A 55,467-nucleotide genomic window follows, 5' to 3' on the forward strand; every position below is an offset into this window, starting at 1 on the left:
GACCATGCGGCCGCAGCGATTGCCGAAGCAGGCATTCCGGTGTTTGCCCATAAGGGCGAAACGCTGGCCGAATACTGGGACTTCGCCGATCGCATTCTCGATTGGGGCAATGGCGACGTCGCCAACATGATCCTCGACGATGGCGGGGACGCAACTATGCTGGTGCTGATCGGCTCGCGCGCCGAGACCGATCCTTCGGTTCTGGCCAACCCTTCCAACGAGGAAGAAGAAGAGCTCTTCAAGGTCATCAAGCGCCGTCTGGAACGCGAGCCGGGCTTTTATTCCAAGTGCCGCGCGTCGATCAAAGGTGTTTCGGAAGAAACCACGACTGGTGTGATGCGGCTGTATCAGCTTCAGGAAAAGGGTGACTTGCCCTTCCCAGCCATCAACGTCAACGACAGCGTGACGAAATCGAAGTTCGACAACAAATATGGCTGCCGGGAATCGCTTGTGGACGCCATTCGTCGGGGTACCGACGTTATGATGGCCGGCAAGGTGGCGATAGTTTGCGGTTATGGCGATGTGGGCAAGGGTTCGGCTGAATCCCTGCGCGGCGCCGGCGCCCGCGTCCTGGTGACCGAGGTCGATCCGATCTGCGCGCTGCAGGCTGCGATGGACGGCTATGAGGTTGTGACGCTCGAAGACGCGATTGAACGCGCCGATATCGTTGTGACCGCGACCGGCAACAAGGACGTTCTGACCATCGACCATATGCGCCGGGTCAAGAACATGGCGATCGTTTGCAATATCGGGCATTTCGACAACGAGATTCAGGTCGCCGCGCTGCGGAATCTTAAATGGACCAACGTCAAGCCGCAGGTTGATATCGTCGAATTTCCCGACGACAAGAGGATGATCCTGCTTTCAGAAGGGCGTCTTGTGAACCTCGGCAATGCGACCGGACATCCCTCGTTTGTGATGAGCGCATCGTTTTCCAACCAGACGTTGGCCCAGATCGAATTGTGGACCAAGGGCGGCGACTACGAAAACAAGGTCTATGTGCTGCCCAAGCATCTCGACGAGAAGGTCGCGAGCCTGCATCTGGCAAAACTTGGTGCAAAGCTGACGACGCTATCGGCGGCACAGGCCGACTATATCGGGGTTCCTCAGGCGGGGCCGTTCAAGGCCGATCATTACCGCTACTAAGGCGGCCGCGTTAACCTTTATGACCTGACCAGGGGCGCTTCGGCGCCCCTTTCGTTAACCTTTTGGGGAACAAATCAGGATCAGAAGGACCTCTCGGGAGTGTGCAAGCCCTAAGTTATCCACGGGTCGTCAGTTTGACTCTTTTTCGCGATTCGCGGCGCGGTTATGGTTAACTGATTCGGGGGGCTGTCCAGCCACCTCAGGGGCAGTCAAGGCAAATCATTGAGCAAGAGGGCATCAGGAATGCAGCCGGCGGGATTCCGGAAACTTACGGGATTCGTATCCGTTGGCGTCGCGGGCGCAGCACTTCTTGCCGCCTCCCCTGCCCTTGCCGCACCTTTTGCAGCCACCGCCATATCAGGCGCCGCACCCTATACGATGGCGCTGGGCGCCGCCGGATTCGGCCTGGTCGCTACGCTTTTGGCGCTCAAATGGCGACGGGAAGCCGAAGCCGCGCAGCTAGACGCTGGTGAAAAGCTGGGCGCGATGCGCGCCGCACTCGATGAGTTCGAGGGACTTCTGGCCGGCATGCCCGAAGTCACAATCATCTGGCGCGATACGGGGATCGAACCTTCGGTCATCGGGCCGATCAACACCCTTCTGCCAGGAGAAAACCGGCCGCACGCAGTGCTCGAATTCCGCTCCTGGCTCGAAGTCGAAGCGGCCCGTGCGCTGGCGGCGCGACTGACAGATCTGCGGATCGAAGGGCGGGTGTTTGAAACATCGGTCACCGCTCGCGACGGGCGGATCATCCGGGCCACCGGACGGCTGGTGGGCGGCGCGGCCGTCGTGCGGCTGCGGCCATCGGGCGCCAATGTCGAACCCCCGCTCAAGGGCGCGGACCTCACCCGCCTGCCCTCCCCCGCCGAGGCGCAGGCGATCCTTGCAAATCTCACCATCCCGGCCTGGCTGCGCGACAAGGACGGGCTGCTGATCTATACAAATGCCGCCTATCTCCATTTCACCCGCACGCTTGGCCTGAAGGGTGAGCGCGGGACGGCTCCGGACATTTTCGACGCCCAGACCCGCGAGCGACATTTGAAGGCCATCGAGGATGCCGCCGATACGATTGCCTTTACCGAAGAGCACGCGTTGGCGGGCGGGCTCGAACTTGTGCTGTTTCCGCTTTCTGGTGGCAGCGCGGGCTATTGCTATCTGCCGGTGGCGCGAGCCAAACCGGCCGAGACGGAGAACGCCGAACCCGATCTGGGACATCTGACCACGGTGATCGATGCGCTGGCGACGCCGATTGCGGTGTTCGACAAACGCCAGCAACTGACCCATTATAACACCGCCTATGCCAATTTCTGGGGGCTGGACACCGCCTGGCTCAACACAGAACCCAATGAAAAGGCGATCCTGGATAAATTGCGCACCCAGGGGGCGCTACCGGCCGAGACCGATTATCGCGACTGGCGCGGCAAGCACCTGATGAGCTACGCGCTGACCGCGCCGCGCGAGGTGCCCTGGTATCTGCCGGACGGGCGCTGCGCCAATGTGATCGCGGCACCGGCCACCGGCACCGGCGGGGTCATCTATGTCTTTGAGGACATGACCGAGCGCCTGGCACTGGAAACCCGGCACAACGCGTTGATGCACGTACAGCGCGAGACGCTGAACGCTTTGACAGAGGGCGTTGCGGTGTTCGGGACCAACGGGCGGCTCAAACTGCACAATCCGCGGCTCTCGATGCTGTGGAAACTGCCCATGAACACGCTGGGCGGCCACCCCCATATCGACGATATCGCACGGGCCTGCGCCGAGGCGTTTCCCGAGGACGGGCGGCGCATCTGGGGGGACCTGAAACAGCGGATCATCGACCTCAACCCGACGCGATCCGACACCAAGGGGCGGATCACCCGCGCCGATGGGCGGTTGCTCGACTATGCGGTTGTGCGGCTGCCCGACGGGCAGACCATGATGACGTTTGTGGACGTTTCGGAAAGCGCCAATTACGAGCGGGTCCTTAAGGAGCGCAACGAAGCACTGATTGCGGCGGATCGGCTCAAAGATACCTTCGTTCAGAATGTTTCGTATGAGTTGCGCTCGCCTTTGACCAATATCATCGGTTTTGCCGATCTTCTGGCCTCGGGTGAAGTGGGCCCGCTTTCAGACAAGCAGCGTGCCTATACCGATTATATCCGCGCTTCGAGCGCCAATCTGGGCCTGCTGATCGACAACATTTTGGACCTGGCGACGGTCGATGCGGGGATTGCCCAGCTCAATCCCGAAGTGCTCGACATTGCTACCCTGATCGACAAGGCTCGGGCAGGGCTCGATGCAACGTTTACCGGTGGCGAGGAAAAGGTCGATCTGGCGGTCGAGATAGAGGATGATCTGCCGACATTTGTTGCGGATGGCACGCGGATCGTTCAGGTGCTTTATAATCTGTTGTCCAACGCGGCGCGGTTTTCCGATCCCGGTTCGCAGGTGCGGCTCAAGGTATCCTCACGCGGCAATGAGCGGATCGCCTTTGCGGTCGAGGATGACGGGGTCGGCATACCCGAGGATGTGCGCAATGCGATGTTCCAGCGCTTCGAGGGGCAGTCGGTCGAGGGCCGTCAGCGGGGCGCCGGACTGGGGCTGGCGATCGTCAAGACCTTCGTAAACCTGCATGGCGGATCGGTTCTGATCGAGGGCCGCCAGCCGCGCGGCACGCGGGTGACGGTAATCATTCCGTCCAACACCGCGCTAGCCCAGAACGCGGGCGAATAGGGTCATGATCGCGCTGTTCGCGCCCGATGCGGCAGCGACCGACGCCATCGGGGCGGCGATTGCCGCGCATCTTTTTCCCGGAGATATCGTAACGCTCGAAGGCGATCTAGGGGCCGGCAAGACGGCGCTGGCACGGGCCATCATCAGGGCGCGGCTGGGAGAGCCCGACCTGGAGGTGCCCTCGCCCACCTTTGCCATCGTCCAGCCCTATAGCGGCATCGTCCATGCCGATCTTTATCGGCTGGCCGATGAATCGGAAATCGACGAACTGGGGCTGATCGAGGACGTGGGCGACATTGTGCTTGTCGAGTGGCCCGAGCGCGCGCTTTCGCTTATGCGGCGACCCGGGCTGGGAGTTGCCATCGGCATGGGAGAGCAAGGGGCCGGGCGCGTTTTGAGTGTTACGGCCCGGGGCCGTGAGCTCGGGGGGCTGGCCGATGCGCTTGCGCCGTGGCGCGCCGAGGAGACACAATAGGCCATGAGCGATTCTTTTCCCGTACCACCCATAGCCATGCCCGACGTGATGCTGCTTGCCGCGGGGCTGGGCACGCGCATGCGGCCCCTGACCTTCGAGCGGCCCAAGGCGCTGATAGAGGTGGCGGGCAAGCCGCTGATCGATCACGCCATTGATGCGGCTCTGGCCGAAGGGTGCACGCGGTTCGTGGTCAATGCTCATCACAAGGCCGAAATGATTGCCACCCATTTTGCGCGGCTCGAAAGCGCCCTGCCCGATCTGGGATTTGCGGTGAGCCATGAAAGGGACCGGCTGCTCGATACGGGTGGCGGGCTGCGCAAGGCATTGCCGCTGATGACGTCAGATCCGGTGCTGGCACTCAATACCGATACGTTCTGGCTGCCGGACAGCGATACCCCGATTGCGCGGATGCTGGCATGTTATGGGGCGGGCGGGGCCGATACCGTTCTGCTTTGCGTGGCGCCCGACAAGGCATCGGGGTTTCGCAAGGGTGCCGACTATCTGATGGACGCGGACGGGTGGCTTTCCAAAACGCATGGGCGACCGATGGTCTATGCCGGTGCCGCGCTGATTTCGCGCGAATTGGCGGCGACGGGGCCCGAAGTGCCGTTTTCGCTCTACCGGCATTTTGAAACCGCGCGCGAGGCGGGGCGACTGCGGGGCGTCGAAATCGCCGCGCCATGGTTTCATGTCGGCGACCGCCAGGCGCTCGTGCGCACCGAGCAGGATATCGGCGCGCTCGTGTGATGGCGCGGTCGGGCAACATTTTTTCCATCGCTCCGCACGCGCCGTTTCTCGATACGCTGGCTGACGCGATCATCGAGGGGCGGATTGCGCCGGGCTGGCGGCGCGAGGGACCGTTCTGGCTTTCGGACTTCACGATCTATCTGCCAACGCGCCGCGCTGCCAACACGCTGTCGCGCATTTTGGCCGACCGGCTGGGCGACGCGCCCATGCTGTTGGCTGACATACGGCCGCTGGGTGGGGACGATCCGAGCCAGGAGCCGTTCATTCCGCCCTATGAGCCCGTGGAGCTACCGGGCGCCATCAACCGGTTCAAGCGGCGTCTGCTGCTGGCCGAAATCATCGAACGCTGGCTGGCGGTGACGGGCGAGGGTGCATTTTCGGCGCCGGGTTTGGGTGGGGCTTCCGGGGCGCCCAATGGGGCTGAGATCTTTGCACTGGCCGATTCGCTGGGCACGCTGATCGATGATTTTACGATTGCGCGGCGCGATCCGCGTTCGCTCAAAAGCATCGAGAGCGAGCACTTGCCGGCCCAATGGCAAGAGCATCTCGATTTCGTGACCTTCGTTCTGGACGCCTGGCCGCAGATCCTGGCCGGCGAAGGCGAGATGGAGGGGGCGGAACGCACCAATATCCTGCTCGAGCGCAAGGCGGCATCTCTTGCGCTGGTGCATGGGGACAGGCCAGTGGTGGTTGCGGGATCGACGGGTTCGATCCCGGCCACGGCGGACCTGATCGCTTCGGTGGCAAAGCTGGCCAATGGAGCCGTGGTTCTGGCCGGACTCGATACGGGAATCGATGGGGAAACGCTTTCAGCTCTTTCCGATCCGGGGCGCAATCCGCATGGGCATCCGCAATACGGGCTGGCGCGCTTGCTCAAGCGGGTCGGCACGCTGCCCGAGGCGGTGACCGAGCTGGCGCCCGACGAGGCGCCGCGCACAAAAATTTTAAATGCGGCGCTGGGGCTGCCTGACGCCACCGCGCAATGGCAGGCGGTTGCGCAAGGTCTGGGCACAGAGCTGCAGGCAGGCACGGAGGGGCTGTCGCTCCTCGTGGCGCGCACGCCCGAGGAGGAGGCGCGGGCCATTGCCATTTGCGTCCATGACGCGCTGGAACAGAACAAATCCGTGGCGATCATTGCGCCCGACCAGACGCTGGCGCGGCGGATTTGCGCGGAACTGGCGCGGTTTGGCGTGTCGCTCGATGATGCGGCGGGGACACCCTTGCTTTTGTCGCGCGCCGGGCGACTGGTGCGGCAGGCGGTTTCGGTTCTGGCCAATGGCCTGAACGCCGTCGATATCATGGCGCTGCTGCGCAATCGGCACGTGACGCTGGGACTGGGGCGCGGGAGCGTGGCGCCGGCCAGCCAATGGCTCGATCTGGGTGTGTTGCGTGGGCAAAGGCCCCTGCCCGGCTTTGCCGGCTTGCGGCGCGCCGTCGCTGAAAATCTCGACGGCACGACCAAGCGCCCCGCGCTGAAGCTGGATGCGGACAAGGCACAGGGGGTTCTTGCGCTGATCGATGCGCTGGAGACCGCGCTGGCACCGCTGGCCGGGCTCATGGCGCGGGACGGGTTTGCGGCGAGCGACGTTGCGGCGGTGCTCGGCGAGACGATCGGCAACCTGAGGGACGTACCGCAGGGCGAAAAAATCGCGCCGTTGGAGGGCGAGGACGAGCTGGCCCGCTGGATCGAGCTGGCGGCTCGGCAGGGCGGGCGCGGGCCAAGACTTTCGGGCGGCGGGCTTGCCTTTGCGCTGGAGGGGCTGATGGCTGGCCAGAGCGTGCGGCCGCGCCAGCCCGATGCCGAGGATGTGCAATTGTTCGGGCGTCTGGAAGCGCGGCTAATGCGGGCTGACCGGGTGATTCTGGCCGGGATGATCGAAACGGTATGGCCTGAAGTGGCAGATCCGGGGCCGTGGATGAGCCGGGGCATGCGGCTGGCCGCAGGGCTGGAGCCGCCCGAAAAGCTGCATGGGCTGGCGGCGCATGATTTTCTAATGGCGGCGGGTGGACCCGAGGTGGTGTTTACCCTGCCCGAGCGGGCGGGAACCTCGCCCGCCAATCCCTCGCGGCTTATCCAGCGGCTCGAAGCCTTTGTGGGGCCCCAGATCAACAAGACGATGCAGGAGCGCGGCGCGGTCTGGGTGGAGATGGCGCGGCGGCTTGATGCAACCGGGCTGCCGCCGCAACCGGCGGGGCGGCCCGCGCCAAGACCGCCCGCAGATGTGCGTCCGCGAAAACTGTCGATCACCGAGGCGGAAACGCTGTTGCGGTCGCCCTATGACCTTTATGCGCGGCACGTTCTGGGGCTAAAGCGCATCGATCCCCTGGGCGCCGACCCCGACCACGCCGAGCGCGGCACGCTGATCCACGACATTTTAGGCGATTTCCTGACCGAAGGGCACGACCCGGCTGATGCCGACGCGTTCGAGGCGATCATGGCAATCGCCCAGGAGCGCTATGGGCGGCTCGATGCCATTCCGGCGCGGCGCGATATCTGGCTGGCACGGTTTGGCGCGATTGCGCGGGCGTTTCTCGATTTCGAGCGAGGCAGGCCGCAGATCGCGGCGCGGATGGCGGAAATTTCCGGCAGGATCGAATTGCCGCTGAGCGATCCGCCATTCGTGCTTTCGGGGCGGGCCGACCGGATCGACAGAACGAGGAGCGGGGGGCTCGAAATCATCGATTTCAAGACCGGGCAGGCCCCAGCGCCCAAGGAAATGAAACAGTTTTTCGCCCCGCAACTGCCGCTCGAAGCGCATATGGCGCGAGTTGGTGGCTTTGTCGGCGCGGAGGGCCAGACCGAGGCGATGGCGTTCATCAAGCTTTCGCATGGGCCCAAGGCGCTCGAAATCACGCAATACGCCGCACCGGACGGGATGAGCCTTTCTGAAGCGATCGAAACCACCTTCTCGCTGTTCCAGAACCACGTGGCCGCGATGCTGCTACGTGACGATTTTCCGATGACGGCGCGGGTTCTGCCCAAGCCCGGCCAGCGCTTTAAGGGCGATTACGACCATCTGGCGCGCACCGAGGAATGGACGCTGCTCGATGGCGGTGAGGAGGGCGAATGAGCGAGGAAATCCTTTCCGTTCCATTCGACACCACCGCCAAGCAGGCGCGGGTGGCCGAGCCGCGGGCCAACGCCTGGGTTTCGGCCAATGCAGGGTCGGGCAAGACCTATGTGCTCGCTCGCCGGGTGCTCCGGCTGCTGCTCGACGGCGCGCAGCCCGAAGCCATCCTGTGCCTGACCTATACCAAGGCGGCGGCCGCCGAAATGCGGCACCGGGTAACGGGAATTCTGGCGGTATGGGCGCGGGCCGATGAAGCCGAGCTTGAACGCGAGCTGGCCGTACTGTTGGGGCAGCGGCCGAGCCCGAACGAAAAGCTGCGGGCGCGGAGCCTTTTCGCCCATGCACTCGACACGCCGGGCGGGCTCAAGATCAACACCATCCACGCCTTTTGCGAGGCGGTTTTGCAGCGCTTTCCGCGCGAGGCTGGCGTGCCGGTCAATTTCACCGTCATCGAGGAGGCGGACGCCACGGCGCTGTTGCGCGAGGCGCGCGAGGGGGTGATCGCCGAGGGGCTCAAAGCAGAAGGGCCGGTTGGCGCGGCGGTGCGGGCGCTGTTTAACGCTCTGAGCGACAGTCAGATCGAAACCGCCATTGCCCAATGCCTAGCCAACAATCGCAAGCTGGGGCCGATCCTTGCCGATCCCGAGCAGGCGATTGCGGCAATGCGGGGCAGCATGGGGGTGGGGCCGGGCGAAACAATCGAAGCGTTCAATCGCGGCGTCGTGGACGGGATGCTGGTTTCGACCGGCGAATATTCCGTGATCTGGTCGCTGACGCCACCCGGCGTTGCCAAGCGGGCCGGATTCGAGGACAAGCTCGAACGGATCGACCGGGCAGCACCCACCGCAGCCCAGCTTTTCGCCGCTTATCTGACGGCGGCGGGGACGGCGCCCAAGCGGGGATTTCCGGCCAAGGCCATTGCAGCTTCCATGCCCGAACTGGCCGAGCGGCTGGCGGCCGAGGCCGAGCGGCTCGAAGCGCTGTTTGAAAAATCGAAAGCGCTGACCATTGCCGAGAACAGCGCGGCGCTGACAAGGGTGCTGGCGGCGATCCTCAAGCGTTATGAGACCAAAAAGCGGGCGCGTTCGCTTATGGATTTCGACGATCTGGTGGCGCGCACTGCAGCTCTGCTCGGCGACAGGGGCATGGGCGAATGGGTGCGCTACAAGCTCGATGCGGGGATCGACCACATCCTTGTCGATGAAAGCCAGGACACCAATCCCGAACAGTGGGCGGTGATCGACGCTCTGGTCGACGATTATTTTTCCGGTGCAGGGGCGGCACAAAAGCCCAAGACGATCTTTGCGGTGGGCGACCCCAAGCAATCGATCTATTCGTTTCAGGGGGCCGAGCCAAAACTGTTTCTGGACAAGGGGCGCGCGCTGGCAGCGGCAGCCAAGGCGGCGGGGCGCGACTGGTACGGGGAAACGCTGGAAACCAGTTTCCGTACGCTTGGTGAAATCCTCAATGGCGTGGACAAGGTGTTCAACCGGCCCGATATCGCTGCGTCGCTTTTGACCGAAACGGTCCGGCACGAGGCGGCGCGGACGCGAAAGGGGGGGCGGATCGAAATCTGGCCGGTGATCGAGAACCCCCACAGCCCCGATATCCCCGAGGCATGGCCGACAGCGCCCGTGGAAAGCCTTGCGGCAGCGCCGCGGCAATTGGCCAACAAGATTGCCGATACCATTGCCGGCTGGATCGAAAGCCGGGCGCCGATCGGGCCGGGAGGCAGGGCGATAAGGCCCGAGGACATTCTGATCCTCGTTCAGAAACGCAAGGGAATTTTTCCCGAGATCGTGCGGGCGTTAAAGCAGCGCAATATCGTCAGCCCCGGCGCCGACCGGCTGCCGGTTTCGGCCCATATCGCCATTGACGATCTTTTGGGGCTTGCCGATTTTCTGCTCAATCCGGCCGACGATCTGACACTGGCGGCAATCCTGCGCTCGCCACTGTTTTCGATTTCCGAGGATGAGTTGTTCACGCTGGCCCATGGGCGCGGACCGATGAGCTTGTTCGAGCGGTTGGCGAGCAGCGAACTGGAGGCGGCGCAGACCGCATTTGAACGCTTGAGCGGACTGCGGCAGCGGCTCGATTTCGACCGGCCCTACGAGTTTTTCGCGCATGTGCTTTACGGGCAGGACGGGCTGAAACAGTTTCACGCGCGGCTGGGCGAGGAAGTGGACGAGGTGATCGCCGAATTTTTAGATCTGGCGCTTGAGCACGAGACATCCGACCAGCCCTCACTGACCGGGTTCGTTGCCGCAATGCGGGCGTCCGATATCGTGATCAAGCGCGATCTGGTGGCCAAGGCGGCGGGCGTTCGGGTGATGACCGTGCATGGGGCAAAGGGGCTCGAGGCGCCGGTGGTGATTTTGGCCGATGCCGCAACCAAGCCTCGGGCGGTATCCGACTGCGTCTTTTTCGGCACCCATGATGGCGATGCGTTTCTGCTCTATTGTCCAAGCAAGGATCATCATTGCGAGGCCTCGCGGCCGCTGCGGGCCGAGGTGGAAGCACGCAATATCGCCGAATACTGGCGCAATCTCTATGTGGGGATGACGCGGGCCGAAGAGGCGCTCCATATCGCGGGCACGCTCGACAGCCGCACCAAGGTTGAGGAAACCTGGTTCGGCGCGGTTTCGGACGCGCTGGAGGACGAGAGCGCCACGATATCGGACCATCGGGGCGAGGTGTTGCGGTTTCCGGCTCTGGAACCGGAAGAATTGACGGGCGGGAACACGAGCGATGATTTGCGTGCCTCAATCCAACCGCTGACGCTGGGGCGAGCGCAGAGACGCAAGGGATTGCCGATCATCACCCCATCGCGGCACGATGAGATGTGGGTGCCGTCGGGACTGGAGACGGTGGCGGAAAGACTACTCGATGCGCGTGGGGCGCGGATGCGGGGCATCGCGTTGCATGCCCTGCTGCAGTATTTGAGTGCCGTACCTCAGGACCGGCAGGCAGCTGTGGCGCTGAGCGCGGCGCACACGCTTTTGCCCGACGATCCCGAGCTTGCCGGGCCGGTGGCAGAGCGGGGGCTGGCGATCCTCTCCGACCCGGCTTTGGCCGGGCTGTTCGGGGCCGACAGCCGGGCAGAGGTGCCGTTTTCACTCAAAGTGCTGCAGGGCGGCGCCGAGGCGCGGCTGGAGGGGCGGATCGACCGGCTGGTTGTCGGGGAAAGCGTTCTGGTGGTCGATTACAAATCCGACGCCGGCGTGCCGGGCGGGCCCGAGGCGGTCTCGGCGGGGTATGCGCGCCAGTTGGCGCTGTACCGGCTGGCCGCGCAGCGACTGTTTTCGGGCAAAAGGATTGAGGCGGCTATCCTGTGGACGGAAAATTCGCGCCTGATGAGCATTCCTCCCGAATTGCTTGACGCGGCAGCGGGCGACGTCACGGTGCTGTGAGAAGGTCACCTCACGGGGAGGCTTGAACTGGCTTCCGACTCTGCCTAGCTATAGTGTAACGTAATTTCCAAAGGTCCATATGTGGGGCCTGATAGTAAAGGTAGTGCCATGACCGGACACGTTACAGACGCCAATTTCTCCACAGAAGTTCTGGGCTCGAAAGAGCCTGTGCTCGTTGATTTCTGGGCGGAATGGTGTGGTCCTTGCCGGGCGATCGCCCCGATCCTCGAAGAGATTTCGGGCGAAATGGCAGGCAAGGTCAAGATCGTCAAACTCAATGTCGACGAAAACCCCGGCGTTGCCGCGCAATATGGTGTGCGCTCGATCCCGACCATGATTTTGTTCAAGGGCGGTGAAGCCGCCGACATCAAGGTTGGCGCAGGCACGCCCAAGGCGGGGCTTGTCAAATGGCTCGAAGGCCACGCCGCCTAGGCATGGTCAGGTGAGGGCTGGCTGCAAACGCGGGTTTTCTGCGCTTCCGGTACTCACGTACAAAAGTACGCTCCGTTCCGGTTCTCGAAAGCCCCCGTTTTCGCACAGCCCTGACCTGCCCTGAGACTCAACAAGAATTCTCGATTTCTCGCCTCTCCTTTCGTTTGGGCGAGACAGCAGAACGCCTCCAGCTTTCAGGTTGGAGGCGTTTTGTTTTGTTTGAGGACGGCGCCTGCAAGGTAGAGGGAGCCGCATATGACGATGCGGGCGCCTTCGAAATGGGCGGCGCGCTGCAGCGCGGCGGGGATCGAACGGGCGATGGTGGTTGGGATACCCCTGGCTTTGGGAAACCCCGCCAAGGCGCGGGCCGGCAGGGCGCCGGTTTCGCCGGGGATTGGGACCGTAAAGACGTGGCTGGTCATATCCGCCAGGGGCGCAAAGAAATTGGCGGCGTCCTTTGAGGCCATCATGCCGCACACCAGCACAAGCGGGGCCGGGCGGGCCTTGTTCATCTCCTTGAGCGCATTGGCGAGCACCTGAGCGCCAGCGGCGTTGTGGCCGCCATCGAGCCAGAGTTCCTGGCCCTCGGCGACATAGCCCGATAGCGCTCCGCGCAGCGGCATGAGGCGCGCGGGCCAGACGACCGAGCGCAGGCCGGTGGCGAGCTGGTTTTCATCCTCTACGAGGGAGAAATGGCGCATGGCGGCAAGGGCTAATGCCGCGTTGTCGACCTGATGAGCGCCGGCCAGGGCAGGGAGCGGCAGATCGAGTAGCCCGTCCTCGTCCTGATAGACAAGCTTGCCGCGCTGGGCGAATCCATCGAAATCGGCCCCGGCGGCGAAGGGTATGACGCCAAGCTTTTTGGCTTCGGTATCGATCACATCCATGGCCTCATCGGGCTGGCGGGCGACGACCAGCGGTGAGCCGGACTTGATGATGCCGGCCTTGGCGGAAGCGATCTCGGCGATGGTTTCGCCCAGAAACTGGGTGTGGTCCGACGAAATGGGCGTGATGATGGTGCCGAGAGGCTTATCGATCACATTGGTGGAATCGAACCGTCCGCCAAGACCCACTTCGAGCAGCAGGTAATCGGCGGGCACGCGGGAGAAGAGCAGGAAGGCGGCTGCCGTGGTGATCTCGAAAAAGGTGATCGGCTTGCCGCCATTGGCCTTCTCGCATTCTTCGAGCGCGGCGTTGAGCGCGCGCGAGGAGACGAGCTTTCCGGCCAGCCGAACCCGCTCGCGGAAGACGACGAGATGGGGGGAAGTATAGACGTGGACGCGCTTGCCCTGCGCTTCGAGCATGGCGCGCAGGAAGGCAATGGTTGAGCCCTTGCCGTTGGTGCCGGCCACGTGGATGACCGGCGGCAGCCGGTCCTGCGGACGGCCTATGGCCTCAAGCATGCGCTCGGTGCGCCCAAGCTCAAGATCGATGAGCTTGGGGTGGAGCGAGAGCAGCCGCTTCAATATCGCATCGGTGCGGGACACGGCCGTCCTGGGCTTTTGATTATGAAACTATTCGGCGTGGCCGGCGACCGGGGCGTTGGCAAGGAAATCGTCATCCCCATCGCCTTCGGCGGCGATCGCGACGTCACGCATGCTGACCGCCGCAGCAGCGGGGGTCGCGCTCTGGCGCGCGGCGGGAATGGCGTCGTTGGCCGGAGCCTTTGTCAGAAGGCCGATCAGCGAGCCGATTGTGGAACGCAGATTATGCCGGTGGACGACCATATCGACCATGCCGTGCTCGTAGAGATATTCGGAGCGCTGGAAACCCTTGGGGAGTTTCTCGCGGATGGTTGTCTCGATGACGCGGGCACCGGCAAAGCCAATAACCGCGCCGGGTTCGGCCAGATGCACGTCGCCCAGCATCGCGTAGGATGCGGTGACGCCACCGGTCGTGGGGTTGGTGAGAACCACGATATAGGGCAGGCCCGCTTCGCGCAGGCGCTGCACCGCAACGGTGGTGCGGGGCATCTGCATGAGCGAGAGAATGCCTTCCTGCATGCGGGCACCGCCCGACGCAGTAAACATGACAAAGGGCGTGTGCGCGACGAGAGCGGCTTCAAGACCGGTCACAATGGCAGAGCCGGCGGCCATGCCGAGCGACCCGCCCATGAAATCGAAATCCTGGACACCAACCGTTAGCTTGGAACCGTAAAGGTCGCCCTGGGCCACAAGCATGGCATCGTCGTTGCCGGTCTTGGTGCGATACTCTTTCAGTCGATCGGTATAGCGCTTTGTGTCGCGGAACTTCAGCGGATCCTGAGGGACCGAAGGCAACGAAAGCTTTGTATATTCGCCATCGTCAAAGAAGTTGTTCAGCCGGTCCGACGGCTTGATTTTCATGTGGTAGCCCGAATTGGGCACGACCCACTGATTGGCCTCGAGATCGCGATGGAACACCATTTCCCCGGTTTCGGGGCACTTCACCCAAAGATTGTCCTCGACCTCGCGGCGATTGAGGAAGGAGCGGATCTTGGGGCGAACGACGTTGTCGATCCAGTTCATTTTCTCTCGTCTCAGCTTTTCATTCGGGCGGAACGCGCTGCCCAAGATGTAGGAAGCAATTGTGGCAATACTATCAGCTTCTGGCGCTGCGCGCACCTTGTGACAATGTACGAACCAGATTGTGAACAGCCTGTGGAGTTCCAAGGCTGGCGCGGCCGTTTTCGAGCGATTTTTCGATCGCGGCAACCAGTGCCGAGCCGACGACAACGCCATCGGCATCCTTGCCGATCAGGGCGGCGTCTTCTGCGGATTTGATGCCGAAACCGACCGCTACGGGCAGGTCGGTGACCGATTTGATGCGATTGACCGCTTCGCCCACCGCGGCGCGGTTTTTAATCTCGGCGCCGGTGATGCCGGTCATCGAGACGTAATAGACAAAGCCCGAGGCGTTGTTGAGCACTGTCGGCAGGCGGTTTGCGTCGGTGGTGGGGGTGGTCAGGCGGATGAAGTTGAGGCCGGTTTTGAGCGCCGGGATGCACAATTCGTCATCTTCCTCGGCGGGGAGATCGACAACAATCAGGCCGTCGACGCCCGATCTTACGGCCTCGGCGATGAACTTTTCGACGCCGTAGATGTAGATGGGGTTGTAGTAACCCATCAGAACTATTGGGGTTTCGTCGTCATTCGCCCGGAAGCGGGCGACCATTTCAAGCGTCTTTTCAAGGCTCATGCCGGCGGCAAGGGCGCGCTGGCCGGCGAGCTGGATGGCGACGCCATCGGCCATGGGATCTGAAAACGGCATGCCCAGTTCGATCACATCGGCGCCCGCGGCCGGGAGCCCGGCGAGAATGGCGTCGGCGGTCGCCTCGTCGGGGTCTCCGGCCATGATGAACGAGACAAAAGCGGGGCGGTTTTCGGCCCGTGTCTTTTCAAACCGCTTGTCGATGCGCGAGGCGCCCATGAAATCTCCACGACGAAAAAGCCAATGTTTGCCGGGATAAAGGACAGGTTGGGGGTGCAAGTCAACTCCATCAATACAAAAGGCACCCGGCCGGAGGCGGGTGCCTTTTTGATGTCGACCGCGAAAGCGGCAGATTACTTGGAGTTGAACGCAGTATCGAAAGCGTGACGGGCCAGATCGGCGCGATTGAGACCGCGCGAGCGCAGTGCATCGTCGGACATGTTGGACAGATTGGAATAAAGGTTCGAGGCGTTGCGGGCGCGGCCCACGTCACCGAAAAAACCCGAGATGGAATCGAAAATCCGATTGCGTGCCATTGTTCAAATCTCCTGAAAGGTGCTTGATTTCTTGAGATTTAAATGCGCCTGCCGGTGGCAATAAACAAGCGCTCAATGGGTATTCCAGCCATGCACAAAGCGGGGGGCTGACGGCCAGTGGACACTCGGTGCACTTGGCCGCCACGCCCAAAGGACATTCAACTGAGGGCGAGCTGAATGTCGCTCTGTCTTACGCCTTGCCCTCGGCCAGCAGTTTTTCGATGTTGGTGAAGTTTTCTTCCCAGCCCCATTTGGCGCCGCCGATGGCCTGTTTCTGTTCGGGGCGGAAGCCGGTCTGCTCCATGCGCAGACGGGTGCCCGTGGCCGTGGCGGTGAGGGTGAAGACCACGACGCTTTCGAGCGCGTAGGCGGGATCGGAGTGGGGGTGGTTCCAGGTGTAGGAAAGGGTCTTTTCGGGCTCGATGGCCAGAACCTCGCATTCCACACCACCCCAATCGCCGCGCAGGGTGAAATTGTGCCCGATCTCGGGCTTGAAGTCGGTCTTCATCAGCCATTCCTCCATCAGATGGGGCTGGGTGAGGGCGCGCCATATCTTTTCGGGCGGAAAGGGGATTTCGCGTTCGACGGTGACGGTGATGGGTTCAGCCATGGTGGTGTCCTCAGTGCGACTTTTTGGTCCGGGCGGGTTTCTTTAAGGAATTGAGGGTTGCGGCGGCGGCAAAGAGCGCCTTTAAGGCCGCCTCGTCGATTTCCGCGTCCTCATGGATGTCGATGGCGCGGCGGGTGTTGCCATCGAGGCTCGAATTGAACAGGCCCTTGGGGTCGTCGAGCGATGCACCCTTGGCGAAGGTCAGTTTGACATAGGTCTTGTAGGTCTCGCCGGTGCAGATGATGCCGGCATGGGACCAGACCGGGGTGCCGCGCCATTTCCATTCCTCGAGAACTTCGGGGACGGCCTCATGGATGAGGGCGCGGACCCTGGCGAGGGTTTTTCCGCGCCAGTCGCCGAGATCGGCGATGCGGGCATCGATCAGCTCGGACGCGCTCGCGGTGGACGGAGCGGCCTGGGTGTCATTATCGGGTTTTGGCATTGGGTAAGTCTCACATTTTTTCGCCGGGCAGCTTGCTGGCCTGTTCGATCCATGAGGCGAACTGGTCCTCATCGAACCCCATGTCCTCATAGATATCGAGGTAGCGCACCGCCGGGTATTTCGAGGTGCCGGGCGGGGGCGGATCGAGGTCGCTGCCCTTAAAGAAGGTCACCTTCACGTATTTCGTCATGCAGTGGTAGGAGGTGAACCAATAGTCCTTTTCGACCCCGTAAAAGGGCGAGTTCCACTTGACCGCCTTTTGCACATCGGGAACCACGCGGGTGATAATGGCATCGAGGCGGCGCCCGATATCGCCCTTCCACCCCGGCATGGCGTCGAGATAGGCCCTGACGGGAGCCTCGCCATAGCCCTTGGGAATCTGGGGATTTCCGCCGGACAACAACACCGGCTTGCTTTCCGATTTGCTCATTGTGTCATGGGCTTTCGCTTGCGCGCCGCCCGCCGCGCCATTTGATGGCATAGGGTAGCACGAACAGGTAGAGCCCCGTAAAAAGCAACAGGAACAAGGGGATGAGGGCGAGCAAATAGACCCAGAAGGCCGGTTCTTCCCCACCGCCCAGGGCGATGAAATTGACGATGACGCCGAGCGTGAAGGCGATTGCCAGCCAGCGGTGACCCTGGCGGAACCATGCGCTGAGTTTCATTGATCCATCCTCCTTAGCAAATCTTCCAGATCGTCGAACCGGCTGTGCCAGAAGCCGGCCATCTGGCGGGTCCAGTCCGCCAGGGGGGCCAAGGCATCGATGCGGGCACTGTAATGGGTGTGGCGGCCCTCATGGCGATCGCTGACCAGGCCGGCCTGCCGCAGCACGCCCAGATGCTTTGAGACCACCGGCTGGGAGACGCCGGCGCCCTGGGTCAGCGCGCCGACCGTAAGCTCGCCGTTTTTGCACAGGCGCTCGAACAGGGCCCGGCGGGTCGGGTCGGCGAGAGTGCGAAACAGTACATCGGGGGTGGCGGACATCGATGACATATATCCCATTGGCTATGGGTTGACGTATAGCCAGGGAGGAATGGGTTCGTCAAGTGTTTTGTTTCTAGCCAGTGAAAGTAGCAAAGGGTGAGAAAGACGCATAGCTTTTGCGGCATGCATTTGCAGCGGCGCGGAGAGATGGACCCCGGGAATAAATCCCGGGGTGACAAGGGAGTGGTGAGGCGTTTGGGGAAGCGTCACAAGCGCTAGGGGTACTGGGTCCCGGGTCTTCGCCCGGGATGACGATGGGGAGGAGGCAAGGTGGTGATACTGTCGGCGCTCAGGGCCACCTTACCCGTATGGCTGCTCATCGCCATTCGAGCATAGCTCTCACGGCCTTCTCGCCTCCAATCGTGCAACTGGCGCGATTGGCAAGACGGCTCAAAGTCTCCCCCAAAGGGCGTCATGCTGAAGCGGCGCGGGGAGAGATCCGGAACATATCCCGGGGAGACAGGGGCCGAGGGGGCGTTGGGAAAGCGCGGGAAGTGTTCCGGGTTTCGGGACTCCATCCCGAATCCGGCCTTTTCCCACCTAGTCATCCTGGGCGAAGACCCGGGAACCAGTAAGCGGCAGAGTTGACGGTTCTGTCCTGGGCGCCGAGTGTACTGGACCCCGGCTCGATGGCCGGGGTGACAGCGTGGTGGTTTTGGCAAGGCAGGAGCCTTTGCCCCCGCAATGTCGATTGGTCTTAAAACACCATGCCCAGATGCTTGCCGACCGATTCGACGTCCTTGTCGCCGCGGCCGGAAAGGCAGAGGACGATGATTTCGTCCTTGGCCATTGTGGGGGCGAGCTTGATGACGTGAGCGAGGCCGTGGGCGCTTTCGAGCGCGGGGATGATGCCTTCGAACTTGGTGCAGGCCATGAAGGCGTCGAGCGCTTCGGCGTCGGTTATGGGCACATAGTTGACCCGGCCGCTGTCACGCAGGAAGGAATGTTCGGGGCCGACGCCGGGATAGTCCAGCCCGGCGGAAATCGAATGACCCTCGGTGATCTGGCCGTCCGCATCCTGCAAGAGATAGGTGCGGTTGCCGTGCAGCACGCCGGGGCGGCCGCCGGTCATGGACGCGGCGTGGCCGTTTTCGATATCGACCCCGTGTCCACCGGCCTCGGTGCCGAAAATCTTCACATTCGGCTCGTCGAGGAAATCGTGGAAGGTGCCGATGGCGTTGGACCCACCGCCGATGCAGGCGACCAGGGCATCGGGGAGGCGGCCCTCGGCCTTTATGATCTGGGTGCGGATTTCCTCGCCGATCACTTTTTGGAAGTCACGCACCATTTCAGGATAAGGATGCGGGCCGGCGGCCGTGCCGATCAGGTAATAGGTGGTGTCGACATTGGTGACCCAGTCGCGCAGCGCCTCGTTCATGGCGTCCTTGAGCGTACCGGCTCCGGCGGTGACCGGGCGGACCTCGGCGCCGAGCATTTTCATGCGCAAGACGTTGGGCATCTGGCGCTCCACATCGGTGGCGCCCATGAAGATGGTGCAGGGCAGGCCGAACCGGGCGCAGACCGTGGCCGTGGCCACGCCGTGCTGGCCGGCCCCGGTTTCGGCGATGATCCGGGTCTTGCCCATGCGCTTGGCAAGCAGGATCTGGCCGATGCAGTTGTTGAGCTTGTGGGAGCCCGTGTGGTTGAGGTCTTCGCGCTTGAAATAGATTTTCGCGCCGCCAAGCTCATTTGTCATGCGCTCGGCGAAATAGAGCGGGGAGGGACGGCCGGCGAAATGGGTGCGCAGATCGTCCATTTCAGCTAGGAATTCTTCATCGGCCTGGGCGGCGCGATAGGCCTTTTCCAGATCGAGGATCAAGGGCATCAGGGTCTCGGCCACGAAGCGCCCGCCATAAATGCCGAACTTGCCGTTCTCATCGGGTCCCTGACGCAGGGAATTGGCGTTTTGCTGGCTCATAGACCTAAACCTTATTGTGCCGCCGCCCGGGCGCTGGCGATGAACCGGGAAATCAACCCGGCGTCTTTTACGCCCTTTTCGCGCTCGACGCCCGAAGAAACATCGAGGCCGAAGGGTTTGAGGGTTTTGACAGCCCGGGCAACATTGTCGCTATCGAGCCCAGCGGAAAGCATGAAGCGGACCGACGGGTCAAGGGTTTCGAGCAGCGACCAATCAAACACCGTGCCCAGACCACCGGGGCGGGTGGCGCCTTTTGGCGGCCGTGCATCGAGGATCAGCCGGTCGGACACCGGGCGATAGGCGGGAACCTGGCGCACGTCGTTCTTATCGCCGATGGGCAGGGCCTTGATGATTTTCAGCCCCGAGCGCTCGCGGATATCGGCAACACGGCCCTTGGGTTCGGACCCGTGAAGCTGGAGCCATTGAGCGCCGGTTTCGACCGCGGCAGCGAGAGTATCGTTGTCGGGATCGACCAGCAGGATCACCGTTTCGATGCGGTCACCGGCCTGGGCGACAAGGGTGGCGATGGTATCGAACGGGAGGTGGCGCGGGCTTTTTTCGAAATGGACGAACCCCGCCATGTCGGCGCCTTGAGCGATGACATGATCGAGAATATCGGGGGTTTTGACCCCGCAGATCTTGATGATGGGCTGGTCCATCAGACCAATTCGTCCGTGGCGAGCAGCGCTGCGTCGGGCTGATGGGCCGGGGCGCGGCGGGAGCGATCGAGATCGGCTTTGAGCTTTTCGTTTTCGCGGCGCAGGCGGCGCTCCTCCTTGCGGTGCTGGCCCTGGGTGAACCAGACCGAAAGCCCGCCGAGCGAAATGCCGATGAACAGCACCGCATAGATCACCAGAAACAGCGGCACGCCAAAGCCTGGCGCAGCCTCATCGGGCGCGACAAGAGGATTGAAATTGACGGCGACCATATGCCGGTTGGCCAGGGCAAAAACCAGGACCACAAGGCACAGGGGCACGAGAACGAGCCAGCCGACGATGCGTTTGCGCATAGAAATGTCTATTCCATCTGTCGCGCAAGCGGAACGAAAGAGCCGCCGGCGCTGCCGGTTACTGGATCCCGGATCAAGTCCGGGATGACGACCGGGGAAGGGCCGTCCCTATCACCATTTTCGCAAGTGCGGGCGGCTTTGACAAACCGGATCGCTTCTGGGCGGTGTCAGCCGCCGTTGAGCCGCTCACGGATTTCCTTGCCGGCCTTGAATTGCGGCACGTATTTTTCGCCCACATCGACCTGTTCGCCGGTGCGCGGATTGCGGCCGATGCGGGCCGGGCGGTTCTTGACCGAAAACGCGCCGAAGCCGCGCAATTCGACCCGGTCGCCCCGGGCCAGCGCGTCACCGATCTCATCGAGGATGGCGTTGACGATGTTTTCGATATCGCGATGGAAAAGATGCGGGTTTTCCGCCGCGAGCTTTTCAATGAGTTCGGACTTTATCATGATCTATCGCACGCCCCCTGGCGCAGGTTCGGGTGCAGGCACCCTCAGGCTAAAGTGTTGCGGCCTTGGCATTATCGGGCTTGAGGGTGCCAAAGCGAGACCAGCCCGTCAAGCGGCAAGCCGGGCCAGCCACCATCGCCCAATGCTCCACTAAACGCGCCGAGCACAAGATCGATCCAGCCAGGAGCGCGCTGGCGCGGCCAGACCGAGACAATATCGAGATCGGGTTCGACGAAACGCTCGGTCTGCAGCCAGGCCAGCGCCTCGGATTGCCCGCCCGCTTCATCGATCAAACCGGCCTCGATGGCCATGACGCCCGAAAGGATGCGGCCATCGGCCAGAGCCAGGGTTTGCGGGCGCGAGAGCCCGCGGCGTTCGGCGACCAGATCAACGAAATACTGGTAGGAAGAATCCACCAGATCGACCAGGGAATCGCGGACTTCGGGCGAGATCGGCTCGTCGAAATCGGGCTTGCCCTTCAAGGGGCCGGACGCGACCTTGTCGAGATCGACGCCGAGGGTTTCAAACAGGCCCGAGGCATCGACGTGCTGGTAATAGACGCCGATGGAGCCGACGATGGAGAGGTTGCGCGCGTAGATGCGATCAGTGGCGATGGCGGCCATATAGGCGGCCGAGGCGCCCAGCTCACCGATGGTGGAGACCACGGGCTTTTGTTCGGCGAGCGCGCGCAGGGAGGCATAAAGCTCTTCGCCGCCCGCCGTGGTGCCGCCCGGAGAGTTGATGGCCACGATGACCGCGGCAACGGTATCGTCTTCGGCCAGCTCCTCGAAAAGCGCGGTGCGTTCGGCGTCCGTCAGGATGGTGCCCGAAATGGTGACGCGGGCAATGACATCGCCAGCGGGGTTCATCAGCGGGGAAAAGCGGGCAAGGCCGACCACCACGGCGATGGCCAGCACCACGAAGGCGAAAATCCGCCAGCGGCCACGCGAGCGCCGCAGGGCGCGGGTGACGGGGATGGTCTCGTAAGGATCGTCTTGAGGCGACATGGTGGCGTCCAGATTTGATCGTTAGTGATCGCTACCGCTAACGGGAGGCGGGTGCAACCATGTAGCGCGCGTCGGGGGCGTAGCTTGAGAGCTTTGCGGCGAGGTGTTCGGCATCGGTGACGGCGAACCCCATGCGGGTCCAGAAGGAGACCGAGCCGTTGACGGCGACAAGGCTGAGGGCGCCGAAGGGGGCGGCTAGGGGGAACAGGGCCTGCACGATCTGGCGGGCCGCGCCGGTGCCGCGCGCGGCGGGCAGGAGAGCCAGATCGTGGATATAGAGCGTGTCGCAGGGCTCGGGGAGACCGCCCAGGACCGTATTGAGCGCCGGGAGAGCGCCCAGACGGAAGGGGTGGGCGAGGATATAGCCGGCGGGGGCGGCGCCGATTTCGAGAAGGAAGCAGAAATCGGGCCCCAGGGCCTGCCGGTCGGCAAACACCGCGTCGTCCTCGGGGAAATCGGGGTGCACCTTCCTGGCGATGGCCGAGACGGCGGGGATGTCGGTGGGGAGAAGCGGGCGCCAGAGAGCGGTCACGGCTGGGCGACCATTTGCACGATCTGGATGAGATTGCCGCAGGTGTCATCGAGGACGGCCATCTTGACCGGGCCGGCATTGGTGGGCGGCAGGGTGAAGGCGACGCCGAGGGCCGAAAGGCGCGCATATTCGGCGTCGATATCGTCGACCTGAAACGAGGTCAGCGGGATGCCATCGGCGACGAGCGCCTGTTTGAAAGGGGCCGTGGCGGGGTGAGCGGAGGGTTCGAGCAGCAGTTCGACCCCGTCAGGCGCGTCGGGGCTGACCACGGTGAGCCAGCGGTTTTCGCCATCGACGGGGATGTCGTGCTTTTTGATGAAGCCGAGTTTGGCCGTGTAGAAATCGAGGGCCTTGTTCTGGTCGTCGACATAGACGGATGTGACGTAGATTTTCATTGGTGTTCCTCCATGAAGGATTGCAGCCAGCCCGCTTGGAGCGCGGCAATGGGTGCGGTGTTGAGGCTGTGGAGCTTTGTGGTGCCCTGCCATTCGATTTCGATCAGCCCGGCCTCCTCGAGGGTTGCCAGGTGCCTCGAAAAGCCCTGGCGGGTCTGGCCGATGCCGTGATTGGTGACCACGCGGGTGAAAAGCTCGAACAGGGACTGGCGGTCGCGCCTGGCAAGTTCGGCGATGATGATGCGGCGGGTCGTATCGCCCAGGGCACGGAACAGGCGGTTGAGGGTTTCGTCGTCAGTGGTCATGACGCCTTATGCAACAAACTTGTTGCATAGTCAAGAGTTGTGGGAAGAGGGTTCGGTTAAGGCCCCGTTAACCATGTTGGCACCTGATGGAGCCGATTGTGTATTGGCTGATTTGGGGTTTTCGAGATGGGGCAGGCAGGCGCGCATATCATTGTTGTGGGCAATGAAAAGGGAGGGTCGGGCAAATCGACGACCTCGCTGCATCTGGCCGTCTATCTGCTCCATTTGGGGTTTGCCGTGGGGACCGTGGACGTGGACAGCCGCCAGCAGACGCTGACGCGCTATGTGCGCAACCGGCGAGCCAGCGCGGAGGCGCGGGGCCGCAACGTGCCGATGCCCAAGCACCTTTATATCCCGACGGCCTGGGGGGATTCGATTTCGGAAAACCAGGCGGCCGAGCGCGAGATTTTCGACCGCTCGGTTACGGGGCTGCGCAAGGAGGTCGATTTCATCGTCATCGACACGCCGGGGTTCGACTGCAACCTGGCGCGGGCGGCGCTGGAGATTGCCGATACGCTGGTGACCCCGCTCAACGATTCGATGATCGATCTGGACGTTCTGGCCCGCATCGACGAGCAGAGCGGGCAACCGATCCAGACCAGCCCCTATTCGCGAAACGTGCAAAAAGCGCGCGCCGAGCGGCTGGAGCGCACGGGCCAGACGATCGACTGGGTGCTGGTGCGCAACCGGATTGCGCAACTGGGCTCGCGCAACGCCAGCGAGGTGCAGCAGACCATCGAGATGGTCGCCGAGCGGCTGGGGTGCCGGGTGGCCGAGGGGATCGCCGAGCGGGTGATCTTTCGCTCGCTGTTCAAACTGGGGATGACGGTGTTCGACCCGCTGGATGCCGAAACGCTGGGGGCCGCGCCCTCGATGTCGCATGTCAATGCGCGGCAGGAATATCGGCGACTGGTGGCGGCGATGCGGCTGCCGGTGGGCTTGCCGGTGCCCGAGGCGGACAATGGAGCAAGCGCGGCGGGAGTCGAGCGGCGTTCGGCTTAGAGGCCCGGGCGGCGGCAGGCCGCTGCGTTCTGCGACTGGCCCGTGTGCATCAGGAAATTTTTTGATGCACACTTGATGTTTGTGTGCAGCAAACTATAACTTGATGCACATAAACGGGGTTCGACATGGAACCGGTATCTCTGAGCCGCTCGGCGGTGGTGGCCTATCAGGATCTCTTGCGCCTTCATCTCGATGAGCGGGCGGCGAGCCTTATGGGCAGTATCGAGGAGCGGCACCGCAACGGGCGGGTCTATCTTTACGAGCGGTTCCGGATCGGGACCGAGATGGTGAGCCGGTATCTGGGCGAGGACAGGCCGGAGCTGCGGGCGCGGCTGGAAAAGGCCGAAACCCTGAAACAGCAATCGGAGGGGCGCCGGCAGCGGATGAGCCAACTGGCGCGGACGCTGCGGGCCGAAGGGCTTTTGACGACCGACCGGGAGACCGGCTCGCTGCTGCTCGCCTTTTCAAGGGCGGGGGTGTTCCGGCTGGGGGGAACGCTGGTGGGCACTTCAGCCTATGGGCTCTATCAGGGCGAACTCGGGGTGCGCATGGATGCCGAGGAGCTGGCGCAGACCGGCGATATCGATATTGCCAGTATCGAGCGGCTTTCGGTGGCGTTGGACGACAAGGTTGAAGAAAGCCCCGCCGACATTCTCAATGTGCTTAAATTCGATCCCGTGCCGGGGATCAACAACAAACAGGTGTGGCGATGGCGGCAAAGCCACGGCGAAGTCATGGTGGAATTTTTGACGCCGGCGCTTGGCGAGGAAGGCGTCAAGCCGCTACCCGCCTTGGGGGTGAGCGCGCAGGGGCTTAATTATCTCAACTTCCTGCTTGCCGAGCCGGTCCAAGCGGTTGCGCTCTATCGCTCGGGGGTTCTGGTGCAGGTTCCGCGGCCGGAACGCTTTGCGATTCACAAGCTGATCGTGGCCGACCGGCGCCAGGGCGGGCCGGACCAGATCAAGGCGCGCAAGGACCGGGCCCAGGCGGCGTTTCTGGTGGCGGTGCTGGCGCAGGACCGGCCCGACGATCTCGCCGAAGCCTATAAAGACGCGCTGGCGCGCGGCCCGCGCTGGCGCGAGCGGATCGGGGCGAGTTTGAAGCGGATGCCGGAGACGGCGGGGGTGTTGAAGGGGATGGGCTCTAGTTAGCAGTAGCGCTAACACCCTTCGGCGCTGTCGGGTTCCTGTCGTGGTAAGACGCTCCTATTGTTGCGATGATCTGTTCCATAAATGGGAGCATCTAATGATTAATTCAGACGTGATCGACTATCGCCGCCTTACCGATCCAGAGCTTGCTGCTGTCATTGCGGAGCTTCGAAAAGAAAAGGGTTGGACACAGGAAACGCTCGCTGAAATTGCTCGCGTCAGTCCGCGCACCATACAGCGGCTCGAGAGCGGCCAACCTAGCAGTATTGATACACGTCGAACATTAGCGGCCGCTTTTGATTTTGATGACCTTGATACATTTAACGGGCCTTGGCCCTTACCCAATATTGAAAGGCTAAAGGAAGAATCCGCGCGTATTGAACGCGAAACTGTCGCTGTGGACGTGCAGCAGATGGTGAAGGGGAAACAATTGCGTAAGCTCGCCGAACGCGCCCACAGCTTTCTCATCACATCAATTGATGATCCGACGGACAATGTCGAAGCGTTGCTCGCGTCTCTTCAAGATTGCTTTTGCGAATACGGCGACTGCCATGATCTCTATTCAGCGAGAGACAAGCTTGAAGTGGATCGTCAATTCCAGGAGCAGATCGATGAATTGAGAATGCAGGGTATTGGCATTGTTGCGGGGTGTCGCCGAGCTAGGATGCGACTGAAGAGTTCTCAATCGAGCGATGCCAGCTTTTTCCTCGATATTGTCTATGTCGTTTCGGCCTCCCTAGATGCCCTTCCCCAAATTGTTAGAGTTCCGCGTAACGACAGCTTCGGATTTTAATCCAGCTTGTCGTGTTCTAAGACATTAGTGTCGCGCTCGCGTCGCAACGATAGCGCATCGTCTGAAATCCTGCCGCTTTCCTGACGTGGTACTGTCGCTCCATTCGCGCTAGATTGAAACTCATGAGCAATCGAAATCACAGACCAGATGGAGCAAAGATCCGCGAATTGCGGGGGTTAGCGGGCATGACCCAAGAAATACTGGGTATTAAAAGTGGCGTAGATCGGCGGACGATTCAGCGCGCAGAAACCGACAAGCCGATGCAAATGGAAAGTCTATCCAGCATCGCATCGGCACTTAATGTACGTGTTAGTGAAATTATCAGAACTGCTGAAAATGAGGACGGCACCAATGCAGAGGACTTGGCAGCCCAGAGTTTAATTGTTCTACGGCCAGTTGATTCTGGGATGACTCTCATCAATACGCTGGAAGCCAGCTTTGACGGCAAGATAACGTGCGAGGCGGAGCCGACTTCCGAAAACATTGATGTGCTTGAGGCGATGACTTCCGCGATCGAAGCCATGATGCCGAATCCTTGGCGGACGCCAATGGAAGAGCCGGTGTTTCCGCTGTCGGCAAGGCTTCGTCAAGCCGTCAGTCTGAATCAGCAGATTAAGCAATTATTGGACTTTGGCATTGCCGCCTTTGTCGCAACATACACGGCAAAGGCTCAGATGCCATATTACGATATCGATACTGGCGAAATGTATGTAACCAGCCGGACGCCTCGCGAACTGGTCACAATCTGCCGGATCATGCTGGCGCCGATTGCTCGCAGTGACCGGATCACGCTCAAGGTCGATGATCTCTACGTACCCTCGAAAGCTCCAGCTTTCGAACCGAATGGTTTGGAGGATATTCCTTTCTAAAGTTCCGCAGCGTAGCTCAGGTGGACAGAGCACCCTGTTTTCGACGGTTCGATGTGGTCTTGCCGGACGCCATCACCGGACAGGGAGGTCGCAGGTTCGAATCCTGCCGCTGCGCCATCTCGATAAGCCTGCGAGAGAGTTCCCATAACAGGTTGGCTCGCTAAGCGTATGGCGTGGAATAGTCCATTTTAAGTTTATTCCATAGTGCCCGATCTTACCACCATTCCCAAAGAAAAAGGCCCGCGCTTTCGCGCGAGCCCCATAAAATCGATCACACTATGTGTGTTACTTCTTGTCCTGGCCCTTGAGGGCTGCGCCAAGGATGTCGCCGAGGGAGGCGCCGGAGTCGGAGGAACCGTACTGAGCGACGGCTTCTTTTTCTTCGGCGATTTCCAGGGCCTTGATCGAAAGGCCGATGCGGCGGGTCTTCTTGTCGAACTGGGTGATGCGGGCATCGACCTTTTCGCCGACGGCGAAGCGTTCGGGGCGCTGGTCTTCACGGTCGCGGCTCAGATCGGAGCGGCGGATGAAGGCCGTCAGGTCGGTGTCGGCGATGCGCACTTCGAGGCCACCATCGGTAACGGCGGTGACTTCGGTGGTGACGATCGCGCCCTTGCGCAGGCCATCGGAGCCGGCAGCGGCATCGGCCATTGCATCGGACCCAAGCTGCTTGATGCCCAGGGAAATGCGTTCCTTGTCGATATCGACGTCGAGAACCTTGGCCTTGACGATGTCGCCACGGTTGTAATCCTCAAGCGCTTCTTCGCCCGGACGGTTCCAGTCGAGATCGGAAAGGTGGACCATGCCGTCCACATCGCCGTCGAGGCCGATGAACAGGCCGAATTCGGTCTTGTTCTTGACTTCGCCTTCGATCTCGGCACCGATCGGGAACTTGTCGGCAAAGCTTTCCCACGGATTGGCGAGCGTCTGCTTGAGACCAAGCGAGATGCGGCGCTTTTCGGGATCGACTTCGAGAACGACCACTTCGACTTCCTGGGAGGTCGAGACGATCTTGCCCGGATGGACGTTCTTTTTGGTCCAGCTCATTTCCGAGACGTGGATCAGGCCTTCGATGCCCGGCTCGAGTTCGACGAACGCACCGTAATCGGTGATGTTGGTCACGCGGCCAGTGAACTTGGCTTCCACCGGATACTTGGCGGCAATGCCTTCCCAGGGATCGGCCTGGAGCTGCTTCATGCCCAGCGAAATACGATGGCTTTCCTGATTGACGCGGATGATCTGGACCTTGATGGTCTCGCCGATCGCCAGGACTTCGTTGGGGTGATTGACGCGGCGCCATGCGATGTCGGTGACGTGGAGCAGGCCATCGATGCCGCCCAGATCAACGAACGCACCGTAATCGGTGATGTTCTTGACGACGCCTTCGACCACCTGGCCCTCTTCGAGCTGTTGGACGATTTCCGAACGCTGTTCGGCGCGCGATTCTTCGAGAATGGCGCGGCGCGAAACGACGATATTGCCGCGGCGCTTGTCCATTTTCAGGATCTGGAAGGGCTGCGGCACGTTCATCAGGGGAGCGATGTCGCGGATGGGGCGGATATCGACCTGGGAGCGCGGCAGGAAGGCCACGGCGCCATCGAGATCGACGGTGAAGCCGCCCTTGACCTGGTTGAAGATCTGGCCTTCGACCTTTTCGCCCTTGTCGTAAAGGACTTCGAGGCGGACCCAGCTTTCTTCGCGGCGGGCCTTCTCACGGGAGAGGACAGCCTCGCCCATCGCGTTTTCGACGCGGTCGACATAGACTTCGACTTCCGAGCCGACGGCAATGGTGCCGTCGCGGCCGGCGGCGCCGAATTCCTTCATCGGCACGCGGCCTTCGGTCTTCAATCCCACGTCGATGATGGCGAGGTCTTTTTCGATTGCGACGACCTTGCCTTTGACAACGGTGCCCTCGACGGGATCGATGTCCTGAAAGCTCTCAAAAAGGAGCTGTTCGAAATCTTCTGCAGATGCGGTCTGGTTAGCCATTAAAACTCCATTCCGAGCGGGTGCGCGGAACATTTGGTTGGTGTTGATGATGTGGATAGTCGTGCCGATATAGCCAACGGCGTTCCCACCCCATATGGGGTTTGGAGCGCTGATTTTCAAACCGGCGAATACTGACAGGGCAGGTGAACCCTTAAGGCGGGTTCGGGTGCGAAAGATTTGTGGCCCAACGCCGCAAGTTTGGATTTTGCCTGAGCTCTTTAAGAGCGGGCCGACTTGCGGGCGATAGCCGCCTCCACTTGCGCGATGGCTGCCGTAATGGCGGCTTCTATATCCAAATTGGTCGTATCGAGCAAGACCGCATCGTCAGCGGGGTGAAATCCGCCATGGGGGGCGGCGGCATCGCGCGCATCGCGGGCCTCGATATCGGCAAGGAGCTTGTCTCGATCGACGCTCTGGCCGCGTGCCTCGATCTGGCGGGCGCGGCGGTCGGCGCGGACTTTGGGATCGGCGACGATAAAGAGCTTGGCGTCGGCCTCGGGGGCGATGGTGGTGCCGATATCGCGGCCATCGAGCACGGCGCCGAGCGGGTGGGTGGCGAAATCGCGCTGGAAGGCGAAGAGGGCTTTGCGCACGCCGGGGAAGACGGCGATCCTTGAGGCCAGAACGCCCACTTCGGCGCCGAGCAGATATTCGGGGTCGATGGCGGCAGAATCGAGGTCCCGGGCGGCCTTTGTGGCCCTCGCCTCGATATCGGGGGCATCGATATGGGCTTTGACCGCCAGCCCGACGGCGCGGTAGAGCAGGCCCGTATCGAGATGGGGCAGGTTGAAGTGCCGGCCCAGCGCGGCGGCGATGGTGCCCTTGCCCGAGGCCGCCGGTCCATCCACCGCGATAATCATGCGGCGTCCTCGCTTTTGGAAAAGCCGGCGCCGAGCCGGGTGAAATCGGCTTCGAAGCTGGGGAACGAGGTGGCGATCATCCGGTCGTCATCGACGGCGACAGGCTTATCGGCCGCCAGGCCCATGACCAGAAAGCTCATGGCGATGCGGTGATCGAGGTGGGTTGCGACGGTGCCACCGCCGGGAACGGCGCCCTTGCCGGTGACGGTGAGGAAATCAGTGCCCTCCTCGCAGACAACGCCATTGGCCTCGAGCCCACGGGCGACGGCGGCGAGGCGGTCGGATTCTTTCACCCGCAACTCCTCGAGCCCTGCCATGTGGGTGACGCCTTGCGCAAAGGACGCGGCGACGGCGAGGACCGGGTATTCATCGATCATCGAGGGGGCGCGGGAGGCGGGGACGGAGACGCCCTTCAATGCCGAATGTTTCACCCGCAGGTCGGCGATGTCCTCTCCGCCCGAAACGCGGCGGTTTTCGATTGTGATGTCGCCGCCCATTTCAATGAGCGTATCGATCAGGCCGGTGCGGGTGGGGTTCATCAGAACGTTTTCGATGGTGACTTCCGAGCCCGGCACGATGAGGGCGGCAACGAGCGGGAAACCGGCCGAGGACGGATCGCCGGGGACGATCAGCTCCTGGGCCCTCAGATCGGGCAGGCCGGCGACGGTGATGGTGCGCACGCCGTCGGCATCGGTGGCGATGGCAATATCGGCGCCGAAGCCTTCGAGCATCTTTTCGGTGTGATCGCGGGTCATGATCGGTTCGATCACCGTGGTCGTGCCGGGAATGACCAGACCGGCCAAAAGCACGCAGGACTTGACCTGGGCCGAGGCCATGGGCACGCGATAGTGCACCGGCACGGGATCGGTGGGGCCCTTGAGAGCAATGGGCAGGCGGTTTTCGTGGTGTTCGACGACTTCAACGCCGATGGCGCGCAGCGGATCGAGCACGCGGCCCATGGGGCGGGCCGAGAGCGAGGCATCGCCCACAAAGCGGGTGACGAATGGATAGGCGCCGACAAGGCCCATGGTCAGCCGCACGCCGGTGCCCGCATTGCCGAAATCGAGATCGGCCTGGGGGGCGAGAAAGCCGCCGACGCCGAGCCCGTCGATCTGCCAGGTCTCGCCGATCTTTTCGACCCTGGCGCCCAGAGCCTGCATGGCGCGGCCGGTGGCCAGCACATCCTCACCCTCGAGCAGGCCGGTCACGGTGGTGCGGCCCAGCGCCATGGCGCCGAACATCATGGCGCGATGGGAAATCGACTTGTCGCCGGGCACCCTTATGGACCCGGAAAGGGCGCCGGCATTGTGGCTGGCGCGCGGACGCGGCGGGAGGGCATGGGACATGGCAAACGAACCGGGACTGGAAAGGGTAAAAACGAGGTCGGGCTTAGCATGATCGTATCTGCCTGCCAATCACGGGCATGGCCGCTTACATTTTGCGTTTGACAGCGGCGAAAATTTCACGCTAACCGAACCCCCAACGTGGCCGCCCTTTTCAACCAGGGGTGTTGCGCCCACACTTTATGCCTGTTGCGCCCCTTAGCAAAAACCCGGTAGCGTTTTTTCGGGGCGCTCGAAATACCAACCCTACAGCAGCAGATGAATGGGGAATTGCCTTGGCCAGTGACGAACGCGGTACCAAGCGGACATGCCCGGTAACGGGTAAGAAATTTTACGATCTAGGCAAAGACCCGGTGGTCTCGCCCTATACCGGCAAATCCTATCCCCTGAGCTTTTTCGAAGCCGCTCAGGAAAAGGCAGCCGCCAAGTTCGGCGCCAAGGAGCGCAAGGCTGAAAAGGTCGTAGAGGAAGACGAGGTCGAGGAAGCCGACGTCGATGTGGCCGCCAAGGAGGCGGGTGCCGAGGTCATTTCGCTCAATGACGCGGAAACCGATACCGACGACGATGATGACAATGACGACGATATCCCCGATGTCGAGGACGTCGAAGTCGACGAGGAACTGGGCGGGGACGACGACGATACCTTCCTTGAAACCGACGACGACGATGACGAAATCGATTTCGACGTCGAAGTGGATGATGACGAGCGGTAGAGTTTTTTCTGTCTCACGGCGCGCACCGCTTCGGGCATGACGCGCTGAAACCGCGCTATGCCCTTCGCTGCGCCTGCGACGGCGCGGCGAACGGTCGCCCCAGCCCGCGAGCATAGCTCGCTTGGGCGTTCTGCCTTCAAATCGATCCACCGGATCGATTTGCCCCGCAAGGCGGGTCAGGCAAAACTCCTCACCTAAGGCTCGTCCATGTGACCCACGGACTTGCCGTGCAAGGGTAGACAGGGCTTTTAGGGGTCGCATGAAAAATTTGCGACGCGGGGTGAAATTTGCTCTTGCGTCGCAAAACACTTCTCACTAGGTTCCGCCCGTTCGCTCAGGGCACCTGAGGGACCACCCGGACGGCGCGTTGCGCGCCACCCAATCGATGGGGCCATAGCTCAGCTGGGAGAGCGCCTGCATGGCATGCAGGAGGTCAGCGGTTCGATCCCGCTTGGCTCCACCATTTGTTTCTTCTATCTCACTGCGCGCACCATTCCGAGCATGACGGCGCATAAAGCGCGCCTATGCTCTCCATTGCGTCTGCGATGGCGCGGCCAAAAAGTTGGCCCTAGCCCGCGAGCATAGCTCGCTTGGGCGTTCTGCCTTCAAATCGATCCACCGGATCGATTTGCCCCGCAAAGCGGGTCAGGCAAAACTCCTCACTTGGTTGGTCCAGTCTTCCTTGGATGTTTGTGCTATTCGCAGGCCTTGTTGCCGCGAATGGTTTTGGTTTGCCTCACGGGCCGCTCCGCGCACGGCATGACGCGCTGGCCCTCGGGCGGGTCGGGCAAAACTGCCCGGCCAAAGGCTCGTCCACCCAACCGCTGGCCGCACTAAGCTCCCATGACTTGCGTGAAGAGCGCCTCTCTGTAGAGTTGGGGGAAAGAGGAGTCGTCATGCCCCCCGTCATTCCCGATCCGGAAAAGATTCGTCCGTTTGTCGATTTCGAGAGCTTTTATGGCTGGCTGGCCCAGCATGGGGGCGCCTGGGACGAGGTTTGGGTGCAGTTTTTCAAGAAGGGGTCGGGGGTCGAAACGATTTCCTACGAGGAGGCTGTGCGGGCCGGGCTGTGCTGGGGGTGGATTGACGGGATCAAGAAGACGCACGACGAGAAATCGTATCTCTTGCGCTTCACGCCACGGCGCAAGAAATCGATCTGGAGCCTGATCAATACCCGCCACGCCGAACGCCTGATCGAAGAGGGGCTGATGCGCGAACCGGGGCTGGCCCAGATCGAGGCGGCCAAGAGTGACGGGCGCTGGGACGCCGCCTATTCGTCGGGGGCCGAGTTCACTATGCCCGAGGATTTTATCGAGGCCGTTCGGGCAAACCCTGAGGCGCTCAAGGTCTATGAAACGCTCAACCGCGCCAATCTTTATGCGCTGATGTTCAGGATCAACGGGGTCAAGAAGGCCGAGACGCGGGCCCGTAATATCGAAAAATTCGTCGCCATGCTGGCGCGGGGGGAAACGCTGCATCCCAATGGGAAGGCGAAGGGGTAGGGCGGCGGCGTCTCGCGGTCCGACCAAAATCGGGCATCTGACCGGCAGGCCATGCGCGGTGTCGGAGGGTACGAAAAAAGCGACAAAACGGCCTTTTCCACCGGCGTCATCCCGGGAGCCAGTAAGCGGCAGAGTTGGTGGGTCTATCACGAACACCGAGTGTACTGGATCCCGGCTCAAGGCCGGGATGACCAAGGGGGTGTGGCGCCGATGGTGCCGAGCGCATAGAGCGCTTTTTCTCTGGTTGGGACTGGCCCTATTGCACCAGGGCGGCGTTGCGGCAGTCGAAGACGTGGACGGCGACGTCGACTTGGCCCAACCCGATGCCCAAAGCGTCAAAGAGCACCATCAGAACCTCATCGAGCACCAGCGGGACCGGGTCGAGCAGGGCTTGGACGGTGCCGAGCGCGCCTGAGAGCAGGGCGCCGAGCAGGTTGATCGACAAGATTTCGAGGTCGAGGTCGAGATCATCGAGCAGCGCGCTGGTGAGGCTGGAGACGGGGGTTTGGGTGGTTGCCGTGCGGATGGTGCCGTTGGCGGCGTCGAGCGCCGTGAAATAAAGCGGGATGGGGCTGGTCTGGCTCATGGCGATATCGGCGCGGGCATTGATCCGCGCGATGCCGCCCAGCAGCGAGACGATGGGGGTCTTGGCGATCACCAGCGGGCTTTGCGTATCAAGAAACGCCGCATGCGGGGTGTTTCCCACGGCGAGCCGCAGCACGCCGGGGCTGGCGGCGATGGTGGCCGTGCCCTGGTCGGGCCGGCCGGGCGGACAGGCAAGACTGGTCATTTGCGCTTCGGCGGGGGCGAGTTCGGCATAGACGGGCAGGGTGATATCGAGCAGGCCCAGCCCACCGCCATCGCCCAGAACCGAAATATCGAGCCGGAGCCGGGTCTGGGCGGTGCGCAGGTAATTTCCCTCGCCCGAGAGCGTGAACCAGCCGGTGACCGACGGTTCGCCCACCACCAGCGCCACATCGATACCGACAATGCCGGGCACGCCCGCGCCCAGTTCAAGGCTGATGTGGCGGTTGCCATCGGCCACCAAGGCGGCGGCGGACAGAAGGCCAAGCGCATCGACGCTGGCCTGGACGGCGGCCGAGGTGCCGAGCGCCAGACCGGCCAGGCCGTCGGCGACGATGAGGCGCGCCATGTCCACCCTGACGGTTTCGTCGACCAGCCCGGCCAGTTGCACAAGGACCGCGTTTTCCCCTGAGGCCGAAGCGATGGCGGCGGCGATGGCGCCGAGCGAGACGTCGGTATCGAGGAGTTGGGAATAGGTGCCGACCTCCAGATCCACTTCGCCAGCCAGCGCGTCGAGGAAATCGAGCAGCGCAATATCGACATTTGCGATGGCGTTGTAATCGAGGAGGGTGAGGGAGAGTTCGGTGCCCAAAAGGCCGCCGAGAACCGCGTTGAGTATGCCGCCATCGAGACTGGCGAGGCGCGAGCCGATGGACCAGGCGGCCATGGGGGTGGCGCTGGCGGTGGCCACAACGCCGATATGGGGCGGCGGGAAGCCAAAGATCGACGCGAAGTGGACCGTACCCTCGCGCCGCAGGGTGACGCGGGCCGCGTTGAGGGGACCGGTATCGGGGGCGAAGCGCTCGGCGGGGGTCAGCGAAGGATCGGGCGCGTAATGGCCGGTCTGAACGATGATCGTTTCGGGCAGCGGATCGTAGCCTGCATCGGCCAGCACAAGACGCACGCGTTCGGCTGCATCGTCGGGGCTCGCGGCGGCATGGATGGCAGCCAGATCGGCCGCCGATTGCAGGCGGCGCTTTTCAAGGTTGAGCGAGGCTTCATCGACCGCAAAGGCCGCAAGGCCGAGCAGCACCGGAGCGCCGGCGGCAAAGAGCGTTGCCACATTGGCCCCGATATCGTCCAGGAAGCGGGTGACCGGCCCCATCGATCACACCCCGCCATTGCGGATGGTGGAGGAAAAGCTGATCGTTTTGTCGGGCAGGGGCAGCGGGGGATGGAGGTTCCATATGGGCAGCGCTGACGCGTCATAGCTGATGCGGACCAGAAACTGGTCCGGATCGGACGGGCTGGGGGCCGCCTCAATTGTCAAAAGGTCGGGGTCGATCAGGACGTAAGAGCCGCCATTTTCGGCCAGGAAAGCGGTGGCGAGCGCCGTGCGCTCGGCGCCCGAAACCCCGGCGACTGCCGCGCGGGCCGCATCGGCGGCCAGTTGCTGAACCGAGTGGGCGGCGCCGAAATAGATCCCATAGCCTATGGCGCCGAACAAAAGGAGCAGGAAGACCGGCGCGATCAGCGCAAATTCGACGGCGGACGTGCCCGCGTCATCGAGCCAATTTCGCCGCAAGGGCAGACGCGACCCGCCTGGCATAAGGCCCCCTTCCACTGTTGATGGCGCGGGGGAGAAATTAAACCGCAAACGCTACCAGAACGTCTGTGGGAGCATGAGGATGTTGACGGACCGTATGAATACGGCGGTCAAAAAAACCGGCGCCCCCGGGCAGGGCGCCGGCCTCAAGAAACTGGCCTGAACCGCTCGATTTACCGTCGGACGGCCCTGACGATGGCGATCAGGATACAGGCGCCGATCAGCCCGGCAATCAGATATCCAAACCAACCGCCGAACGAAATTCCGATGATGCCGAAAAGAAAGCTGGCAATCGCCGCGCCGACAATCCCGAGCACGATGTTGAGAAAGATGCCCGTTTCGGTCTTCATGATGGCTGATGCAATCCAGCCTGCCAGACCGCCGATAATAATGGCTGCAATCCAGCCGATTCCTGCGTCTTCCATTTTATCCCCACAACAGCACTGTGAATGGTCGTCCCCAAAAAGGACGATCCTATAACGCGCAAAGGGGCGAACTGGTTGCGTTGCCGGTCAAATCGGGGTGCGCATCATGGCGCGGAAGCCGGTAACGAGCGCATCGAACACGGCGCGCACACGCGGCACGCGGGCCAGGTTTTCATGGGTGACGATCCAGGTGTGAATATCGCCCGGTGAAAAATCGGGCAGGATCCTGACCAGGTCGGGGTCCGCATTGCCGACCGGCACCTGGGCCAGCGCGATGCCCAGACCGGCCCGCGCCGCCGCCAGTTGGGCGGGGTGACTGTCGGTGCGCAGCACCAGCCTTGCGACATCGACCGAGGCGAGCATCTGTCCGGCCAATGCCAGATCGGACAAGTTGCGGTCGGGACCGATGATGTCGTGGGCGGCGAGCTGGTCAGGGTCGAGCGGCTGCCCACGCCGCGCCACATAGGCTTTCGATGCGAAAAACCCCAAGGGGATATTGGCCACCTTGCGGGCAACGAGCCCTTTTTGTTTGGGCTCCATGGCGCGCACGGCCAGATCGACCTCCTGGGCCATCAGATCTGCCGGCAGATTGGAGAGCGACAACTCGATCCGGATGGACGGATGGGCGGTCCTTAAAGGCTCGAGCATGGCGGGGACCACCTCGATGCCCATGAACTCGGGAACGCTGAGGCGAACGGCGCCGGCAATGGCGCCCTCAGGCGCCGAAGCGCGGCGCACGAACACCTCCGATGCCGTGGCCATGGCGCGGGCCGGCTCGCGCAGCGCTTCGGCGGCCTCGGTGGGGGTGAGCCCGGTCATCGAGCGGGTGAACAACAGCGTGCCCAGATCAGCCTCGAGCGCCTCGATGCGGCTGCGCACCGTGGGATGCGACAGGCCGAGCCGTCGCGCCGCGCCCGAAAGGCTGCCCTCTTCGAGGACGGCGAGGAAGATGCGCTGATCATCCCAGTTGATGGCTTGCTTCATAAATTTCTTGTAGGCTGCGCTGCGAGTTTTGACAATTTATTTTCAAGGCGTGTGGGCCCATCTTTCGTCCATCGGAAACGCGAATGAAGGATCTTGATCATGGAGAGCGGGAAGACTGCGCTGGTTCTGGGAGCCACGGGCGGGGTGGGCGGTGCCATCGCGGCGGCGCTTATCGGCAAGGGCTGGACGGTGCGCGGGCTGGCGCGAAACCTTGAAGCGGCGCGCCGGAGTGGGCCGAGCGGGGTTCAATGGGTGGGCGGGAACGCCATGAACCGGGCCGATGTGATCGGCGCGGCGCAGGGGGTTTCGACCATCGTTCATGCGGTCAATCCGCCGGGCTACAGGAACTGGGGCGAGCTTGTGCTGCCGATGATCGACAACACGATTGCCGCGGCGCGGGCCGTTGGGGCGCGGATCGTGCTGCCGGGCACCGTCTATAATTTCGATCCGGCGCAGACACCGGTGCTCAATGAGACCAGCCCGCAGACGCCAAAGAGCTTCAAGGGGCGCATCCGCGCTGAACTCGAAGCGCGGCTGGAGCGGGCGGCGCCGGAGGTGGAAAGCCTGATCGTGCGGGCCGGTGATTTTTTCGGGCCCGGTGCGCGGTCGAGCTGGTTTGCGCAGGCCATGGTGGCGCCGGGCAAGCCGGTGCGGCGCATCATCAATATCGCACGCGGTGCGGGGCACAGCTGGGCGTATCTGCCCGATCTGGCCCAGGCCTTCGCGTTGCTGCTCGAGCGCCCCGAGGCGTTGCGCCCGTTCGAGCGGGTGCAGTTCGAGGGGGTTTACGATGCGAGCGGAAGGGTGATGATCGACGCCATAGAGCGGCAGGTGGGGCGCAAGTTGCCGGTTTATCGCTTTCCCTGGTGGGCGATGGGCCTTCTGGCGCCGTTCGGCGGATTTGTGCGCGAGGCGGCCGATATTGCGGCGGTCTGGCGCCATCCGATGCGCATGGACAACACAAGGCTTGTCGAACTGCTCGGCGCCGAGCCGCGCACGCCGCTCGATACCGCCATGCGGCAAACGCTGGTGGCGATGGGCTGCGTGGAGGATGGGCCGTCGCCCATCGGTGAGCCAACCATGACCCTACCGCTCTAATAGCGGCTCGATGTGGTCTTCAAAAAGGTCGGGCGGATTGGCGCCGGGGCGTGGAGCGTAGGTTTTCTCGGCGGCGAGCGAGATGTCGAGGAAGCGGCCCATACCCACAATTCCCGTCGGGTCGGCCAGGGGGTAGCGGCCCTCGGCCAGCCCCTTGCGCATCATGGTCTTGGACGTGACCATCCTTTGGGTGACTCCAGGGCCATTGGAGAGCGAAACGGGCATCTTCACGTAATCGTGCAATGGCGCGCCGACGTGGAAGCAGGCCGGGACCGTTGCAAAGAGCTTGAGCAGGAAATCGAGATCGGTCATGGAGGGCTGGGTGGTCGAAAAGCGCGGATCGGCGCGGCGGCGGTCGTGGACCAGCATGGAATCCATGGAAAAATTGGTGAACTTGTAGTCGCCGGGCGAGAGCAGCCGGTTTTCACCCTTGCCCACATAGCGCAGGTGGGCGCCCTCTGGTGTGGTGACGTCCAGCGCGCAGGAGACAAGCCCGTACTGGATGGCCAGCGGCACCATGATCTCGAGCTTTTCGGGCTTGAAGGCGTCATCGGCGTCTAAAATTGCGGCGATTTCGTAGCGCGCGGCATCCAGCCCGACATTGCGGGCCGGGCATGAGCCGGCGCCGATCAGGCCCGAAGACAAAAAGCGCAGGCGCGGATCGGCGATGCCGGCCCGGCCCAGAACGGCCTCATAATCCTCCTCGTCATCGGCCACCACGATCAATTCAAAGTGTACGTGGGTCTGGGCCAGCGCCGAGGCGACGGCGCGGGCGATGGTGCCCTGCGCCCTGTAGGCGGGCATGACGATGGAGGCGGCAAGGTCTTTCAGCATCGATAAGTTCTCTTGAACAGAGCGCTGGGTCACCCATATCATAGCCAAGTGACGATGAAGCCTAAAACAGGTTCAAAGTCGCGATGTTGCTTGGCAAACAAGGACATGAACGACCGATGACACGGGTATCGCTGTTTTCCGCCCCCTTTCTTCTGGGCTTTGATACGTTTGAAGAACGCTTCGACCGCCTCGCGCGGGCCTCCGAAGGCTATCCTCCCTACAATATCGAGCGGGTGACCGCCGAAGCGGGGGACGAGACCTACAGGATCGCCATTGCGGTCGCAGGTTTTTCTCGTAACGATCTGGAAGTGATTGGGGAGGATAATCAGCTGATCGTGCGGGGCCGGCAGACTGAAGACGGTGCGCGCCAATATCTGCATCGCGGCATTGCCGCACGGCAGTTTCAGCGCACTTTCCTACTTGCCGACGGCATGAGGATAGAGGGTGCCGAACTGAAAGACGGCCTCCTCGTTATCACCGTATACCGGCCCGTCACCGAGACCGTGACCCGCCGTATCGAGATCAGTTCGGTCGAGTAGAAAGGTATGCGTTATGAACAAGCCCATTGAAAAGACAGCGTTCACTGACGCCCATCTGGGCGTTGAGGCCGAACCGCTCAAGGCGCTGACCGCCGCGCAATTTGCCGCGCTGGGCGCCGGAGACATCGTGTTCCGCAAGCAGATGGACGCGGGCGAACTGGCCGAATTCATCCCCCAGGCCGCCATGGCGCCTGCCGAACAGAGGCTGGAACTGCTCATGAGTGCCGACGGCGCTCCCGTTCTGATCGCCGATTCCGAAGAAGCGATCATGGACTGGATCGACGGCCACGAGGTGCAACTGGCGACTTTGCACTAGTTATGAATGAGCCTGCCAAGAGCGCGCCGGTGTTGCGTGTGGCCCGCCCCACCGACAACATCGACGCGCTCGTGCATTTCTATCGCGACGGACTGGGCCTCGAGCTTCTTTCGCGTTTCGACGCGCATAACGGGTTCGATGGCGTAATTCTGGGCGGGCGTGGCGCGCCCTATCACCTCGAATTTACCCGCGCGCATGGCCATACCGCCGGACGCGCGCCGACCCAAGACAATCTGCTGGTGTTCTACCTGCCGGACGCAACCGCCTATGGGGAGGCCCGCGACCGCATGCAAGCGGCGGGCTATGCACCGGTCAAATCCTTCAACCCGTGGTGGGACGCCGAGGGCGTGACATTTGAAGATCCCGACGGCTATCGCGTCGTTCTCTATAACGACAGCTGGAAGCGCTGAACGAATAGGGGCTGTCCTGAATGGGGCAGCCCTTTTTTGTATCCTGCAAGACTGGGCTTTCGTGCCGGAAAACTGGTACCCATTCTCAAGGAGCGCTGTGGAGGGAGCCATGATGCGGATTGGACTTGCGATAGTGGCGATGCTTTCGGGCATGGCCGGGGCATCGGCCCAGACGATCGAGAGCGTTTATACCGATTTCGATGCGGCCGAATGCGTCATGTTTGCTCCGGGCGAGGCGGAGGCGGGAATGCCGCGGCAGGCGGTCTGTCCCGGCTATGGCGGCTATCCTGTGCTGCTTCAGACGATTGGAGACAATCACAGCCTTTATTTCGGGTTTCCCCCGCAGGGCGAGCTGGTCTCGCGCTGGGCAAGCTTTGTCGACACGGGCACGCCCCATGATGTGATCGAATGGCGGGTGCTTGCCGAAAGGGACCGGCAGGTTCCGCAGGCAACGATCCAGCGCTGGTTCGTCGCCGTGCCCGAGCGCGACGATCCGGTGGAGGTGCTGCTTGTCCAGAAGGTGGGGCTGATCGAAGACTGGCAGGGCTGTATCGTGGGTTATGTGGTGGCCACGGGCAATCCGGACGCCAATGAGGCGGCGCGAAAAATCGTCGACGCGCTGGGAAGCGCACCGCAATGCAGGACAATCGAACCGGTGATCGAAGCAGGTAGCGTGCCGCTGCCCGAATACATGCTCTACGGCTTTTAGAGCCGGGGCTCTTCCCCCAAAATCAAAAGGCCGCCCCGAAAGGGCGGCCCTGTTCATACCCGATGCAGCGCGGATCAGGCCGCGTTGATGGCTTCGGCCGGGGTGGTGAGGATGTCGCGCAGCTTGGTTCCGTCCTTGGTGGCGCGGAGCCGATCGACCACCCCATCGGCGCGCAAGAGGCGCGCGACGCGGCTGAGGGCCTTTAGATGATCGGCGCCCGAGCCCTCGGGGGCCAGGAGCATGACCACCAGATCCACGGGCTGGTCGTCGACCGCATCGAAATCGATTGGCTGGGCCAGACGGGCAAAAACCGCCGTGACGCTGGGCAGGCCCTTGATCTTGCCGTGGGGAATGGCGATGCCATTGCCCAGGCCGGTCGATCCAAGCTGCTCACGGTTCTGCAGGGTCTCAAAGATCACCTGCGAATCGATACCGACAAGTTCAGACGCACGATCAGCCAGAAGTTGAAGGAGCTGGCGTTTGCTCGCGACCTTAGCGCAGGCAATGATCGAATCCTGCGACAGGATGTCAGCAAGTTCCATTTAACAAACCTTTTGGGTGACGTTTCTCTTCAATGACCGCCGACAATCTCGTATCGAGCCCACGCCGTTCGCGTTGTCCTATACAACGGTCGGGGGGCAATGTGTCCGGCGCGTTTCCAGACCGGGAAGGTGGTATCCACCCTCCCCCGGAAACGCGCCATTGCGCGTCATGTTTGCGACAGGGCCGGATCGATCCAGCCAATGTTCCCGTCGGCCCGGCGGTAAACCACATTCATGCCCCCATGTCCAGCGTGCCGGAACACAATTACATCGGACTGTGACAGATCGAGCTCCATGACGGCCTCACCCACGCTCATTGTGCGCAGGTTGGAGGTCGCCTCGGCGATGACGGGAGGCGCGAAATCCTCATCGAGTTCGATATCGTCATCGGGCGCGGCCAAAACATAGGCCGAATAGCCGTCGGCAGAGCCGTTGGTGCTGCGCCTGTGGTTCTTGAGCTTGCGCTTGTAGCGCCGGAGGCGCTTTTCGATATGGGTGGCCATGTCTTCATAGGCCGCAATGGCATCGTTGGCCGAGGCTGTGGCCTGCAGCACGACGCCGGTATCGAGATGAATCATGCAATCGGCCTTGAACCCGATTCCTTCGGGCTCGAGGGTCAGGTGACCGTCATATCCTCCATCGAAATATTTCCCAACCACGGCATCGATCCGGTCGGTGGCGGTGCCACGGAGCGTTTCCCCGACGTCCATGTTTTTGCCAGATACACGCAAGCTCATGATGGCCTCTTGGTCTGGTTTCGGATGCCCGGCACGGGAGCCATACCCTGTCTGCACCCTTTTTGTGTCGGGCACCTTGGAGTCTAGACCTCTTGGCTGACCCTTGGCAATCAGAACCGGGCCGGCGGCATCACTTTCAATTGGTGACGGTGGATAACAACGGGGCCATACCCCCTGTTCCCTGACCTGGGACAATTTGCATATGGTATTTATTTTCAATGCCTTAATTGGCAAAATTACCAAGGTCACGGCAATTGTGCCGAGCCGCGAGGCAAGGGGATCGGGAGCGTTCTTGTGTCGGGGTGCCCCGACCGGTATAGTCCGGCCTATAATGGCAATTCCAAACGCTAAAAGAGCCAATGACTGCAACGATTAAGGCCGAGGCGCATCCCTCACGCGGCCCCTGCCTGATGGCTGTGCTGCGCATGGCCGGGCTGCGGCCCACCCGCCAGCGGCTTGCGCTGGCCGAACTGCTGTTTTCCGGCCCGCACCGGCACGTCAACGCCGAGCAGCTCCATTCGGAGGCTGAAGGCGCGGGCGTTTCGGTTTCGCTGGCCACCATCTACAACTCGCTGCACCAGTTCCGGCAGGCCGGGCTGCTGCGCGAAATTTCGGTGGACGCGGCGCGGTCCTATTTCGATACCGATACCACCGACCATCATCACTTCTTTATCGAGGATGAGCAGCGGATCGAGGACATTCCCTCCGATTCGATCAAGATTGCCGGAATTCCCGATGCGCCCGAAGGCATGAAGGTGACCCATATGGACGTGATTGTTCGGGTCAAGCGCACCCAATAGGGTTCACCGGGCGCCGCAGAGGTGACGGGCCAATGAAACTGTTGCAGCTGGCCACTTTCCTTATGGCAACCATCATGGTCAGCGCGTGCCAGACTACGACGCGGCCGGCTGCGGCCGGGCACGACTGCGTGGTCACCCCTTACGACATGGTGGAGTGCAACCTGGTCGAATGACCGGGATCGGTCGCGGTCAGTCGAAGACTTCGCCTTCATAGACGCCCCAGAGCGCATCCTGGGCGACAAAGCCCTGATAGGATGTCGTGTGGCCATCGGGACCGGTGTGGCTGAGGCGGATATTGCAGGTGGTGCCGGTGCAGGTGCTTACAGACACCAGCATCCTGGGGGACAGCCAGGCGCGGACCGCCGAATCGGGGCTGGTGGCCACCCGCAAGGCGATCGCGCCCTCTTCCTGCCAGGGCGCGACAAGCGCAGTCCTGTCACCGACCACCAGGTTCTGGTGCACCCAGCCTTCATCGCCCTCCACATCGCGGATGCGGCGCCAGGTATCGAATTCAGCGGTGATTTCCACGGGAACGCCGGGGCGCACGAAGGTAAAGGCGATATCGTAATTGGTGCCCGGCCCGACGCGGACATTGGTGGGGGCATTGCGCATGGAGACGAAGCGCGGAATGGGCAGGCCGCTCGAGGCGCCGACCTGTGCATTCTGGGCAAGCAGCGGAGTGACCGAAAACGCGGGAGCGCCAAGGGCCAGGACCAACACCAGAAGCAGGCGGAGCGGAACGAAGAAGCGCAAGATTTTACTCATGAAACAGGCTGGATGCGGCACCGGCATGCGCGGCAGGACTTTGCAGCACGGCGCTTTTTCCCTAACAGTAATCGCGCGACCTTAATGGTCGCTGAAAATCACAAAGAACGGTGCCGGAGCTAGTCTGCAATAATGGTGATCGTGTGACCCGGGACCGGGCCAAAATCGTGGTTTCCCGCCGCCTGCCCGAGCCGGTCGAGGCGCGCATGGCGGCGCTGTTCAATGTCGAATTCAACGCGACCGACACCCCGCTCGATTCCACGGCGCTTCTGAGCGCACTCAAGGGGGCCGAGGTTCTGGTTTCCTCGATCACCGACCGCATCGATTCGGAGTTCATTGCCCAGATGCCCGCGGGCGTCAAACTGATCGCCCAGTTCGGCAACGGGTTCGACAACATCAATATCGAAGCCGCCCACGCGGCGGGGATAACCGTGACCAATACGCCCTCGGTTCTGACCGAGGATACAGCCGATATGGCCATGGCGCTGATGCTGAGCGTGCCCCGACGGGTGACCGAGGGCGCGCGGGTGCTGCTCAAGGACGGGACATGGCCGGGCTGGTCGCCCACATGGATGCTGGGGCGGCGGCTGGGCGGCAAGGCGCTGGGAATTGTCGGGCTGGGCCGGATCGGCACGGCCGTGGCGCGGCGGGCCAAGGCCTTCGGGCTGTCGATCCATTACTGCGGGCGCACGCGCAAGGCGCCGCAAATCGAGGAATCGCTGGGAGCGACCTATTGGGCCTCGCTCGACGAGATGGTCGAACATGTCGATATCATCTCGCTGCACACACCCCATACGCGCGACACTGTCGATATCCTTTCGGCCGACCGCATGAAGCGGCTCAAGCCGGGGGCCTTCGTGGTCAATGTCTCCCGCCCCGAACTGGTGGACGAGTACGCATTGGCCGATCTCGTGGCATCGGGGCATCTTTCAGGCGCGGCGCTGGATGTTTTCGAACACAAGAGGGGGGTCAACCCCAAGCTGGTCGAGCTGGCCCGGGCGGACAAGGTGATGCTGACCCCGCATATGGGCTCGGCAACGCTGGAAGCGCGCATCGAGATGGGCGAGACGGTGATCGTCAATATCCGCACGTTCCTCGACGGCCACACGCCGCCGCATCGCGTGCTGCCCGAGGGGCGGTCGCCGCTCTAGGTTTAGGCCTAAAGATAGCCCGTCACTGAAGGCGCCTGCATTTGCTGATCGTGCAGACCGTCTTCATAGACGATGGGGGCGGCATCGAGCTCTTCGGGCGTCACGTCATCCAGCGTGGACACGTTGACGGCGTGGAACCAGCCGTTGAAGGGCTCGAATTCGAGGTAGCCGCGCGAGAAGACCTGTGTGCCGCATTTCGTGCAGAACATGTGATCGATCGTGCCTTCCGGCCATGAGGACGGGTCGGCGGCGTAGTGGCCGATATGGGCTTGGCCCCCGGTTACAACGACGGAATCGCCATAGACGAAGGCCTTGCGGTAGCCGGTCTTGAAGCAATAGGTGCAATTGCATTTCCGGATGCCCTCATCGAGATCAAGAGGGGCGGTAAAGCGGACGGCGCCGCAGTGGCATGAGCCGGAATGGGTCTTTTTCATCGGGGTGCCTCAGGAGAAAAATTCAATGATGAGCGGTGCGATGATTTCGGGGGCCGGGCCATGGCCCTGGCCGGGCAGGGTCTTGCGCGTTGCACTGGGGAGCGAGCTGGCGGCGGTGTCGGCGCCGGCGGCCATGAAATCGAAACTCTGATCGCCGTTGACGACGAGGACCGGTTGAGCAATGCCGCGCCAACGGACCTTCATGTCGGTTTTTGTGGCCTCGGCCATGACGCGGAAATCATGGGCAATGGTGGTTCCAACGCTGGCGAAACCGGCCCATTGCGGGCTTTGCTTGAAGCCCTCGACGTGCTCGGGCGGGGTGCCGACCGAGAGCATGAAGGCTTCCATGGCACCAGCTCCGTCGCCACGGGCCTTGAAGGCCTCCATTTCGGCAAGGTCGGCGAAAGCCTCGTCTTTCGATTGCGCGGTGTCGATGGGCGGCTCGTAGCAGATGACCCGCGTGACCTTGCGGGGAAGGGAGGCGGCGGCCTCCAGAGCCAGGACGGCGCCCGAGCTCATGCCATAGAGCATGGCAGAACCGCCGAGCGCATCGATCAGGGCTTCGATGTCTTCGATCTCGCGGTTGACGGCGTAAGGCTCGGTGCTGCCGCTTTCTCCGCGCCCGCGGCGGTCGTAGAGCACGGACGTGAAACGCTGGGCCAGGAGATCGGCCAGCCTGGGGGTATCGGCATCGACGGCGCGATACTGGGTCGCGCCGCCGACAAAGATCACGAGCGGGCCGGCTCCATGGGTCTCATAGCCGATAGAGGTGCCGTCGGCGGAGGTGACGTGAGGCATGGTCAGGCCCCCGATTTTTGCGCCGCGAGTTCGGCTTCGACCTTCTTGTGCTGCTCATAGCCTTCGCCTTCGGTGGCGAAATCTTCGAGCTCGTGCATCTGGCGGATTTCGAAACGATCCTGTCCGTGGGCGATGGGACATTTGGCAACCCAGTCAATGGCCTCCTGGAGCGAGGAGCAGTTCCAGATCCAGAACCCGGCGATCACTTCCTTGATTTCGGCAAAGGGGCCGTCGGTGACGATGGGTTTGCCGTCGGCAATTTGGACGCGGGCGCCCTTGGCGCTCGACATGAGGCCGGCGCCATCGACCAAGATTCCGGCCTTGACCAGTTCCTCGTTATACTTGCCCATTTCAAGCAGCAGGCCCTCCTGGGGTTCAACATCGGCCTCGGTGTCGGCGGAGGCTTTTATCATGACCATGAAGCGCATTTTTTTCTCCCTTGAATGCGTGTCTGTTGCAAGGACGTTGCCCAACACGCCCTGCCGACATCTCATCACGATTTTTTTGCCGGCGACATGAAAAAACCCGGCGCTCCTTTCGGGGCGCCGGGCTGATCGTTTGGGAGAGAAGCGGGCCGGTTTATTCGGCGGCTTCGTCTTCCTTGGCCTTTTCCTTGCCGGTCTCCTGGTCGACGACCTTCATGGAGAGGCGAACCTTGCCGCGCTCGTCAAAGCCCAGGAGCTTGACCCAGACCTTGTCGCCTTCCTTGACGACGTCGGTGGTCTTGCCCACGCGCTCTTCGGCGAGCTGGGAGATGTGCACGAGACCGTCCTTGGCACCAAAGAAATTCACGAACGCGCCGAAATCGGCGGTCTTGACCACGGTGCCCTGGTATATTTCGCCAACTTCGGGCTCGTCGGTGATCGACTTGATCCACTTGATGGCCGCATCGATCTGCTTGCCGTCCGAGGAGGAAACCTTGACCGTGCCATCGTCTTCGATGTTGATCTTGGCGCCGGTCTTTTCGACGATCTCACGGATCACCTTGCCGCCGGTGCCGATCACTTCACGGATCTTGTCGGTCGGGATTTTCAGGGTTTCGATGCGCGGGGCGAACTCGCCCACTTCGGAGCGTGCCGTGTCGATGGCCTTGGCCATTTCTTCAAGGATGTGCTTGCGCCCATTCTTGGCCTGGTCCAGAGCGATCTTCATGATCTCTTCGGTGATGCCGGCGATCTTGATGTCCATCTGCAGGCTTGTCACGCCGTCATGGGTGCCGGCGACCTTGAAGTCCATATCGCCCAGGTGATCTTCGTCACCGAGAATATCGGACAGGACAGCGAATTTTTCACCCTCGAGAATCAGGCCCATGGCGATGCCGGCGACGGCCTTCTTCATGGGAACGCCCGCATCCATGAGCGCCAGCGAGGTACCGCATACGGTCGCCATTGAGGACGAACCGTTGGATTCGGTGATCTCGGAGACTACGCGCAGGGTGTAGGGGAATTCTTCAGCCGAAGGACGGACCGGGTTGATGGCGCGCCAGGCGAGCTTGCCGTGGCCGATTTCGCGGCGTCCGGGCGAACCCATGCGGCCAGCTTCACCGACCGAATAGGGCGGGAAGTTGTAGTGCAGCAGGAAGTTCTGCTTGTAGGTGCCTTCGAGCGAATCGATGAACTGCTCATCGTCCGCCGTACCGAGCGTCGCAACGACCAGCGCCTGGGTTTCACCGCGGGTGAAGATGGCCGAGCCGTGGGTGCGGGGCAGGACGCCGACTTCGGAAACGATGGGACGGACCGTTTCGAGGTCGCGACCATCGATGCGGGTCTTGGTGTCGAGAATGTTCCAGCGCACGACCTTGGCCTGGAGCGACTTGAACACCGCGCCGACCTGTTCGGGGGTGTAGGCCGCTTCGCCCTCTTCGGGGATGAAGTGGGCCTTGACCTTTGCCTTGACCGCGTCGACGGCGTCGTAGCGGGCCATCTTGTCGGTGTTCTTGTAGGCGTCGCGCAGCTCGGTTTCGATCAGCGCGAGCATTTCGGATTCGAGCGCGCTCATATCGGCGGGTTCGAACTCGCGGGGCTCCTTGGCAGCCAGCTCGGCAAGCTTGATGATCGCGTCGATCACCTTCTGGCTCTGCTGGTGGCCGAACATCACGGCGCCGAGCATGACCTCTTCGGACAGCTCCTTGGCTTCCGATTCCACCATCAGAACGGCGTCGGCGGTGCCGGCCATAACGAGGTCGAGCTTGGAATCATCGCGGCGGTCGATGGGGAGGTTCAAAACATATTCGCCATCGACATAACCGACACGGGCCGCGCCGATCGGGCCCATGAAGGGCACGCCCGAAATGGTGAGCGCAGCGGAAGCGGCGACCATGGCGAGCACGTCGGGCTGGTTTTCCATATCGTGCTGGAGCACGGTGATGATGACCTGGGTCTCGTTCTTGTATCCGGCGGGGAACAGGGGACGGATCGGGCGGTCGATCAGGCGCGAGGTCAGGGTTTCGGCTTCGGTCGGGCGGCCTTCACGCTTGAAGTAACCGCCGGGGATCTTGCCGGCGGCAAAATACTTTTCCTGGTAGTTGACGGTCAGCGGGAAGAAATCGATGCCGGCCTTGGGCTGCTTGGCGGAAACAACGGTGGCCAGAACCACGGTTTCGCCCAGCGTGGCGAGCACGGCGCCATCGGCCTGACGGGCGACCTTGCCGGTTTCGAGCGTCAAGGGCTGTCCGCCCCAGTCGAGCTCGACTTTGTGGTGGTCGAAATTGATTGTCATGAGACATTCCTTCTTGTGCGAAATCCATCCGGCGCGCGATGGACGCGCTGCCGGGTCATTCGCAAGTGGCGCCAGAGGCTGCCCTTCAAGTTTTCCGGAACATGGACAAGATGGCGAGACACTCAGGCGACTATGTGAGTGTCCGGCGATCCTGCCATGCCCCATTTAAAAGGGCGCTTCCGGCAGAAGCAGCATCGGGCCCCATTGCCCAATGCTATACGATGCGGGGCCGGCGAAAAAACCGCCGACCCCGCACCAAAGTCAGTTTAGCGGCGGATGCCGAGCCGTTCGATCAGGCTCTGGTACCGCGCGTGGTCGCCGCGCTTGATATAGTCAAGAAGCGAACGGCGGGTCGAAACCAGCTTCAAAAGGCCACGACGGGAGTGATTGTCCTTGGCGTGGGTCTTGAAATGTTCGGTAAGGTTGGTGATCCGCTCGGTCAGGATGGCGACCTGAACTTCCGGAGACCCGGTATCGCCAGCTTTCGTCGCGTAATCCTTGATGAGCTCAGCCTTGCGCTCAGCAGTAATCGACATCGTAAAATTCCTTTCAAAACAAGGAGTTGAGTGACGCCAAAACCGGGATGCCGTCCAGGAATGGCCGATCGAAGTGCAAAGGGAAACCCTTTTGCTGGCGCCCATATAGGGTATTGGGGGGCAAATGAGAAGTTTTTTCTCGTTTCCGGCCGATCAGAGCCCGGCCTCGGGCTCTTCGGTGTCGGGGCTGTCGCGGTCGGGATCGATCTGCTCGAGAGGGATGGAAAACACCCATTCGATGCCGTCGGGGTGAACCGTACGCTCAACATCGGCCTTGAGCGCGCTGGCCACCATGGTTTGCAGAACAACGGTGCCGAAACCCTTGCGATCGGACGGCGGGGTGAAATCGGGCACCGTTTCGCGCCAGACCAGATGCAGCCGGTCGCCGCCAGCCCGGTTCCAGTTGACGGTGAGCTTGCCGCCTTCGCGGGAAAAGGCGCCATATTTGGCGGCATTGGTGGCCAGTTCATGGGCGGCCATGCCCAGAACCTGGGCGGCCTGGACGTTGAGATAGACATTGACCCCGGTCTTGACCACGCGCGAGGGATCTTCGGGGCGGAACGGGTCGATCTGGGTGCGAAACAGATCGCGCAGCCCTATCCCTTGAGTCCCGTGAGCGAGAAGCAGATCGGTGGAGCGGGCGAGGCCATAGAGCCTGTTCTGGAAATTCTCGACGAATTTTTCCACATTGTCGGCCCCGCGCGCCGTTTGCTTGGCCATGGCCGAGATGACGGTGAGCTGGTTTTTCGAGCGATGCGCCACCTCGCGCATGAGGAACCGCGATTCATTTTCGGCCCGGCGCCGCTTGGCCCCCGCATCGGCCAGTGCCTCGGAAACCGTGGCCAGTTCCTGGACCGGATAGGGTATGGCGACGATTTCCTGACCGGCGCCCATGGCGCGGGCCTGACGGGCAAGGCCGCGCACGGACAAGGCGATCCGGTGCCCGATGAGCGCGGCGGCAAAGCCAGCCAGTCCGACAATGACCAGTGCCCCGGCCAACAGCCACAACAGCGTGGTGCGCATGGGCTCGGTGACCACCGCGGACGGCGCCCAGGCCACCACGTACCAGCCGGTCAGGATCGAGTGCTGGGTGATGGTCTTGTAGTCCTCGCCCGAGATCGTGATGTCGGACCACCGCGTGCCACCCGCGTCCTCGCGCAACGGAATGAACAAAGGCTCGCCAATGACAGCCGCGTCCTCGGAGGCGGCAAGAACCGTATTTTTGGAATCGACGAGCGCCACGTGCCAGCCTTGCGGCAGTTCGCGAGTCAAAAGCGCGTTCGAGAGCGAGGACGCGTTCTGGGTGAGAATGGCCAGCTGGGGCGGGACGATGCCGGGGCGCTGGCGCACGACGTTGAACACATATTCCTGCGCCGTGCGGCCAAAAAACACGTCGGACACCACCGCATCGGGGGTTTCGAGCGCCCGCTGGACGGTCTCGAAATCGGATACCTCGCCGAGCGGGGTGCCATATTCGACGCGGGTGTTAAGCAACTGGTTGGCCTGGTGATCGGCAACGATGAAATACGAGCCCGTGCCGGTCAGCGCGGTCTGGGCGTGCTCGTGGAACTGGGCCAGATCTCCATTGTTGAGCGCCTCGATGCTCATGAGCACCCTTTGAGTGGTGATCATGCCCGAGATTTCGCGCTCGACCGACTGGAGGACCGAGCGGGCCGTTGCGACGGTGAAGGTCTGGACTGTTTCTTCCTGGGCGACGTTGTGGCGGGCCAAAAGCACCGCGGTAAAGGCGGTGGCCGGCAGGACGACGACCGCGACCAGAAAGGCAAGATAGAAAATGATCGGAATGGATACCGGCCCGCGCCGGGCTTCCGGGCCGCTCGATTCGGCCTGATTATTCTCGTTCTGCGTTACGGACTGAGACATGGACGAGTGGCCGATCCTTATGGACCAGCAAACCTTTAGCCTGTCACAGGGGGAGGGTAAAGAGGGCCGGTGGGCCAGCCCCGCCTAGCCGAGGATTACCCGCCGGGGCTTGAACTGGCCCGCTTCGACGAAACCGAGCGCCACGGCTTCGCCCTTGAGCGATGCCCATGCCTCATCAAGGGCCACGGGCGCGTCGCGACCCGTCAAAAGCACCGGGTTGCCCAGCCGGATGGTTGCCGCCTGGCGGGCGTCAAGCCGGATCTCGGGCAGATCGGCCAGACCCGCGGCGACAGGGAGCAACAGCGCGTCCCGCGCCGCAAGATCGATCGATTCGACCTGTTCAAGCGCAACGGCGTCGGCATCGGTGAAATTTCCGACCTGGGCGCGGTGCAGGGCGCCGACATGGCCCCTGGTTCCGAGCGCCTCGGCGATATCGCGCGCCAGGGCGCGGACATAGGTGCCCTTGGAACAGGTGACCGAGAGTTTGCTGCGCTCGGGGGTATGCGCGATCACTTCGAGAGCGTCGATTTCGACCTCGCGGGGCGGCATATCGAGCTTGTGGCCGGCGCGGGCCAGATCATAGGCGCGCTCCCCGCCGATCCTGATGGCCGAAAAGGCGGGCGGGATCTGGGTGATCAGCCCGGTAAAGCGCGGCAGGACCGCTTCAAGCGCTTTGCCGGTGGGGCGAACATCGGAGGTGGCGATCACCTCGCCCTCGATATCGTCGGTAGAGGTGGCCTGGCCCCAGACGATATCGAAATGATAGATCTTGGTGCCGTCCTGGACGATGGGGACGGTCTTTGTCGCCTCTCCGAACGCAATGGGCAGGATGCCGGTGGCCAGCGGATCGAGGGTGCCAGCGTGACCGGCTTTCTTGGCGCCATAGAGCCAGCGCAGCTTGCCCACAGCTTCGGTGGAGCTCATGTCATAGGGCTTGTTGAACACAAGCCAGCCGGACAGGTCGCGCTTGACGCGCTTTTTTTGAGCTTCGCTCACGGCACGTCCTTAAAAACTATTCTTCGGTGTCGTCGTCGCCTGCCAGATCGCGCTGCACGCGATCGGAGCGCAGGATGGCGTCGATGCGGCCATATTCATCGAACGTCTTGTCGACGAAGAAGCGGAACTGGGGCGCGTATTTGAGATCGAGCGCCGGGGTGACGCGGCCGCGGATGAATTTGGCGTGGGCGTTGAGCGCGGACACCACATCCTCGGCATTTTCTCCGCCAAGCGGCATGACATAGACATTGGCCAGCTTGAGATCGGGCGTCATGCGCACCTCAGGGACCGTGACGGTGACGGTTTCGAGCAGCGGATCGATGATCTCGTTGCGCGAGAGCAGGGCCGCGATCTCGTGACGCACGCGTTCGCCGACGCGAAGCATGCGCTGGGAGGGTGCCGATGTTGATGCCTTTTTGACCATCTGCGCGAGATAGGGTGCAATTGGCTGCGCGTCAATCGTCACGTTGGCGCAATATGGCCGCATGGCCCTCGCGATAGGTGGGATATTTCAGCCCATAGCCGAGCGCTGATTTGATCCTGGCGTTCGAAACACGGCGGTTTCCCGCATAAAAGGTGCGGGCCATGGGGGAGAGATCGGCGTCTTCAAAGGCGATCTCGGGCGGCGCGATCATGCCGAGCAAGCCGGCTGCGTGGGCGATCACGTCCTGGGGCGGGGCCGGCTCGTCGTCGCAGACGTTGAAGATGCCGTGCAGGCGCTTGTGGGCAGCAAGGGCGGTGATGGCGCCGATATCTTGCACGTGGATACGGTTGAACACCTGGCCGGGTTTGACGATGCGGCGGGCGGTGCCCGATTTGAGCTTTTCGAATGGCGAGCGCGAGGGGCCGTAAATTCCCGCGAGGCGCAGGATGGCGAGGGGAATCGACTTTTCCTCGGCCAGTGCCTGCCAGCCCGCTTCGGCATCGAGCCGGTAGCGGTTGCGGGCCGAGAGCGGTTCGGTGGGCGCGGTTTCGTCGATCCATTCCCCTCCGGCATCGCCATAAACGCCGATGGTGGAAAAATAGCCGATCCATTTCAGGTTCGGCGCGGCCAGAAGGTCGGACCCATGATGGGCGAGCACCGGATCGCCATCGGGGCCGGGGGCGATGGAGACCAGTATGTGGCTGGCGGCCTCCAGCGCCGGGCGCAGGGACGATGATGGGGCCGTGCCATCGAACACATGGCTGGTTACGCCCCGTGCTGCCAGATCGACTGCCTTTTCCGCAGTGCGGGTCGTGGCCGCTACCGGCATGTCGCCGATCAGGCGCAAGGCGTCGATGGTGGCCTGGGCGGAGTAACCTGCGCCGAAGACGAACAAACTTAATGGCTCCATTCGGCTCTGACCTCCGGGTCGGATTCGGTTGCGAGGGATTTGGCGCGCCGGGCTTCGGCCTCGCCGGGATCGGTCAATTGGCGCAGGGCCCATATGGCCATGCCGCGCACCAGCGGGCTTTCATGGGAGAAAAGCCGCTCGATGGCGGGCAGGTGATGGCGGTCGCCCGAATTGCCTGCCGCGACGAGGCAATTGCGCAAAAAACGGGCCGAGCCGAGGCGCTTGACGGGTGTCTGGGCGAAAAAATCGCGAAAGCGCGCGTCGTTTAAAGCCAGCATGTCGCTCAGTTGCGCGTTCCGGATCGCTTGACGGGCGGAGAGTTTGGCGTCGCGGGTGGCGCTGGCGAACTTGTTCCACGGGCAGACCGCAAGGCAATCATCGCAGCCAAAGACGCGATTGCCCATGGGTTTGCGAAATTGGATGGGAATCTGGCCCTTGTGCTCGACCGAATAATAGGCAAGGCATTTGCGGGCATCGAGGCGGAAGGGGGCGGGGAAGGCATTGGTGGGGCAGATATCGAGGCATTTTGTGCAGGTGCCGCATTTTTCCTGTTCCGGCGTGCTGGCGGGCAGGTCGGCCGAGGTGAAGATGGCGCCCAGAAACAGCCACGAGCCCGCATCGCGCGAGAGCAGGACCGTGTGCTTGCCCTGCCAGCCCAAGCCCGCGGCTTCGGCGAGGGGCTTTTCCATCACCGGTGCGGTATCGACGAACACCTTGACCTCGGCACCGGTGCGGCGGGCGAGGAGGCCGGCGAGGTCCTTGAGGCGGCCCTTTATGAAGTCGTGATAGTCGCGCATCTGGGCATAGACAGAGACGTTGGCGAGGGATGTGTTGGTGAGACGGTCGAGCGGGTTTTCATCGGGGCCGTAATTGACGCCCACCATGATGACCGACTGCACATCGGGCCAAAGCGCCTTTGGGGATTGGCGGCGATCCCTTGTCTCTTCCATCCACTCCATATCGGCGTGCCAGCCGCTTTGCAGCGCGGATTGAAGCCTTTGCGGCAGGTCGGGGCGGGCATTGGCCGGCGCGATGCCGAAGGCGGTAAACCCGAGAGACACAGCGCGGGCATGCAGTTCTTCAACGATGGTTTCGCGCTGAGCGCTCAAAAATCAAGGTCCGCGTAGGTGGTCGAGGCGGGCATGCCCACAATGCGATCGCCCAGAAGCGGGCGGAAGGCGGGGCGCGATTTGATGCGGGCGTACCAATCCTTGATTTCGCCGGCCTTTTCCCAGGCGATGTCGCCCATATAGTCGAGGACCGAAATGTGGGCGGCGAGCGCGAAATCGGCAAGGGTCAGCGTATCGCCGGCCAGCCAGCGGCGGGTGGCCAGCACCCAGGAAAAATAGGCAAGATGCTCGGTGAGGTTGGCCTTGGCGATGCGGATGACCGAGGGTTCGGGGGCGCCCGAGCGCAGATCGCGCTTGATGAGCTTTTCTTCCAGAAGATAGGCGGTGACTTCGGGACCGAGTTTTAACAGCACCCATTCAAGCAGGCGCCAGACCTCCATCTTTT

Annotated in this window: 60 protein-coding genes and 2 tRNA genes (2 of these 62 only partly in view); 23 read left to right on the forward strand and 39 right to left on the reverse strand. The window is 62.4% G+C overall.

Going from position 1 to position 55,467, the window contains the following annotated elements:
* The 7 genes from ahcY to trxA all read left to right on the forward strand — a co-directional run.
* On the forward strand, positions 1–1,146 hold the 3' portion of the coding sequence (ahcY, locus tag OF122_RS19250) for an adenosylhomocysteinase (RefSeq protein ID WP_264225783.1). It extends 255 nt beyond the left edge of the window; 1,146 of the gene's 1,401 nt are visible here — the last part of the coding sequence; its start codon lies off the left edge, out of view; the stop codon is at positions 1,144–1,146.
* 243 nt (positions 1,147–1,389) lie between these two features.
* Positions 1,390–3,861 (forward strand): sensor histidine kinase, encoded by a 2,472-nt coding sequence (locus OF122_RS19255; protein WP_264225784.1) that lies wholly within the window; start codon positions 1,390–1,392, stop codon positions 3,859–3,861.
* 4 nt (positions 3,862–3,865) lie between these two features.
* Positions 3,866–4,336, forward strand: a complete 471-nt coding sequence (tsaE, locus tag OF122_RS19260; protein ID WP_264225785.1) for a tRNA (adenosine(37)-N6)-threonylcarbamoyltransferase complex ATPase subunit type 1 TsaE — start codon at positions 3,866–3,868, stop codon at positions 4,334–4,336.
* Positions 4,337–4,339: 3 nt separating this feature from the next.
* The gene (locus OF122_RS19265) at positions 4,340–5,083 is read left to right on the forward strand and encodes a nucleotidyltransferase family protein (RefSeq protein ID WP_264225786.1); all 744 of its coding nucleotides are present in this window, start codon (positions 4,340–4,342) and stop codon (positions 5,081–5,083) included.
* Positions 5,083–8,154, forward strand: coding sequence for a double-strand break repair protein AddB (gene addB / locus OF122_RS19270; protein WP_264227713.1), 3,072 nt, complete (start codon positions 5,083–5,085; stop codon positions 8,152–8,154). Before OF122_RS19265 ends, addB begins: the two co-directional genes overlap by 1 nt.
* Positions 8,151–11,564, forward strand: coding sequence for a double-strand break repair helicase AddA (gene addA, locus OF122_RS19275; RefSeq protein WP_264225787.1), 3,414 nt, complete (start codon positions 8,151–8,153; stop codon positions 11,562–11,564). Before addB ends, addA begins: the two co-directional genes overlap by 4 nt.
* A 108-nt stretch (positions 11,565–11,672) precedes the next feature.
* Positions 11,673–11,996 carry a thioredoxin gene (gene trxA, locus OF122_RS19280; RefSeq protein ID WP_264225788.1) on the forward strand — a complete coding sequence of 108 codons (324 nt, stop codon included), beginning with the start codon at positions 11,673–11,675 and terminating at the stop codon, positions 11,994–11,996.
* 194 nt (positions 11,997–12,190) lie between these two features.
* Here the strand turns inward: trxA and OF122_RS19285 are convergent, their stop codons facing one another.
* The 17 genes from OF122_RS19285 to OF122_RS19365 form a co-directional block, all read right to left on the reverse strand.
* The gene (locus tag OF122_RS19285) at positions 12,191–13,483 is read right to left on the reverse strand and encodes a bifunctional folylpolyglutamate synthase/dihydrofolate synthase (RefSeq protein ID WP_264225789.1); all 1,293 of its coding nucleotides are present in this window, start codon (positions 13,481–13,483) and stop codon (positions 12,191–12,193) included.
* Between the two features lie 27 nt (positions 13,484–13,510).
* Positions 13,511–14,503, reverse strand: a complete 993-nt coding sequence (gene accD / locus OF122_RS19290; protein ID WP_264225790.1) for an acetyl-CoA carboxylase, carboxyltransferase subunit beta — start codon at positions 14,501–14,503, stop codon at positions 13,511–13,513.
* 73 nt (positions 14,504–14,576) lie between these two features.
* The gene (gene trpA / locus OF122_RS19295; protein WP_264225791.1) at positions 14,577–15,404 is read right to left on the reverse strand and encodes a tryptophan synthase subunit alpha; all 828 of its coding nucleotides are present in this window, start codon (positions 15,402–15,404) and stop codon (positions 14,577–14,579) included.
* A gap of 134 nt (positions 15,405–15,538) precedes the next feature.
* Positions 15,539–15,721 carry a hypothetical protein gene (locus OF122_RS19300; protein WP_264225792.1) on the reverse strand — a complete coding sequence of 61 codons (183 nt, stop codon included), beginning with the start codon at positions 15,719–15,721 and terminating at the stop codon, positions 15,539–15,541.
* Between the two features lie 190 nt (positions 15,722–15,911).
* Entirely contained in the window at positions 15,912–16,331 is a 420-nt protein-coding gene (locus OF122_RS19305; RefSeq protein WP_264225793.1) for an SRPBCC family protein, read from the reverse strand.
* Between the two features lie 10 nt (positions 16,332–16,341).
* Positions 16,342–16,773: a DUF1801 domain-containing protein gene (locus tag OF122_RS19310; RefSeq protein ID WP_264225794.1), complete on the reverse strand. Its 432-nt coding sequence runs from the start codon at positions 16,771–16,773 to the stop codon at positions 16,342–16,344.
* 10 nt (positions 16,774–16,783) lie between these two features.
* Entirely contained in the window at positions 16,784–17,203 is a 420-nt protein-coding gene (locus OF122_RS19315) for a DUF1801 domain-containing protein (RefSeq protein ID WP_264225795.1), read from the reverse strand.
* A gap of 4 nt (positions 17,204–17,207) precedes the next feature.
* Positions 17,208–17,438 carry a hypothetical protein gene (locus tag OF122_RS19320; protein WP_264225796.1) on the reverse strand — a complete coding sequence of 77 codons (231 nt, stop codon included), beginning with the start codon at positions 17,436–17,438 and terminating at the stop codon, positions 17,208–17,210.
* The gene (locus OF122_RS19325) at positions 17,435–17,758 is read right to left on the reverse strand and encodes an ArsR/SmtB family transcription factor (RefSeq protein WP_264225797.1); all 324 of its coding nucleotides are present in this window, start codon (positions 17,756–17,758) and stop codon (positions 17,435–17,437) included. The genes OF122_RS19320 and OF122_RS19325 overlap by 4 nt, the downstream gene beginning before the upstream one ends.
* Positions 17,759–18,455: 697 nt before the next feature.
* Positions 18,456–19,676, reverse strand: a complete 1,221-nt coding sequence (gene trpB, locus OF122_RS19330) for a tryptophan synthase subunit beta (protein ID WP_264225798.1) — start codon at positions 19,674–19,676, stop codon at positions 18,456–18,458.
* A gap of 11 nt (positions 19,677–19,687) precedes the next feature.
* On the reverse strand, positions 19,688–20,335 hold the full coding sequence (locus OF122_RS19335) for a phosphoribosylanthranilate isomerase (protein WP_264225799.1): 648 nt from the start codon (positions 20,333–20,335) through the stop codon (positions 19,688–19,690).
* Positions 20,335–20,685, reverse strand: coding sequence for a lipopolysaccharide assembly protein LapA domain-containing protein (locus OF122_RS19340; protein ID WP_264225800.1), 351 nt, complete (start codon positions 20,683–20,685; stop codon positions 20,335–20,337). The genes OF122_RS19335 and OF122_RS19340 overlap by 1 nt, the downstream gene beginning before the upstream one ends.
* A 167-nt stretch (positions 20,686–20,852) precedes the next feature.
* Positions 20,853–21,134, reverse strand: a complete 282-nt coding sequence (locus OF122_RS19345; protein ID WP_264225801.1) for an integration host factor subunit beta — start codon at positions 21,132–21,134, stop codon at positions 20,853–20,855.
* 71 nt (positions 21,135–21,205) lie between these two features.
* On the reverse strand, positions 21,206–22,141 hold the full coding sequence (gene sppA, locus OF122_RS19350) for a signal peptide peptidase SppA (protein ID WP_264225802.1): 936 nt from the start codon (positions 22,139–22,141) through the stop codon (positions 21,206–21,208).
* Positions 22,142–22,178: 37 nt separating this feature from the next.
* Entirely contained in the window at positions 22,179–22,673 is a 495-nt protein-coding gene (locus tag OF122_RS19355) for a GNAT family N-acetyltransferase (RefSeq protein WP_264225803.1), read from the reverse strand.
* Positions 22,670–23,068 carry a VOC family protein gene (locus tag OF122_RS19360; RefSeq protein WP_264225804.1) on the reverse strand — a complete coding sequence of 133 codons (399 nt, stop codon included), beginning with the start codon at positions 23,066–23,068 and terminating at the stop codon, positions 22,670–22,672. Before OF122_RS19360 ends, OF122_RS19355 begins: the two co-directional genes overlap by 4 nt.
* Positions 23,065–23,373 (reverse strand): ArsR/SmtB family transcription factor, encoded by a 309-nt coding sequence (locus OF122_RS19365; protein WP_264225805.1) that lies wholly within the window; start codon positions 23,371–23,373, stop codon positions 23,065–23,067. The genes OF122_RS19360 and OF122_RS19365 overlap by 4 nt, the downstream gene beginning before the upstream one ends.
* A 126-nt stretch (positions 23,374–23,499) precedes the next feature.
* On the opposite strand from OF122_RS19365, the gene OF122_RS19370 reads away from it, so the two are divergent.
* The 5 genes from OF122_RS19370 (at position 23,500) to OF122_RS19390 (ending at position 27,302) form a co-directional block, all read left to right on the forward strand.
* Positions 23,500–24,375, forward strand: coding sequence for a division plane positioning ATPase MipZ (locus tag OF122_RS19370; protein WP_264225806.1), 876 nt, complete (start codon positions 23,500–23,502; stop codon positions 24,373–24,375).
* 125 nt (positions 24,376–24,500) lie between these two features.
* On the forward strand, positions 24,501–25,526 hold the full coding sequence (locus tag OF122_RS19375) for a nucleotidyltransferase family protein (RefSeq protein WP_264225807.1): 1,026 nt from the start codon (positions 24,501–24,503) through the stop codon (positions 25,524–25,526).
* Between the two features lie 94 nt (positions 25,527–25,620).
* Positions 25,621–26,316, forward strand: coding sequence for a helix-turn-helix transcriptional regulator (locus OF122_RS19380; RefSeq protein ID WP_264225808.1), 696 nt, complete (start codon positions 25,621–25,623; stop codon positions 26,314–26,316).
* 122 nt (positions 26,317–26,438) lie between these two features.
* Positions 26,439–27,185 (forward strand): helix-turn-helix domain-containing protein, encoded by a 747-nt coding sequence (locus OF122_RS19385; protein WP_264225809.1) that lies wholly within the window; start codon positions 26,439–26,441, stop codon positions 27,183–27,185.
* Positions 27,186–27,191: 6 nt separating this feature from the next.
* Positions 27,192–27,302 (forward strand) — tRNA-OTHER (locus OF122_RS19390).
* 168 nt (positions 27,303–27,470) lie between these two features.
* On the opposite strand, the gene rpsA is transcribed toward OF122_RS19390, so the two are convergent.
* The 3 genes from rpsA to aroA all read right to left on the reverse strand — a co-directional run bounded on the left by rpsA (position 27,471) and on the right by aroA (position 31,380).
* Positions 27,471–29,174, reverse strand: a complete 1,704-nt coding sequence (gene rpsA, locus OF122_RS19395; RefSeq protein WP_264225810.1) for a 30S ribosomal protein S1 — start codon at positions 29,172–29,174, stop codon at positions 27,471–27,473.
* Positions 29,175–29,392: 218 nt separating this feature from the next.
* Positions 29,393–30,034 carry a (d)CMP kinase gene (cmk, locus tag OF122_RS19400; protein ID WP_264225811.1) on the reverse strand — a complete coding sequence of 214 codons (642 nt, stop codon included), beginning with the start codon at positions 30,032–30,034 and terminating at the stop codon, positions 29,393–29,395.
* Positions 30,031–31,380 (reverse strand): 3-phosphoshikimate 1-carboxyvinyltransferase, encoded by a 1,350-nt coding sequence (aroA, locus tag OF122_RS19405; protein WP_264225812.1) that lies wholly within the window; start codon positions 31,378–31,380, stop codon positions 30,031–30,033. Before aroA ends, cmk begins: the two co-directional genes overlap by 4 nt.
* Before the next feature lie 272 nt (positions 31,381–31,652).
* Here aroA and OF122_RS19410 point away from each other — a divergent pair, with 272 nt between their 5' ends.
* From OF122_RS19410 to OF122_RS19420, 3 genes are all read left to right on the forward strand, one after another.
* A complete protein-coding gene (locus OF122_RS19410) occupies positions 31,653–32,090 on the forward strand; it encodes a TIGR02300 family protein (RefSeq protein ID WP_264225813.1) in 438 nt (145 codons plus the stop codon).
* A 387-nt stretch (positions 32,091–32,477) separates the two neighbouring features.
* A tRNA-Ala gene (locus OF122_RS19415) sits at positions 32,478–32,553 on the forward strand.
* A gap of 433 nt (positions 32,554–32,986) precedes the next feature.
* A complete protein-coding gene (locus OF122_RS19420) occupies positions 32,987–33,592 on the forward strand; it encodes a YdeI/OmpD-associated family protein (protein ID WP_264225814.1) in 606 nt (201 codons plus the stop codon).
* 256 nt (positions 33,593–33,848) lie between these two features.
* Here the strand turns inward: OF122_RS19420 and OF122_RS19425 are convergent, their stop codons facing one another.
* The 4 genes from OF122_RS19425 to OF122_RS19440 form a co-directional block, all read right to left on the reverse strand.
* The gene (locus OF122_RS19425) at positions 33,849–35,501 is read right to left on the reverse strand and encodes a TadG family pilus assembly protein (RefSeq protein ID WP_264225815.1); all 1,653 of its coding nucleotides are present in this window, start codon (positions 35,499–35,501) and stop codon (positions 33,849–33,851) included.
* A 3-nt stretch (positions 35,502–35,504) separates the two neighbouring features.
* Positions 35,505–35,945 (reverse strand): TadE/TadG family type IV pilus assembly protein, encoded by a 441-nt coding sequence (locus OF122_RS19430; RefSeq protein ID WP_264225816.1) that lies wholly within the window; start codon positions 35,943–35,945, stop codon positions 35,505–35,507.
* Positions 35,946–36,115: 170 nt separating this feature from the next.
* A complete protein-coding gene (locus OF122_RS19435; RefSeq protein ID WP_264225817.1) occupies positions 36,116–36,367 on the reverse strand; it encodes a GlsB/YeaQ/YmgE family stress response membrane protein in 252 nt (83 codons plus the stop codon).
* Between the two features lie 87 nt (positions 36,368–36,454).
* Positions 36,455–37,351, reverse strand: a complete 897-nt coding sequence (locus tag OF122_RS19440) for a LysR family transcriptional regulator (protein WP_264225818.1) — start codon at positions 37,349–37,351, stop codon at positions 36,455–36,457.
* A gap of 99 nt (positions 37,352–37,450) precedes the next feature.
* On the opposite strand from OF122_RS19440, the gene OF122_RS19445 reads away from it, so the two are divergent.
* The gene (locus OF122_RS19445) at positions 37,451–38,449 is read left to right on the forward strand and encodes an NAD-dependent epimerase/dehydratase family protein (RefSeq protein WP_264225819.1); all 999 of its coding nucleotides are present in this window, start codon (positions 37,451–37,453) and stop codon (positions 38,447–38,449) included.
* Here OF122_RS19445 and OF122_RS19450 read toward each other — a convergent pair.
* On the reverse strand, positions 38,438–39,283 hold the full coding sequence (locus tag OF122_RS19450) for a glycosyltransferase family 2 protein (RefSeq protein WP_264225820.1): 846 nt from the start codon (positions 39,281–39,283) through the stop codon (positions 38,438–38,440). The genes OF122_RS19445 and OF122_RS19450 overlap by 12 nt on opposite strands.
* 116 nt (positions 39,284–39,399) lie before the next feature.
* Between OF122_RS19450 and OF122_RS19455 the strand changes: the two genes are divergently transcribed.
* The 4 genes from OF122_RS19455 to OF122_RS19470 all read left to right on the forward strand — a co-directional run bounded on the left by OF122_RS19455 (position 39,400) and on the right by OF122_RS19470 (position 41,257).
* The gene (locus OF122_RS19455) at positions 39,400–39,822 is read left to right on the forward strand and encodes an Hsp20 family protein (RefSeq protein WP_264225821.1); all 423 of its coding nucleotides are present in this window, start codon (positions 39,400–39,402) and stop codon (positions 39,820–39,822) included.
* Between the two features lie 13 nt (positions 39,823–39,835).
* On the forward strand, positions 39,836–40,138 hold the full coding sequence (locus OF122_RS19460) for a DUF1150 domain-containing protein (protein ID WP_264225822.1): 303 nt from the start codon (positions 39,836–39,838) through the stop codon (positions 40,136–40,138).
* Between the two features lie 2 nt (positions 40,139–40,140).
* Entirely contained in the window at positions 40,141–40,548 is a 408-nt protein-coding gene (locus OF122_RS19465; RefSeq protein WP_264225823.1) for a VOC family protein, read from the forward strand.
* 109 nt (positions 40,549–40,657) lie between these two features.
* The gene (locus tag OF122_RS19470) at positions 40,658–41,257 is read left to right on the forward strand and encodes a hypothetical protein (protein ID WP_264225824.1); all 600 of its coding nucleotides are present in this window, start codon (positions 40,658–40,660) and stop codon (positions 41,255–41,257) included.
* A gap of 74 nt (positions 41,258–41,331) precedes the next feature.
* Here the strand turns inward: OF122_RS19470 and ptsN are convergent, their stop codons facing one another.
* Both ptsN and hpf read right to left on the reverse strand, forming a co-directional pair.
* On the reverse strand, positions 41,332–41,799 hold the full coding sequence (gene ptsN / locus OF122_RS19475) for a PTS IIA-like nitrogen regulatory protein PtsN (RefSeq protein WP_264225825.1): 468 nt from the start codon (positions 41,797–41,799) through the stop codon (positions 41,332–41,334).
* Positions 41,800–41,966: 167 nt separating this feature from the next.
* Entirely contained in the window at positions 41,967–42,536 is a 570-nt protein-coding gene (hpf, locus tag OF122_RS19480; protein ID WP_264225826.1) for a ribosome hibernation-promoting factor, HPF/YfiA family, read from the reverse strand.
* Between the two features lie 359 nt (positions 42,537–42,895).
* Here hpf and irrA point away from each other — a divergent pair, with 359 nt between their 5' ends.
* Both irrA and OF122_RS19490 read left to right on the forward strand, forming a co-directional pair.
* Positions 42,896–43,336, forward strand: a complete 441-nt coding sequence (irrA, locus tag OF122_RS19485; protein ID WP_319019379.1) for an iron response transcriptional regulator IrrA — start codon at positions 42,896–42,898, stop codon at positions 43,334–43,336.
* Between the two features lie 32 nt (positions 43,337–43,368).
* Positions 43,369–43,509 carry a hypothetical protein gene (locus OF122_RS19490; protein ID WP_264225827.1) on the forward strand — a complete coding sequence of 47 codons (141 nt, stop codon included), beginning with the start codon at positions 43,369–43,371 and terminating at the stop codon, positions 43,507–43,509.
* Positions 43,510–43,525: 16 nt separating this feature from the next.
* Here the strand turns inward: OF122_RS19490 and OF122_RS19495 are convergent, their stop codons facing one another.
* Positions 43,526–44,101: an SH3 domain-containing protein gene (locus OF122_RS19495; RefSeq protein WP_264225828.1), complete on the reverse strand. Its 576-nt coding sequence runs from the start codon at positions 44,099–44,101 to the stop codon at positions 43,526–43,528.
* A gap of 143 nt (positions 44,102–44,244) precedes the next feature.
* On the opposite strand from OF122_RS19495, the gene OF122_RS19500 reads away from it, so the two are divergent.
* The gene (locus OF122_RS19500; RefSeq protein ID WP_264225829.1) at positions 44,245–45,252 is read left to right on the forward strand and encodes a 2-hydroxyacid dehydrogenase; all 1,008 of its coding nucleotides are present in this window, start codon (positions 44,245–44,247) and stop codon (positions 45,250–45,252) included.
* Positions 45,253–45,260: 8 nt separating this feature from the next.
* On the opposite strand, the gene OF122_RS19505 is transcribed toward OF122_RS19500, so the two are convergent.
* The 11 genes from OF122_RS19505 to OF122_RS19555 form a co-directional block, all read right to left on the reverse strand.
* Positions 45,261–45,686 (reverse strand): GFA family protein, encoded by a 426-nt coding sequence (locus tag OF122_RS19505; RefSeq protein WP_264225830.1) that lies wholly within the window; start codon positions 45,684–45,686, stop codon positions 45,261–45,263.
* Between the two features lie 9 nt (positions 45,687–45,695).
* Positions 45,696–46,484, reverse strand: coding sequence for an alpha/beta fold hydrolase (locus OF122_RS19510; RefSeq protein ID WP_264225831.1), 789 nt, complete (start codon positions 46,482–46,484; stop codon positions 45,696–45,698).
* 2 nt (positions 46,485–46,486) lie between these two features.
* Positions 46,487–46,912, reverse strand: coding sequence for a YciI family protein (locus tag OF122_RS19515; RefSeq protein ID WP_264225832.1), 426 nt, complete (start codon positions 46,910–46,912; stop codon positions 46,487–46,489).
* A 151-nt stretch (positions 46,913–47,063) separates the two neighbouring features.
* Positions 47,064–49,202 carry a polyribonucleotide nucleotidyltransferase gene (gene pnp, locus OF122_RS19520; protein WP_264225833.1) on the reverse strand — a complete coding sequence of 713 codons (2,139 nt, stop codon included), beginning with the start codon at positions 49,200–49,202 and terminating at the stop codon, positions 47,064–47,066.
* Between the two features lie 266 nt (positions 49,203–49,468).
* On the reverse strand, positions 49,469–49,843 hold the full coding sequence (gene rpsO / locus OF122_RS19525) for a 30S ribosomal protein S15 (protein WP_319019380.1): 375 nt from the start codon (positions 49,841–49,843) through the stop codon (positions 49,469–49,471).
* 48 nt (positions 49,844–49,891) lie between these two features.
* Entirely contained in the window at positions 49,892–51,622 is a 1,731-nt protein-coding gene (locus OF122_RS19530) for a sensor histidine kinase (RefSeq protein WP_264225835.1), read from the reverse strand.
* A gap of 84 nt (positions 51,623–51,706) precedes the next feature.
* On the reverse strand, positions 51,707–52,618 hold the full coding sequence (gene truB, locus OF122_RS19535; RefSeq protein WP_264225836.1) for a tRNA pseudouridine(55) synthase TruB: 912 nt from the start codon (positions 52,616–52,618) through the stop codon (positions 51,707–51,709).
* Positions 52,619–52,634: 16 nt separating this feature from the next.
* Positions 52,635–53,042 (reverse strand): 30S ribosome-binding factor RbfA, encoded by a 408-nt coding sequence (gene rbfA, locus OF122_RS19540; protein ID WP_264227715.1) that lies wholly within the window; start codon positions 53,040–53,042, stop codon positions 52,635–52,637.
* A gap of 31 nt (positions 53,043–53,073) precedes the next feature.
* Entirely contained in the window at positions 53,074–53,937 is an 864-nt protein-coding gene (locus OF122_RS19545; RefSeq protein WP_319019381.1) for an SDR family oxidoreductase, read from the reverse strand.
* A gap of 2 nt (positions 53,938–53,939) precedes the next feature.
* On the reverse strand, positions 53,940–55,061 hold the full coding sequence (gene queG, locus OF122_RS19550) for a tRNA epoxyqueuosine(34) reductase QueG (RefSeq protein ID WP_264225838.1): 1,122 nt from the start codon (positions 55,059–55,061) through the stop codon (positions 53,940–53,942).
* A protein-coding gene (locus OF122_RS19555; RefSeq protein ID WP_264225839.1) for a glutathione S-transferase family protein crosses the window boundary here: on the reverse strand, positions 55,058–55,467 show its 3' portion. The gene runs 271 nt beyond the window's last position; the window shows 410 of its 681 coding nt (coding positions 272–681); its start codon lies off the right edge, out of view; the stop codon is at positions 55,058–55,060. The genes queG and OF122_RS19555 overlap by 4 nt, the downstream gene beginning before the upstream one ends.

The sequence above is a fragment of the Pelagibacterium flavum genome (assembly GCF_025854335.1).
Classification (GTDB): domain Bacteria; phylum Pseudomonadota; class Alphaproteobacteria; order Rhizobiales; family Devosiaceae; genus Pelagibacterium; species Pelagibacterium flavum.

Coding starts and splice junctions, on each gene's coding strand:
- OF122_RS19510 (WP_264225831.1), bottom strand. CDS start 46,484: ATGCCTCACGTCACCTCCGCCGACGGCACCTCTATCGGCTATGAGACC.
- OF122_RS19455 (WP_264225821.1), top strand. CDS start 39,400: ATGACACGGGTATCGCTGTTTTCCGCCCCCTTTCTTCTGGGCTTTGAT.
- sppA (WP_264225802.1), bottom strand. CDS start 22,141: ATGTCGCCTCAAGACGATCCTTACGAGACCATCCCCGTCACCCGCGCC.
- OF122_RS19430 (WP_264225816.1), bottom strand. CDS start 35,945: ATGCCAGGCGGGTCGCGTCTGCCCTTGCGGCGAAATTGGCTCGATGAC.
- accD (WP_264225790.1), bottom strand. CDS start 14,503: ATGAACTGGATCGACAACGTCGTTCGCCCCAAGATCCGCTCCTTCCTC.
- OF122_RS19435 (WP_264225817.1), bottom strand. CDS start 36,367: ATGGAAGACGCAGGAATCGGCTGGATTGCAGCCATTATTATCGGCGGT.
- OF122_RS19465 (WP_264225823.1), top strand. CDS start 40,141: ATGAATGAGCCTGCCAAGAGCGCGCCGGTGTTGCGTGTGGCCCGCCCC.
- OF122_RS19345 (WP_264225801.1), bottom strand. CDS start 21,134: ATGATAAAGTCCGAACTCATTGAAAAGCTCGCGGCGGAAAACCCGCAT.
- OF122_RS19365 (WP_264225805.1), bottom strand. CDS start 23,373: ATGACCACTGACGACGAAACCCTCAACCGCCTGTTCCGTGCCCTGGGC.
- pnp (WP_264225833.1), bottom strand. CDS start 49,202: ATGACAATCAATTTCGACCACCACAAAGTCGAGCTCGACTGGGGCGGA.
- OF122_RS19375 (WP_264225807.1), top strand. CDS start 24,501: ATGGAACCGGTATCTCTGAGCCGCTCGGCGGTGGTGGCCTATCAGGAT.
- irrA (WP_319019379.1), top strand. CDS start 42,896: ATGACTGCAACGATTAAGGCCGAGGCGCATCCCTCACGCGGCCCCTGC.
- addB (WP_264227713.1), top strand. CDS start 5,083: ATGGCGCGGTCGGGCAACATTTTTTCCATCGCTCCGCACGCGCCGTTT.
- addA (WP_264225787.1), top strand. CDS start 8,151: ATGAGCGAGGAAATCCTTTCCGTTCCATTCGACACCACCGCCAAGCAG.
- OF122_RS19265 (WP_264225786.1), top strand. CDS start 4,340: ATGAGCGATTCTTTTCCCGTACCACCCATAGCCATGCCCGACGTGATG.
- tsaE (WP_264225785.1), top strand. CDS start 3,866: ATGATCGCGCTGTTCGCGCCCGATGCGGCAGCGACCGACGCCATCGGG.
- trxA (WP_264225788.1), top strand. CDS start 11,673: ATGACCGGACACGTTACAGACGCCAATTTCTCCACAGAAGTTCTGGGC.
- OF122_RS19425 (WP_264225815.1), bottom strand. CDS start 35,501: ATGGGGCCGGTCACCCGCTTCCTGGACGATATCGGGGCCAATGTGGCA.
- OF122_RS19470 (WP_264225824.1), top strand. CDS start 40,658: ATGATGCGGATTGGACTTGCGATAGTGGCGATGCTTTCGGGCATGGCC.
- rpsA (WP_264225810.1), bottom strand. CDS start 29,174: ATGGCTAACCAGACCGCATCTGCAGAAGATTTCGAACAGCTCCTTTTT.
- OF122_RS19315 (WP_264225795.1), bottom strand. CDS start 17,203: ATGAGCAAATCGGAAAGCAAGCCGGTGTTGTTGTCCGGCGGAAATCCC.
- hpf (WP_264225826.1), bottom strand. CDS start 42,536: ATGAGCTTGCGTGTATCTGGCAAAAACATGGACGTCGGGGAAACGCTC.
- rpsO (WP_319019380.1), bottom strand. CDS start 49,843: ATGGGCGCCAGCAAAAGGGTTTCCCTTTGCACTTCGATCGGCCATTCC.
- OF122_RS19490 (WP_264225827.1), top strand. CDS start 43,369: ATGAAACTGTTGCAGCTGGCCACTTTCCTTATGGCAACCATCATGGTC.
- trpA (WP_264225791.1), bottom strand. CDS start 15,404: ATGGGCGCCTCGCGCATCGACAAGCGGTTTGAAAAGACACGGGCCGAA.
- OF122_RS19255 (WP_264225784.1), top strand. CDS start 1,390: ATGCAGCCGGCGGGATTCCGGAAACTTACGGGATTCGTATCCGTTGGC.
- OF122_RS19440 (WP_264225818.1), bottom strand. CDS start 37,351: ATGAAGCAAGCCATCAACTGGGATGATCAGCGCATCTTCCTCGCCGTC.
- OF122_RS19380 (WP_264225808.1), top strand. CDS start 25,621: ATGATTAATTCAGACGTGATCGACTATCGCCGCCTTACCGATCCAGAG.
- OF122_RS19460 (WP_264225822.1), top strand. CDS start 39,836: ATGAACAAGCCCATTGAAAAGACAGCGTTCACTGACGCCCATCTGGGC.
- OF122_RS19515 (WP_264225832.1), bottom strand. CDS start 46,912: ATGCGCTTCATGGTCATGATAAAAGCCTCCGCCGACACCGAGGCCGAT.
- OF122_RS19325 (WP_264225797.1), bottom strand. CDS start 17,758: ATGTCCGCCACCCCCGATGTACTGTTTCGCACTCTCGCCGACCCGACC.
- OF122_RS19305 (WP_264225793.1), bottom strand. CDS start 16,331: ATGGCTGAACCCATCACCGTCACCGTCGAACGCGAAATCCCCTTTCCG.
- cmk (WP_264225811.1), bottom strand. CDS start 30,034: ATGATTATCGCGGTGGATGGACCGGCGGCCTCGGGCAAGGGCACCATC.
- OF122_RS19335 (WP_264225799.1), bottom strand. CDS start 20,335: ATGGACCAGCCCATCATCAAGATCTGCGGGGTCAAAACCCCCGATATT.
- rbfA (WP_264227715.1), bottom strand. CDS start 53,042: ATGGTCAAAAAGGCATCAACATCGGCACCCTCCCAGCGCATGCTTCGC.
- OF122_RS19450 (WP_264225820.1), bottom strand. CDS start 39,283: ATGCTGAAAGACCTTGCCGCCTCCATCGTCATGCCCGCCTACAGGGCG.
- OF122_RS19310 (WP_264225794.1), bottom strand. CDS start 16,773: ATGCCAAAACCCGATAATGACACCCAGGCCGCTCCGTCCACCGCGAGC.
- OF122_RS19445 (WP_264225819.1), top strand. CDS start 37,451: ATGGAGAGCGGGAAGACTGCGCTGGTTCTGGGAGCCACGGGCGGGGTG.
- OF122_RS19385 (WP_264225809.1), top strand. CDS start 26,439: ATGAGCAATCGAAATCACAGACCAGATGGAGCAAAGATCCGCGAATTG.
- OF122_RS19320 (WP_264225796.1), bottom strand. CDS start 17,438: ATGAAACTCAGCGCATGGTTCCGCCAGGGTCACCGCTGGCTGGCAATC.
- OF122_RS19420 (WP_264225814.1), top strand. CDS start 32,987: ATGCCCCCCGTCATTCCCGATCCGGAAAAGATTCGTCCGTTTGTCGAT.
- OF122_RS19495 (WP_264225828.1), bottom strand. CDS start 44,101: ATGAGTAAAATCTTGCGCTTCTTCGTTCCGCTCCGCCTGCTTCTGGTG.
- OF122_RS19370 (WP_264225806.1), top strand. CDS start 23,500: ATGGGGCAGGCAGGCGCGCATATCATTGTTGTGGGCAATGAAAAGGGA.
- aroA (WP_264225812.1), bottom strand. CDS start 31,380: ATGTCCCATGCCCTCCCGCCGCGTCCGCGCGCCAGCCACAATGCCGGC.
- OF122_RS19505 (WP_264225830.1), bottom strand. CDS start 45,686: ATGAAAAAGACCCATTCCGGCTCATGCCACTGCGGCGCCGTCCGCTTT.
- OF122_RS19340 (WP_264225800.1), bottom strand. CDS start 20,685: ATGCGCAAACGCATCGTCGGCTGGCTCGTTCTCGTGCCCCTGTGCCTT.
- trpB (WP_264225798.1), bottom strand. CDS start 19,676: ATGAGCCAGCAAAACGCCAATTCCCTGCGTCAGGGACCCGATGAGAAC.
- ptsN (WP_264225825.1), bottom strand. CDS start 41,799: ATGGAACTTGCTGACATCCTGTCGCAGGATTCGATCATTGCCTGCGCT.
- OF122_RS19300 (WP_264225792.1), bottom strand. CDS start 15,721: ATGGCACGCAATCGGATTTTCGATTCCATCTCGGGTTTTTTCGGTGAC.
- OF122_RS19360 (WP_264225804.1), bottom strand. CDS start 23,068: ATGAAAATCTACGTCACATCCGTCTATGTCGACGACCAGAACAAGGCC.
- OF122_RS19530 (WP_264225835.1), bottom strand. CDS start 51,622: ATGTCTCAGTCCGTAACGCAGAACGAGAATAATCAGGCCGAATCGAGC.